The organism is Paenibacillus hunanensis, assembly GCF_014645615.1.
GTDB classification, from domain to species: domain Bacteria; phylum Bacillota; class Bacilli; order Paenibacillales; family Paenibacillaceae; genus Saccharibacillus; species Saccharibacillus hunanensis.
Genome location: NZ_BMMB01000007.1, coordinates 230,685 through 288,355, shown reverse-complemented (window position 1 = coordinate 288,355; position 57,671 = coordinate 230,685). Strand labels below are relative to the sequence as shown.

Genomic DNA, 57,671 nt, shown 5'->3' with positions numbered 1-57,671 from the left:
GCTTTGGAATAGGACCTTCGTTTACAAGCGTAAATTGCTTTCCGAGACAAGACAGCAGCCAGCCCACGGCTACCGTGGAACTGACTGCGTCTCCGTCCGGCTGAACATGCGAAACCACTAGAAAATTGTCATGCTCCTCTATAAATGCTTTCGCATCTAGAAGCGCCTGTTCATAGGTCTGCATTGCCGTCTCCTTTGAGGCTTACTCGTCTTTATCGGAATCTTCGCGATGAATCTGATTGATCAACTGATCGATCCGATTGCCGTAAGCAATCGACTCGTCAATCTTGAACAGCAGTTCAGGCGTATGACGCAACCGGATGCGCTTGCCGAGCTCGGAGCGCAGGAATCCAGATGCTTTTTCAATTCCTTTGAGTGAACCTGTTTTTTGTTCTTCGTCACCTAGCACGCTGAGGTAAACCTCAGCTTGTGACAGGTCGTTGGTTACATCCACGCCGGTAACTGTAACGAAACCGATGCGTGGATCTTTCAATTCGTTTTGGATGAGCAGGCTCAGTTCTTTTTTGATCTGTTCGCCTACACGTCCTGTTCTAATCTTAGCCATTGTTTTTCACCTCGTTATTTGCGCTCTACAGCTTCCATGATGAAGGCTTCGATTACATCGTTTTCCTTCATATCATTGTAGCCGTCCAGCGTGATACCGCACTCGTAGCCTTGTGCAACTTCTTTGGCATCATCTTTAAAGCGTTTGAGGGAGTCGATTTTACCTTCGAAAATAACGATACCGTCACGGATCAAGCGTGCTTCAGCAGAACGCGTGATCTTACCAGAAGTTACCATACAGCCTGCAATTGTACCTACGCGGCTGATTTTGAACGTATTGCGAACTTCCGCATGTCCAATAACAACTTCTTTGTATTCTGGGTCCAGCATCCCTTTCATCGCCTGCTCGATTTCCTCGATTGCGTTATAAATAACGCGGTGCAGACGAATATCCACTTGCTCTTGCTCAGCAGTTTGCTTCGCTTGAACGTCTGGACGAACGTTGAAACCAATAATGATCGCGTTGGATGCAGCTGCGAGGATAATATCCGATTCGTTGATCGCACCTACGCCGCGGTGGATGATTTTGACGCGTACGCCTTCCACCTCGATTTTTTCGAGCGAGCCTTTGAGAGCTTCGACCGAACCCTGTACATCGCCTTTGATGATGACGTTCAGGTCTTTAATTTCGCCGTCTTTAATGTGCTGGAACAGATCATCCAGCGTAACACGAGTGTTTGCACCCAGATCAGACTGACGCTGTGTGATCGCACGCTTGTCAGCGATCGAACGTGCTTTACGCTCGTCTTCGAATACCATAAACGGATCGCCTGCTTGTGGAACCTCAGTCAGACCTGTAATTTCAACAGGAGTGGAAGGGCCAGCTTCTTTGAGACGACGTCCTTTATCATTTACCATTGCACGGATACGTCCGAAACAGTTACCGGCAACAAATGCATCGCCGACTTTCAGTGTACCGTGTTGTACCAGAATACGAGCTACCGGACCACGACCTTTATCCAGCTCAGCCTCGATAACCGCACCACGAGCGCGCTTGTCAGGGTTAGCTTTGTAGTCGTTTACTTCCGCTACGAGCAGAATCATTTCGAGCAGATCTTCCAGACCGATCTGTTGTTTCGCAGATACGTTAACGAAGATCGTGTCGCCGCCCCACTCTTCCGGTACGAGTTCATACTCGGTCAGCTCTTGTTTTACTTTATCCGGATTCGCACCCGGCTTATCGATTTTGTTGACAGCAACGATAATTGGCAGACCTGCTGCTTTCGCATGGTTGATTGCCTCTACCGTTTGTGGCATAACGCCGTCATCTGCTGCAACTACGATAATCGTAATATCGGTTACCTGCGCACCACGAGCACGCATCGCTGTAAACGCTTCGTGACCCGGTGTATCCAGGAATGTGATTTTCTTTTTGTTGATCTCAACTTGATATGCACCGATGTGCTGCGTGATACCGCCGGCTTCGCCGCCAGTTACGTTAGCGGAACGAATCGCATCCAGCAATGTTGTTTTACCATGATCGACGTGACCCATGATCGTTACAACTGGTGGACGTGCTTTCAGATCTGCTTCATCATCGGTTTCTTCAACCGTTTCAAAACGATCGTCTTCAACCGGGATTTTGATTTCAACTTCAACGCCATAGTCATCAGCAATCAGTTGAATCGTTTCCAGATCAAGCTCCTGGTTGATTGTCGCCATTACACCACTGCTGATCAGCTTCTTGATAACTTCGGAAGCATCCTTATGCAGCAATTTGGCTGTTTCGCCAACCGTCATCTCACCGCGAACGATGATCTTTTTCGGTGTATTGTCGATTTTCTCACGTGGAGGCTGGTTGTTGTTGAAGTTTTTGCCGCCGCGACCTTTACCACGGTTGTTGCGATTACCGCCACCACCACGGTTATTGTCAAAGCGGTTACCACCGCCACCGCCACGATTGTTGCTATTGCCACGGTTGCCACCGCCGCCACTGTTACCACCACGACTGCTGTTACCGCCGCCGCGATTAGCACCGGAGGAATCTCCACCCTGGGATGTTCTTACAGAGCCGGATGGCTGACGGTTTTGGGACGAGCCTGTTTGTGGACGGGATGCAGCGCTTGGCTGACGGTTACCGCCCTGAGAGTTGTTGCTACGGTTACCCTGTGAAGTGGAGCCCTGTCCACTACGGTTACCATTTTGACTAGACGACGAGTTAGAGCGGTTGCTAGAACCGCTTTGGGATCTGTTATTCCCATTGTTTGAGTTGTTCTGAGTTTTTATATCCATACCTACCTGCTTTTCCTGTCTATTTTTTTCCTGCGTCGATTCCGCAGCTTTGACCGTGCCATCCTGCTTATCGGCAGCGCTCGATTTAATATTGTTGAAAAATTGTTCCACTTTTGCAACAGCGCCATCTTCCATGACGCTCATGTGATTGTTGACCGGCACATCCAGTTTTTTCAAGATCGTAATGATTTCCTTACTACTCATATTGAGAGATTTGGCATACTCGTAAACTCTCCGTTTATCCTTCTGCTCCTGTGTACTCAATATATTCCACCTCCGACGAATCCCCTATTCGTTTACGGAGAAGCCCTGCGAACCCTTGATCGGTCAGCGCAATAATCACGCGACCTTCTTTTCCTATGCTGGCACCCAGCTGATCACGGTCATAACCGATCAGCAGAGGAATTTGATAACTACTGCACTTATCGCGAAATTTTTTCTGCGTATTGGCGGAAGCATCACCAGCCAGAATGACGAGCGCAGCTTCACGGGAACGGATGGCCTTGAGCACCAACTCATCCCCGGACAATACTTTTCCGGCACGCATGGCAAGTCCGAGTAGGGATAGTTCGTTATTCATTAGCGTCTCTCTCCTGCACTGAACTTAATTGGTGTTCCACACTGCCCAATTCGCTGGCAAGGCGTTCGTAAATGTCCGCGCTTACCGACACTTTGAGCGCGCGATCAAACGCACGGCTTTTCTGTGCCAATTGGAAGCAAGACTGTGTTGCACATACATAAGCTCCCCGGCCCGACTTTTTACCGGTCAAATCAATCTCAACGTTCTCATCCGGCGTACGCACGATTCGAACCAGGCTTTTCTTCGGCATCATTTGCTGGCAAGCAACACACTTGCGCAGCGGTATCTTTTTTGTCTTCATTTGATAACCAACCCCTTTCATACATATGGACGTCCGGTACAGCTATTCATCCCATGCCACTCTACCCTGAATGAACAGGCAGAGCAGACGTTGGAAAAATAAACCGAAGCATCCAGTCAGGCAGAAAACGGGAAGGCTTAGTCGACCGATACGGAATCCTGATGCATTTCTTCGCCCGTTTCTCTCGGACGTCCAAATTCTTCCTCTGCCTGTGTCTCACTCTTAATATCGATTTTCCATCCAGTCAGCTTCGCTGCCAGACGGGCATTTTGACCTTTGATACCAATCGCAAGCGACAGCTGGTAATCTGGCACGATGACACGCGCCATTTTTTCCTCTTCAAACACTTGCACTTCCAGCACCTTGGATGGGCTGAGTGCATTCGCTACGTATTCCTCAACACTCTCAGAATAACGCACGATATCGATTTTCTCACCGCGCAGCTCGCCTACGATAGTCTGTACACGCAGACCGCGTGGACCTACGCAGGAGCCAACCGGATCGACTTCTGGATTGCGGGAGTAAACGGCAATTTTGGAACGGAAGCCCGCTTCACGTGCAACCGAACGAATCTCAACAACACCGTCAAAAATCTCTGGCACTTCTAGCTCAAACAGACGCTTGAGCAGACCTGGATGCGTGCGTGAAAGCACGATTTGTGGTCCTTTCGTTGTGTTTTCAACCTTTGTGATGTACGCCTTGATGCGCTCATTCATCGTGAATTTTTCGTTTGGCATCAGCTCAGTCAGCGGCAATACCGCTTCTACTTTACCCAGATCCACGAAAATATTACGTGTATCCTGGCGCTGTACAATACCAGTAACGATGTCTTCCTCTTTATCGATAAACGCGTTGTAGATCAGACCGCGCTCTGCTTCACGAATACGCTGTGTAACGACCTGCTTCGCTGTCTGTGCAGCGATACGACCGAAGTCGCGCGGTGTAACTTCAATCTCAGCCACATCTTCCAGCTGGAAATGCGGATTGATGTTATCACGTGCATCGGTAAGCGAAATTTCAGTACGCTCATCCAATACTTCCTCAACAATCATCTTGCGGGCAAATACTTTGATTGCACCGGTATTGCGGTTCATGTCTACACGTACATTTTGCGCCGTGTTGAAGTTACGCTTATAGCTGGAAATCAGGGCCGCTTCGATCGCCTCAAATAGCACGTCCTTGCTAATCCCCTTCTCACGTTCCAGCTCGTTCATTGCCTCGATAAAATCCATACTCATAGCTCTCAAGATCCCCCTTTCAAAAAACCACCGTTTAAAAAATGATTGCCAGTCTGGCGCTGGCCACTTTGTCATATGGAACCGCATAGCGTTTCTTACCCGCTTCAATCAACAGCTCACCTTCATCAAATGAGAGCAACCGTCCCTCAAATTCCTTTGTTCCATCTACAGGCTCGTAAGTCGTGACAAATACATCTTTGCCGACTGCCTTTTGTACATCAGCTTCTTTTTTAAGCGGACGCTCGGCTCCCGGAGAGGACACTTCCAAAAAATAAGGGTCCTTGATTGGATCGTGCTTATCCAGCTGTTCGCTCAGATATTCACTCACCCGGCCACAATCATCGATATCAATGCCGCCTTCTTTATCTACGAATACGCGGAGAAACCAGTTCTTGCCTTCTTTTACGTATTCCACATCGACCAGCTCAAATCCATGCTCCTCCACAAATGGCTGTACCATTTCCTCGACGGTCGCTTTAATCTTCGGTGTGCTCAAACAATCCAACCCTCCATCAACGTAGTATCCGTGTTGGCTGTAAGCCGCCTCGCCCATCATGATTATAATGCCCAGCTTAAAGAAAATCGAACCAGACTTAATGCGCTCGGTTCGATCTTGTGCAGTGCAATTCATGTGAATAGGCGGCTAGCAGCCTCATACCAAACAGTAAAGAGTGGGTTTCCCCACTCTTCACCGGATCGTTATTTCTTTTCTCACTCCTTGGAATTATACCATAATCCCTTAGTGGTGACAAGTAATTCGCCTTGACTACTTGCCCATAACGCCCGCCTTTAAAACAGTGACAACTGGTTACTTTCCGGCAGACCGCGGAAGCAGCCCATCTGCGTCATCAGCTCTACAATCGTCTTACTTGCTTTGGATTTCTGCTGGAAATCTTCAATCGATAGGAACTCGCCATGCTCACGAGAAGCAGCGATATTGCGAGCCGCATTATCACCAATCCCCTGTACGGCAGAGAACGGTGGAATAAGACTTTTGCCATCGACTGTAAAGGAGGTTGCATGCGAGCGATACAGATCGAGCGGCTTAAATGTGAAACCTCGTGCTGTCATTTCCAGTGCCATTTCGAGAATGGACAGCATTGCCTTTTCCTTCGGTGATGCCTGGAAGCCGAGCTGCTCGATCTCTTCGATTTTGCGATAGATCGCTTCATAGCCCTGACAGCATAGATCAATATCAAAGTCCTCTGCACGAACCGTAAAGTAGGTCGCATAATATTCAATCGGATGATACAGCTTAAAGTAAGCGGTACGCACAGCAGAGATAACGTAAGCCGATGCGTGCGCCTTCGGAAACATGTACTGGATTTTGAGACAGGAATCAATGTACCATTGCGGCACCTTGCAGCGCTTCATCTCATCGATCCATTCTGTTGTCAGACCTTTACCTTTACGCACACTCTCCGTAATTTTAAAAGCCAGACTTGCATCCATACCCGCTTTGTAGATCAGGAATAGCATAATATCGTCACGACAGCCGATAACTGTTTTGATCGAGCAGGTGCCGTTTTTGATCAATTCCTGTGCATTACCGAGCCATACGCCAGTACCATGGGATAGACCGGAGATTTGCAGCAAATCGGCAAAGCTTGTTGGTTGTGATTCCACCAGCATCTGACGTACGAACTTTGTCCCCATCTCCGGTACTCCGTATGTGGCAACTGGACTGCGCAGCTGATGCGGTGAAATGCCCAGCGCTTCAGTCGAGTTAAACATGCTCATAACTTTCGGATCGTTCATCGGAATCGTCGTTGGATCGACCCCAGTCAAATCCTGTAGCATCCGCATCATCGTCGGATCATCATGACCGAGGATATCGAGCTTGAGCAGATTCGCTTCAAAGGCATGATAGTCAAAATGTGTCGTTTTCCACTCAGCGCTTGTATCATCAGCCGGATATTGTACAGGTGTAACATCCTCTACATCAATATAGTCAGGCACAACGACGATACCGCCGGGATGCTGTCCAGTGCTACGCTTTACGCCAGTACAACCAGCAGCAAGGCGACTGAGCTCGGCACCGCGCCATTTTTTTTGATGTAGCTCTTCATATTTTTTGGCAAAGCCATAAGCGGTTTTCTCTGCAACCGTACCGATCGTACCTGCACGGAATACGTTTTTCTCACCAAATAGGATCTTCGTATAGTTATGGGCAATCGGCTGATAGTCACCGGAGAAGTTCAAGTCGATATCGGGAACCTTATCGCCCTTAAAGCCAAGGAACGTCTCAAACGGAATATCCTGTCCTTCTCCCTTGAGACGACCGCCACAGTTCGGACATTCCTTCTCTGGCAAGTCGAATCCACTCGGTACGCTACCATCCAGAAACCATTCGCTATGTCTGCATTCCGAATTCACGCAGATATAATGAGCAGGGAGCGGATTAACCTCGGAAATGCCGAGGAAGGTCGCAACGATCGATGAGCCGACCGAGCCCCGTGAACCGACCAGATAGCCGTCTTCATTGGACTTTTTAACGAGCTTCTCCGAAATGAGATAGTTGGCGGAGAAGCCGTATTTAATAATAGGCTCCAATTCCTTTTCCAGACGAGCGACTACAACCTCAGGCAATTCCTCACCGTAGATCGAGCGTGCTGTCGCATAGCAGGTGTTACGAATCTCTTCATCTGCACCTTCCAGATTCGGCGTGAACAGCTTATCCGGGAACAGTGGATATACCTCGAAGCGCTCTGCCAGTGCCTGCGTATTCGTCACCACGACCTCGTAAGCTTTTTCCTCACCAAGGAACTTGAATTCATCGAGCATTTCATTGGTCGTACGGAAATGGGCATCCGGCTTACGCTGATCTTTAAGCGGACTAAAGCCGGTAATCCCATTAATCGTAATATCACGGAAAATTTTCTCCCGTGGCTCCAGATAATGCACATTGCCCGTTGCTACTACAGGCTTATCCAGCTTCACACCCAGATCAACGATCTTTTGTACCGCAATCTCCAGTTCACGTGGTGTACCGACCAGCCCTTTATCGACCAGATGCATATACATCGTCAGTGGCTGAATTTCCAGTACATCGTAAAACTGTGCAACCTCTTCGGCTTCTTCCAGCGTCTTATTCAGTACCGTTTCAAAAAACTCGCCCTTCTCACAGCCCGACATCACGATCAAGCCTTCACGATACTGTGTCAGAACGGACTTCGGTATACGCGGTACACGCTTGAAATATTCAGTATGCGACAGCGATACAAGCTTGAACAGATTTTTCTTACCCTGCTCATTCATTGCATATACGGTGCAATGGAATGGACGCGCATTAGATAGATCCTGACCGACAAAATCATTCAGTCGATCCAAACGAGTCAAGCGTCGCTCCTGCTCTGCATCTTTGAGTAAGCCAAACAGAATACCACCCAGTGCAATCGTATCGTCAATCGCCCGGTGATGACTTTCCAGTGCCACTTTATACTTGGCAGCCAGTGTGTTCAGACGGTGATTTTTCAGCGTTGGATAGAGTAAACGAGCCAGCTCGAGCGTATCGAGAACCGGATTCGTCATCTCAGGCAGATCGTGATTTTTCAATGTCGCCTGGATAAAACCAATATCAAAACGCGCATTGTGCGCAACCAGTATATCGTCTCCAGCAAATTGTACAAATTCACGAATAACCTGATCAATCTCTGGTGCACCGCGTACCATTTCATCGGTAATATTGGTCAATTGCTGGATATTGTATGGAATGCGCTCATGGGGATCAACAAAGGTGGCATAGCGATCAATTTCCTTGCCATCCTGCATTTTCACCGCTGCAATCTCGATAATTTTATTTTGTGTAATCGACAAACCTGTCGTCTCAATATCGAATACGATGTAAGTCGCTGTTTTCAATTCTAGTGGTTGTGGATTCAGTACAATCTCGGTCGAGTCGTTCACGACGTTGGCTTCCAGACCGTAGATTAGCTTCACACCATGCTTTTTCGCTGCTTTAGCAGCCTCAGGGTAACATTGCACACCGCCATGGTCTGTCACTGCAATCGCAGGATGTCCCCAATCGGCAGCCGTTTTTACATATTTATCAATCGTCGTTACCGCATCCATCGTGCTCATAGTCGTATGCAGATGGAATTCGACACGCTTTTCAGCAGCATCGTCCTTGCGTCCTGGTGGAGCTTTGATTTCTGACAGATCGGACGGAATCATTGCCAGCTCTGGAATTTGCATAAAACGGTCATACTCGACACGTCCACGCGCTTTCACCCATTTGCCATTAGCAAGCAGGCTCATAATTTTCAAATCGTCCTTCGTCTTCGCAAACATCTTCATTTGCAACGAATCGGTAAAGTCTGTAATAAAGAACGTGAACAGGGTGCTACCATTACGTAGCTCCTTGCTATCCAGACCGAAGATCGTACCTTGAACGATAATCTTCTTCTCTTCATCCTGAAGTTCCTGCAATGGTACAGCAGGCTCCTTAATCTCATAACCGACCTGTAGACGAACTGGCTCGCCATCCTCGTCCACTTCTTCCTCCAGCTCAGATTCCATACTGGTCATGATCCGTTCAATCTCCTGCAATTCCTCCTGGCGCCGTTTTTCATGAAACGCCTGTACATCCTCGGAGGAGCTTTCGCCTACTTCGATTTTGATACGTAGTGCTATATTAAAATAATCGTCGTAAAACTTGACGATCGCTTGATCGATTTGCTTCTTTTTCGCCAGCTCCAGCGCCATATTATCACTCATCGTGAGTGTAAGCACATCGCCTGCCAGAGCAAACTTCGCCCGTGTCATCCAGCCATTGACCGATGGAATCTCGCGCTGTACCCACTCCAGAAACAGCGACCAGTATTCTTCAATAATCTGTACCGGATCAACTGACTCGCTATAGTGAAAACGAAACCGTATTTTCGCGATATGTGCCATCTTGTCCTGAATATGCCGACAAAAGGTCCGATAGGTTACCGAGGGTACCAGTGTCTCCTTGGCAATGATCAGTTTCCATTCCTTATTCGTGCGGCTGACCTCCACTTGCTCGATCGCTCCATCCGCAAAATAGGGCTCCATCAGACTGGCAGGCACTTCAGCCTGTTTCATCAGCAGCTCAAAACGTTGTCTTCTTTCTCCGCTTGCGCTCATGAGGTCCCCCTTCAAAAAAGCGGCAAGCCTCCTGACCATTCGGTGCCGGACATCACGTCCACTCCGTTTGACGGAAGCTTGCCTGCTTGAGTTCTGCTTGCTTGTATAGCCAGATTCAAATCGCTCAATCAGGCTTCAATCTTATTAATACGCTCGTGCAAATACAACCGTATGCTTCGCTGGCTGACCTGTTACGAGACATGTTTCTTTTTGCACATCGAGCTTGAATGGAATATTACGAATCGTTGCACCTGTTTCTTCTTTAACGAGACGCTCCGTTTCATCTGTACCATCCCAGCCTGCGATAAAGAAGCCACGCTTCTCTTCCATGATCGCTTTCATTTCATCCAGCGTATCGACAACATGCATGTTCTCCTCGCGGAACGATAGTGCACGGTTGTACATTTCCTGCTGTACTTGATCCAGCATCGTTTGAACTTCTTCTACGATGTTGTCCAGTGGTACCTGTTTCTTCTCACCTGTAATACGGGAAACGAGTACGCAAACGCCGTTTTCGATATCACGTGGTCCAACTTCCAGACGAACTGGAATCCCGCGCATTTCGTATTCGTTGAACTTCCAGCCTGGACGAACATCCGCGCGATCATCGATACCGACGCGAACGCCTGCTTTTTTCAGTTCAGCAAACAGCTCATCTGCACGTCCAACGACCATATCGCGTGTTTTTGGTGGGCCGATTGGAATAATCATGACTTGCTTTGGTGCTACCTTTGGTGGCAGTGCCAATCCGCGGTCATCACCGTGTACCATAATCAGTGAGCCGATCAGACGAGTGCTTACACCCCAGGATGTTGTATGTGCATATTCCTGTGTATTGTCGCGGCTCAGGAATTGAATTTCGAACGCCTCGGCAAAGTTAGTTCCCATATAGTGAGAAGTACCTGCTTGTACAGCGCGTCCATCCTTCATCATCGCCTCGATGGAATATGTAGCTTTTGCTCCAGCAAATTTCTCAGATGGGCTCTTTTGACCCTTAATTACTGGAATCGCCAGGAATTCCTCAACAAATTCAGTGTATACATCCAGCATACGCATCGTTTCTTCCATTGCGTCTTCCGCTGTTTCGTGTGCCGTATGACCTTCCTGCCACAGGAATTCACTTGTACGCAGGAATGGCAATGTACGCTTTTCCCAACGTACTACGTTTGCCCACTGGTTGATCAGGACTGGCAAATCACGGTAGGATTGAATCCATTTGGAATACATATGACCAAACATCGTTTCCGAGGTTGGACGGATCGCCAAACGCTCTTCCAGCGGATCGCCACCAGCTTCTGTTACCCACGGCAGCTCAGGATTGAAGCCTTCTACGTGCTCTTTTTCTTTTTCAAAGAAGCTTTCTGGAATAAAGAGTGGGAAATACGCATTGCGGTGACCGGTTTCTTTGAAACGACGATCCAGATCTCGCTGAATATGCTCCCAAATTTCATAGCCATCTGGACGGAATACGATACAGCCGCGTACCGGTGAATAGTCCATCAGATCCGCTTTTTTGATCACGTCAATGTACCAGCGCGAGAAGTCCTCGCTCTGTGGTGTAATTTCTGTTACAAATTGTTTGTCCTGCTTTTCGTTCGACATAAAAGTGGATATCCTCCCGTAAGTGACCCGTAATTAAAATGGGCGACCGCTATCATCGACACGGTGCCTCTATTGTTGCAGCTGATCAGGACATCTTGCCTTCGCATGTAGATATTCCTGTTTGTTCATCTATTGTAGCATGATTCATTATTTTTTTTGAAGATGTTCCGCAAAAGAACAATAGAAATACAGGCAAACAACAGCCAGGCACAACGCTCATGCTGCTGCACGTTGTGCCTGGCTGCCATGTTGATCTGTTCATTAGCCTTTAATCAAACGCAAAATATCGTTATACGTGACTGCAATCATCAGCAGGAACAGCATCGCAAAGCCAATAACATGCACGAGACCTTCCTTGCTCGGCTCGATTGGCTTACGGCGAATCCATTCAACGAAAATGAAGATCAATCGACTACCATCCAGGGCTGGAATCGGCAACAGATTGAAAATACCTAGGTTCGTACTAATCAATGCTGTCCATAAAATCATACTTGCCAGTCCTTGACGAGCGACCTGCGCGGTCATATCTACGGTGCCGACCGGTCCAGCCAGATCATTGATCTGGAACTGACCAAAGATCAGCTTTTTCAGTCCGCCCAGAATCGCTGTGCTCATATCGACAAACTGATGTCCTGCCTGAGTGAACGTTTCCGTAAAGCCAGCTGGACGTGTTTGCGGAGATACAGAGACACCCACCTTACCGACATTATTACTATTCGGATCAGCTTTTGGTGTGACATTGATCGTTTCCTGTTGACCGTTACGCTCAATCTTCCACTCCATCGCTTTGCCTGGAGATTGCTCGATCATACCGATCATTTTAGCCGAGTCGCCGCCGATGCGAACGCCGTTAATTTCTTCAACGATATCGCCCTTTTGCAAGCCAGCAACCTGTCCAGCAGACGCTTCAGTTACCTGTCCAAGCACAACGCCCTGTGGATTATCGACTGGAACACCTGTCATTCGTACGAAGATGATACACAGTACGAATGCGAGAATAAAGTTCATCGCAGGCCCAGCGAAAATCGATAACGCACGTTGTCCAACCGATGCACTGTTAAAATGACGGTTGCGCGGTGCGATCTGAATCTCCTGACCTTTGACGGTCATCATGGCCTGTGGATGTACAGCGAAGGTCTGCACCTCGCCATCTACATCCATTACGATGCGCAGATCATCCACCAGATCGATCGACTGCACTTCGCCGCGAATGACATTACGACGGTTATCGAGCTGATCCACAAAGATCGATTTGACCTGATCACCGGCTGTACGTACAGCGATGGTCTGACCCGGCTGAATATCTGCTAGCTCTGGGTCTTCGCCTGCCATACGCGCATAACCACCAAATGGCAGCAGCCGTAATGTGAATACCGTCTCATCCTTTTTATATGAAAACAGCTTGGGTCCAAACCCGATTGCGAATTCGCGTACAAGTACCCCGGCACGTTTGGCAAAGAAATAATGTCCCCATTCATGCACCGTGACAATGACGAAAAACATGAGTACCGTCATGATTATTACTTGAATTGTCTCCAAATTGCCAAATCCTCCTTCATATGCTTGCGACCGAAGTCTGTAAGACCGGATAGTCTGTACGTTCTTAGATTATCACTTTTGTAAGTCCGGTTACAAGCAGCGGCAGTACAGTAGAATGAAATTTTTTCCATATCTCATTCTAGCACTCCTTCTGCCGCTTGGAAGACCGTGTGGAATTAGGCAAAAGCCTTCGCTGCACGCGCTCTGGTCAAACGATCCACCTCATGAATCGTCTCTAGATCGGGTGCTGCAATCGTCTCGTGCTGCTCCAATGCATCCGCAATAATATCCTCAATCGTTAGAAATGAAATCTCACCCTTTAAGAAACGAGCAACAGCGATTTCATTCGCTGCATTGAATACCGTTGGCGCGGTTCCGCCAAGACGTCCGCTCTCAAAAGCCATTCGCAGACATGGGAAGCGTTGCTCGTCCATTTCGCGAAAGGTCAGCTGTCCAATTTTCGCCAGCGACAAGCGCGTAGAAGGAGAAGGCTGACGATCTGGATACGTGAGTGCATATTGAATCGGCACTCGCATATCTGGATTGCCCAGCTGAGCGATAATACTCGTATCCACGAATTCTACATAGGAATGAATAATACTTTCCGGGTGCAATACAACTGAAATACGCTCATACGGCATATCAAACAGCCAGTGTGCCTCAATCACTTCAAGCCCTTTATTCGCCATCGTGGCCGAATCAATCGTGATTTTGGCACCCATTGACCAGTTGGGATGCTTGAGTGCATCCGCTACAGTAACGTCGCGTAGCTGCTCGCGTGTACGATCACGGAACGAGCCGCCAGAAGCCGTTAAGGTTAACTCAGCAATACGCTCACGTGGCTCACCATTCAGCGATTGAAAGATTGCAGAGTGCTCGCTATCAATCGGTAGCAAGGCAACGCCCTTCTGACGCGCACGCTCCGTCACAATATGACCTGCGGTTACCAGTGTTTCTTTGTTCGCAAGACCGATCGTTTTGCCAGCATCAATCGCTGCCAGTGTCGAAGGCAACCCCATACTGCCCATTACTGCGGTAACGACCGTATCGGCATCCGTACCCGCAGCTACTTCGATCAGCCCCTCATCTCCGTAATGAACGGCGATCTCCTGTGGCAATCGGGAGCGAAGCTGCTCAGCCAGCTCGCGATTTGCAACCGATACAAGACGTGGACGAAATTCCAGCGCTTGCTCGGTGACCAGATCAATATTGCTACCTGCTGCAATACCCTCTACAGCAAATTGCTCGGGATGCGCACGTACGACATCCAGTGTTTGTGTACCAATCGAGCCAGTCGAACCCAGAATTGCAATCTTTTTCATGATGGCCTCCATCGTCGATTCCAGTATTGTACCTGTTCTATTTATTGAAATGGCATCAGCATCAGGATGTGCACAAATGGGAATACCATCAGCCAGCTATCACAGCGATCCAATATCCCGCCATGCCCTGGCAATAGCTTGCCCGAATCCTTGATGTTATAGATGCGCTTATATGCAGATTGAATTAGATCTCCCATCTGTCCGACTACAGCTGCTGCCAGACCGATAAGAAGAGCATTCCAGAGTGGAAGAAGCGTTGGCGACACAAGCGAGAACACAACCGCTGCCACCATTGCAAAAAAAATTCCACCGATCGCTCCTTCTATCGTCTTATTTGGACTGATCGAAGGCCAGAGCTTGTTTCTGCCAAGCGTTTTCCCTGTAAAATACGCTCCAATATCACTCGCCCAGATCGAGCATAATAGCATAAATGTCCAGAACAAGCCGTGTCCGTCCGGTGCCTGCCTCGTATCCGCGATGTAGGTAAAGCCCATCCCCACATAAAACGCCCCGATGAACAGCATAGCCATCAGCTTAATATCCAGGCGATTTTTGGAGATGACGGTTATGGATAGCAGAAGCAGCATAACGACCCATATCATATGGTCAACGGACAATGGCGGTGTCAGATCCATTAGTGTCCAGGGAAAAAGCATATATGCGACACTAATGTAACCGATCACCGCCGGTGCTCCGAATGGAGCCGCCTTTGTCATCGTTACAAACTCATAATATCCGACCAGTGCCATCGCCAGGAGAAAGGCTTGATACGCATACCCTCCAGCCAGACAAAATCCCAGATATAAGATTGCGGCTAAAAGCCCCGTGATTATCCGCTCTTTCACAATTTATCCTCCATCCGAAACAACATGGGCGGCCCGCTCACCGGGATTACGGCTTATAAGCCGCCATATCTGCGTATTCTGCGCTGATACTCCGCTACTGCTTCAATCATATGCTCCTTGCTAAATTCCGGCCAATAGATGGGTGTAAACCAGAGCTCACTATATGCTAGCTGCCATAGCATAAAATTACTCAGTCTAAGCTCTCCACTTGTGCGGATCAATAGATCGGGATCAGGCAAACCGGATGATTGCAGCACCTCGCCAAATGTATCTGGCGTGATCTCATCTACGGATATCGAACCTTCCTGTACAGCCTGCACCATTTTCTTCACACCTTCGGTAATTTCAATCCGACTACCATAGTTTAGCGCAAAGGTGAGCACCAGTCCGGTGTTGTGTTTCGTATCGCGGATAGCTTTTTCAAGCGGCTCCAGCGTATAAGCAGGCAGTATACTTTTATCACCCATCAGGCGAACCTGTACATTTCGCTCTACCAGTTCATCCAGCTCGGTTGCCACAAATTCAGCAGGCAGCTTCATCAAAAACTCCACCTCATCCTTTGGGCGCTTCCAGTTTTCAGTGGAGAAAGCATACATCGTCAAATACTTGACCCCAAGCTCATCAGCTGCAATCGTTGCACGCTTGACTGCTTTCATCCCGTTTTGATGCCCGATCACACGTGGCATGCCGAAGTTTTTTGCCCAGCGTCCATTTCCGTCCATAATAACGGCAATATGCTGTGGAATATTATCCGGCGACAGCTCGCTGGATTGACCCTGTTCATCTTTATCCAACCACGAGCGAACAACACGCTTGAACATTGCTTTTCCTCCATACGGTGTGAAAAGAGACAAACCCCACCAGGTTGGAGGGGTCGCCAGTCTCTTACACTTCCATGATCTCTTTTTCTTTCGCAGCAAGTACATTGTCGACTTCCTTGATGAATCGGTCCGTCAGCTTCTGTACATCCTCCTGATGACCATGTGACTCATCTTCAGAGATATCTGTTTTTTCAAGCTTTTTAATATCATCATTCGCATCACGGCGAATGTTACGAATCGCTACTTTTGATTCTTCACCGAATTTCTTCGTCAGCTTCACCAGCTCTGTACGACGCTCTTCAGTCAGTGCCGGAATTGACAGGCGGATAATGTTACCATCATTCGCAGGTGTCAAGCCGAGATCCGACTTCATGATCGCACGCTCGATATCGCTCAGTGACGTTTTGTCCCACGGCTGAATGAGCAGTGTGCGTGGGTCTGGTGTGCTAATGTTAGCCAGCTGGTTTACCGGTGTCATCGCACCGTAGTATTCCACCTGTACACGATCCAGAATGGATGGAGTTGCACGGCCTGCACGCAATGTTGCAAGGTCACGGCCCAGCGCCTGGATTGCTTTCTCCATGCGTTCTTCTGCGCTTTTCTTGATCCCTTGTGGCATTAATCTACACTCCCTTTAACGATAGTTCCGATTTTTTCACCCAGTACAACGCGTTTGATATTGCCTTGCTCTGTAATAGCGAAGACAATCAAAGGAATATTGTTATCCATACACAGTGAGGAAGCTGTCGAATCCATAACGCCCAGATTCTGATTCAGCACCTCCATGTAGGTGAGTTGCTCGAATTTTTGTGCAGTCGGGTCCTTGAACGGATCTGCCGAGTACACACCATCAACTTTGTTTTTCGCCATCAAAATAACTTCTGCTTCGATCTCAGCTGCACGCAGTGCTGCTGTTGTATCTGTGGAGAAGAATGGATTACCCGTACCTGCCGCGAAAATGACAACACGTCCCTTTTCCAGGTGACGAATCGCTCTACGACGAATGTAAGGCTCGGCAATCTGCTGCATTGCGATGGAAGTCTGTACACGCGTAGGAACTTCGATCTGCTCCAGCGCATCCTGTAGTGCCAGTGAGTTCATCACTGTAGCCAGCATGCCCATATAGTCAGCCGTTGCACGGTCGATCCCGTTCTGGCTGCCTGCAATCCCGCGCCAGATATTCCCGCCGCCACATACGACTGCAACTTCTACACCCAGCTCGACAACTTCCTTGATTTGCTCGGCGATCGACGAGATCATATCAGATTCGATACCATATCCCGTTGTTCCCGATAACGACTCACCACTGACCTTCAGGACCACTCTTTTAAATACAGGCTTATTCAAAATGCATACCCTCCACTTTGTGAATTTAGTTATGTTAGCCGGAGCGACTTTTCTATAGGATTTTACAAAAGAAGGAACACAGTCTGTGTCCCCTCCCTTGTTTGTATTCCCGAATTGTGATCCGGTATGGTTATCTTCAATGATTGAAGATTAGCGTTTAACCTGTGCCATAACTTCTTCAACAAAGTTATCTTCTTTTTTCTCCAGACCTTCGCCCAGCTCGAAACGAGCGAAACGACGGATCGAGATGTTTTCACCGATTGTGCTGATTTTTTCGTTCAGCAGTTGGCTGATTGTTTTGTCTGGATCTTTAACGAAAGATTGCTCCAGCAGGCAGTACTCTTCGTAGTACTTGTTGATGCGACCTTCAACCATTTTCTCAACGATTTTCTCAGGCTTGCCTTCGTTCAGCGCTTGAGCTTTCAGGATTTCTTTTTCTTTCTCGATTGCTTCAGCTGGAACTTCTTCACGACGAACGTAAAGTGGGCTAGCTGCTGCGATTTGCATAGCGATATCGCGTGCGAAGTCTTTGAACTGATCTGTTTTACCAACGAAGTCAGTTTCACAGTTGATTTCTACCAGTACGCCGATACGACCACCAGCGTGGATGTAGGATTCAACTGTACCTTCAGTTGCTGCGCGGCCAGCTTTGTTTGCTGCTGCGGACAGACCTTTTTCACGAAGAACGTCAATCGCTTTTGCGATGTCGCCGTTTGTTTCTTCCAGCGCTTTTTTGCAATCCAGCATACCTGCGCCTGTTTTTTCACGAAGCTCTTTTACTGCGCTTGCGTTAACTGCCATTAGTGTAACCTCCATATAGTTGAGAATAGAATATAAGTACCTTGCGTACTAAATCGGTTCAAGCAATGCCAGCCAACCGTTCTGCAAGTATTGTAGCTTCTTCCTAAGGATGCACATCCAGTAGAAGCTTACCATATTTCATCAGGAAATAAAATTCCCGACACCTTAAAAAAAGGGCAGTGAAAGGTTTTACACCTGCCAGCCACCCTTTTATTTTGCATAACGTGAATTTCTTATCGATACGTGATTAGCAATTAGGCAGTTGTTTGCTCGCCTTGGTTAGCTTCGATCACTGCATCAGCCATTTTACCAGTCAACAGTTTAACAGCGCGGATCGCGTCGTCGTTACCTGGAATAACGTAGTCGATTTCGTCTGGATCGCAGTTTGTATCAACGATACCTACGATTGGGATACCCAGTTTGCGAGCTTCTGCAACAGCGATACGCTCTTTACGAGGGTCGATGATGAACAGGGCGCTAGGCAAACCTTTCATGTTTTTGATACCGCCGAGGAATTTTTCCAGACGATCTTTCTCTTTGCGGAGCAGGATAACTTCTTTTTTAGGCAGTACTTCGAAAGTACCGTCTTCTTCCCATTTTTCCAGCTCTTTCAGACGATTGATACGTTTTTGGATAGTTTCGAAGTTAGTCAGTGTACCACCCAACCAACGTTGGTTGATGTAGAATTGACCAGCGCGCTCAGCTTCTTCCTTAACGGAATCTTGAGCTTGCTTTTTAGTACCAACGAACAGTACAGTACCGCCGTCTGCTGCTACGGATTTTACAAAGTTGTAAGCTTCGTCAACTTTTTTAACCGTTTTTTGCAGGTCGATGATGTAGATACCGTTTCTTTCAGTAAAGATGTAACGATCCATTTTCGGGTTCCAACGACGAGTCTGGTGACCGAAATGTACGCCAGCTTCGAGAAGCTGTTTCATGGAAATAACTGCCATGTGTGTGTTCCTCCTAGATTTGGTTTTTTGTGTGCCTCCGCAAACGTCAACTTTCGGCAAAACTTCTCATACGAAAAGCACCTCTGCCTGAAATCAGAATGCGTGTGTTTTAACACCAGTTAATAATATAGCATAGGCGCATATCTGTTCGCAACTATTTTATTTGCAAAAAAACAGCCATCTCCGGCTGCCGCATGTGCACGACCTATTAAGGAGATGACTGTCCTGATAATGTACGCAAAATATCATCGTAGCTCTGACCGGAGCTAATCTGATAGCTGCCTACCTGTAGCTTTTTGTTCACATTTAGCTGGGATGCTCGATTGATAAAGTCACCCTGACTTTTAATCAATCCCTGCTTTTTCAGGTTAAAGGCAATATCATTGAGCATCTGACCACTGCTCACAGTAAACCAGTTGCCTGATGTGTTAGTCGATGCCGTATTCGAAGCAGATGCCGTATTTTTCGTAGTTGTCGGCGTCGTTGGCTGAGACGGCGTATTGACTGTACCCGAAGCGGAGCCAGACTGTGTGCCATTTGCTGAAGACTGAGTCGAGGAGCTTGTTGAGCTTTTCGTATCTGAGGTGCTTGGCTGCTCTGGACTTTCCGGAGAAGTTGGCTGTTTGGTCTCCTCTGGTTCTTTGGTGGTGCTTTGCTGTCCCGATTGCTGAGACTGCTTCTTCTTCTCTTCCTCCTGCTTCACTAGCTCCTGCCACTGCTCCTTGGTGTATACCTTTTGATCTGCGGTATATACCTGCATATTTTGCGCCTGAGCGGCCTGCTGAATCTGCTCGGGGGTGAGCTGCGCACCGCTTAGCATCGTTTGCCCCTTACCGATATTCACAAGCTGTAGCAATACAGCACCAAGGATGATGCCGATTCCGATTCCGATCATTAATGAGCGATTTTTGATCACGATTGTTCCTCCTGTTTGGCCAGCTGCAAAATCAATAAAACTTCCCCTCGCTGGAGGCCAACGGTACGGGCAATAGTGTCGACAGACTTTCCACTTTCATGCAACTGGAACAGCTCTGGATAACGATCCTGAATGCGTTCCTTGGCAGCGTTCTGCTGCTCTTGCTGTGCAGCCTCTAATTCCTCCTGCTCCCGCTGCATACGTGCTGCGGATTCGCGTAGCGCCTCACCTTGACGTCCAAGCATCGCAGGGTCTAAAGGTGGAACAACAGGAGACTCCATCGCTACAGGCTCCTCAGATACCGATGATGATGCTTGTGGTGCAGGTACAGCACGCTGCTCCAGCTCCATTAGACGCTGACGCATTTCACTCACCTGCTCCTGCAAGGCAATTTGCTTGGCTGAGGATTCCTGCTTGATTTTGGAAACGAGATCGATAATCTCTTCGTTTTCCTTTTCGATTTCGGTCATATAATGCTCTAGCGTATCTTCTACCTTTTCTACGGTAGAGGATAATGCAGCTTCTGGCTGCTGCTTAGCCTCTCGTTTTTTCGGAAGCAGCATACCGTAAACAACGGCAACTGCTCCCAGCAAAACGATATATACCCATGAAGGGAAATCACCCATTGTATACTCACCTGCGTTAATTTATCGTCAAAATGTAGTGATCGTGTTCGATTGCAAACAAAACCTGCCTTTTAAAAGGACAGGTCGATATGTTTGCCTTTGTATGGATGCTCGGCGGGCGCTACATGCTGTTCTTCTACTGGCTGCTCTGCGTGATGCTGACGAGGAGCATGCTGCTCACCCGGATGACCATCATGAATCATGCCAGAAGCGGATTCCTTGACACTATCACTGCGTGTCCGCATTCGTTCCGTCTCTTCACTCGTGCGATCCGCTAATATTGACTGTTCAATGGAAGGGCGAAGCAGATTTTCCTGTTGAATTTTACTTGCTTCCGTTGTACGCGGTACAGCAATTTGCAATTCTACAGCTCTCAAACCCATAGTGAACACCCACCTTATACTGGATTAATATTAATGATTAGGCACCATCGTGATATCTCCATCTGTGAAGACGAAGCTTACGCGCTGGGCTGTATCTTTAATATACTTGGTATAACGACCGATGACCAGCTTGGAACCGCCATAAATCGTATGCATCACTTCAATTTTTGCTTTGCCTGACTCTTCCAGCCTTTTTTCGATCTCCAGGGCGCTATCACGAATCTCATCGCGCTCACGAAGCTGGCTCTTTTTCGTGGCAGAAAGCTTGATACGAAGTGCCATTTTATCTGGACCGAGCTGTCCTACGGCTGCTAATTGATCAAGCAGCACAAGTGCCTTTTCGGTTTTATCCAGATTTTCGTTATGTGTTTTAAGCTCTTTCCGTAGCACAACCAGTTGATTACGCAGCTCCGGTAGCACGCCTACCTCGATTTCGGTAACGGTGAATGCCGTATTGCCGATCGTTCGTCCGACTACCATCTCGCCTGCCTGTAAATGTCCACCAACGATCAGACCCTTCGGACCATCGCAGCGAATGCTAATACCTGCCTGTACGTGCGAGTGCATAATACTTTGCGATACATGCACTGTTTCGCCTGCCTGTACGTTAGCATCCTGAATAAATCCTGTTTTGACATCGACAGCGGCTTTGACCAGCCCTTTATGATATCCGATAATACCACCGGTAACTTCAATGGAGCCGCCTGCTTCAATCTCTGCGCCCTCCACGCCACCGACCACTCGAATATCGCCAGAAGCGCTCACTCGAAAACCGGATAATACATTTCCACGAATGACAACCGTTCCAACAAAATCGATATTACCGGTATGATAGTCGACGTCGCCGTTTACTTCATATACAGGAAATACGTTGATCTTCTCGTTGTCGGTAAATGAGATCATCCCATCAATCGCTGCGTAAATTGCGGTTTGCTCCGGATTAAGTACGATATTTTTGCCGATTTTGAAACGCACATCCTTGCCTGGTTTGTAGGGAATAGGCTCTCCTTTTACATCTATACCCGCTTCACCAGGCAATGGATCAACTTTTTCAGCAATCAGCTGACCCTTGAGCGTATTATTTAATCGTATAATTTCCTTGTAATCCACTCTGCCATTTTCAGCTTCGCGTGGACCACGATCTTGGTCATCTAACCTCACTGCATATTGGATATAACCATCAATTCCAGGCACTTGTGGTGTACCGCAGGCTACCGCTACCAGTTCGGAACGGTATGCCTCGGGACGCTCAGCCAGTTTTTTGAGTTCATCCATCTGTATGCCGTGGGTGATTCCCTGTGTACGCAAAAATCCCTCCAATTGTTCTACAGTCCATTCAAATTCATCATCAAACTCAAGATTGGCAATTTCCATATAAGCAACCGATTTGTCGTTGGAAAAACTAATTTTGACATATTGATCAATCGTCAATTGAGATGTCACGCCTTATTTCCCCTTTCACAAACGGCGTTACATATCCTGCATTAACAGACCTCTTTGCTTATCCAGCGCTCCTCGTAAACGAAGGATTGCTTTTGAGTGCAGTTGTGAGATGCGTGACGGGGATAACGACATCACTTCCGCAATTTCACTGAGTGAAAGGTCTTCATAATAAAGGAGCGACACAACCGTTCTTTCTTTTTCAGTAAGCTTCTCGATCCCCTTCATTAACAATTCCTTCAACACAAAATCATTGACTGAACGATCGGGATTTTTCGCTTTTTCATCCACGATCAAGGACATGCGTGTTTCGGATTCTTCTTCACGAATAGGATCCTCAAGTGATGTAATCGTCATAACAGCTACATCCTGAAGCATCGTTTGGAATTCACGCTCGCTCACATCCAAATATTCACTAATCTCTGCATCGGATACGGAGCGCAAATATTTTTGTTCCAGCTGCTGATAGGCATCCTCAATTTTCCGTGCTTTTTCTCTCACCGAACGAGGTACCCAGTCCCCTTGTCTTAATCCATCCAGGATGGCTCCGCGTACACGCCATGAAGCATACGTTTCAAATTGCAGTCCGCGTTTGTAGTCGAATTTCTCGATTGCGTCGATTAGACCCATAACACCATTGCTCATCAGATCATCCTTCGATACATTTTTCGGAAGACCAATAGCAAGTCGGCTGGACACATATTCAACCGTTCCTAGATAATTTTCGATCAGCTTTTTTTTCGCTTCTACATTGCCATGTTCCTTCCACTGTACCCACAGCTCAATGTGGTTTAAATGGCTTCCCTTTTGCTCGCTCACTTGCTTTCACCCTCCTTACTTTTGTGTCAGGTGGCGTAAGGCCTTCGCCAGTTCCTCTGGATCCTGTTCCTTGGTTGAAACGAGCTTGGGTGGATTCAGAGGTGCGAAGCCGTTATCACCGTCAGAATGGGATGGCTTCGGTGTCAGCAAATCGTTTAGTTCATTGTCTTGATCCGGTGTGGTGATATCAAGCAGATTGCCTCGTCCCGGTTCATCGTTCAAAGGCTGCCCTTCGTCTTCCTGTATGCCCTGCACCGCACCACTTGCAGGCGGTTTTCCTGCATTGTTACCCGGCGTTGCAAGCACGCCCAGTATAAACCGTAGCAGAAAGGCGAGCGCAAACCAGAGGATAAAGCCTAAACAGCCTCTTACGAGGCTGGTGGTCCACAAATTATTTCCTAAAGAGAACAGAAAGGTGATGAGAAACCCCAGCACCCCAGACCATACATTGATCTTAATATTCCCTATCATACCTCATATTTCCTTCTTACCCATTTGTACGCTTCGAATCGACAACATTCCTGTTGTACAATCCATTTCAATCGTGCGTCCATAATTGGCACCGGTATCCTCCGCGATTAAAGGAATTTTGTACTCTTGTAGAAATAATTTGCAGGCTTCCACATTGCGGGGACCAATCCGCATATTGTCACCACCACTGGAAAAGGAGAACATCTGTGCACCGCCAGCCATTTTAGCGACTAATCTAGAGCGAATTGCACCAAGATCTGCCATTCGTTTGAGCAATTCCGGTAACGCAGTATCTGCGTATTTCGCAATGTTCAACTGCCCTTCACGAGCAATATCCGATGATGGCAGCATGACGTGCGCCATGCCGACCAGGTGAATATTTTTGTCGTAGAGAGTAAGACCCACACATGAACCCAATCCCGTCGTCCGGATGATTCCTGATTCCTTTACGACGTTCAAATCGGCCATACCCACCTTAACGACGGCTTGTTCTTCAATCATCTTGCAATGGAACTCCTAGCGCGATGAAGATCTTTTCAAATGATTCGGGATCGGGAATCAGGAAAAATTGTCCTTCAACTTCATTTTTACCTTCAAGGAAAGTCGTATCAATCAGAAGTGCATCGTCACCCATTTCACCGAACTGGATGAGTCCATAATTGAGGATCGCGCCTGCCATATCGTACGCAAGACCTGGTACGGTCGGAGTCATGGAAAGACCCGTAAAGTCAGCAAGCGAGGACAGATACGAGCCTGCCAGAATGTTACCGATCTCGGATAATGCGGATTGCTCCATTTCACTAAACTGCTCCTCATCGACCACTACAAGTCCTGCCAGTCGATGAAGCAGACCTTTGCCTGCTTCTGGAGTCAGAATAAAGAATAGATTCCCTGGAGCATCTCCCTCTACGCGGAAAAAGACCGCAAGTACAATCTGTTCCTGTCCGCCAACCTTTTCGGCAATTTGATCAAATGGTAAAATCTGAACCTTTGGCACTGCCATATCGATGGGCTTGTCCAGAAGCTGGGAAAGGGCAGTGGCTGCATTGCCTGCCCCGATATTCCCAACCTCCTTCAGCACATCCATTTTGAAGCCTTCGAGTTTCTCAAAGAAACCCATGATTAATCCTCGATACCTTCGAGTTGCACAACCTCGGTTTTATCAAGCACTTCCGCGAGGTTAAGCATGATCAGCAGCCGTTCTTCGTCAAGCTTTGCTACACCATCAAGGTATCTTGCTTTTACGCCACCTACAACCTCAGGCGGTTTTTCGATGCTGCTGCGTTTGATATCGACGACATCATTTGCGGAGTCTACGATGAAACCTACTTGCATTTTGTCCACTTCCACGATGATGATACGGGTTTGATCGTTGTATTCTGTCTGCGCCAGATTGAAGCGACCGCGCAGATCGATAACCGGAATGACGACACCGCGCAGATTAATAACGCCTTTTACAAAATCAAGCGTTTTAGGAACGCGGGTTATAGGCATCATACGCTCGATTGTTTGTACTTTATCGACCTCGATGCCATACTCCTCGGTTGCCAGTTTAAATACGATAACTTTCAATTCATCCATGGGTAAATCCTCCTCAATAAATGGACTGCATTATTTAATGAATGCATTCGGATCAATAATCAAAGCAACCTGACCGTCGCCGAGAATCGTCGCGCCAGAAATGCCCATTGTCTCAGGCAGATAGCTACCCAGACTTTTCAGGACGATCTCATTTTGCCCGATAAAGTTTTCAACGGCAATCGCTGCCAGCTTGTCACCTTTGCGAATGACAACGATCTCTGTTTCTTCCTCTTCGCGCTCGTCGAAGTCTGGAACCTCGAACACACGGCTGAGGGAGAGCAGTGGAATATGCGTATCGCGGTAAGGAATCAACTGACTGCCATGCAAGTCGCGAACCTGTTTCGCTTTGATGATGCCCGTTTCCACAATTGAAGTGAGCGGGATCGCATATTTTTCAGAGCCGACACGGATCAGCATCGCAGAGATGATGGACAGCGTCAGTGGCAACTGTACAGAGAATTTGGTGCCTTTGCCAAGCTCTGAGGATACAGTAACATGACCACCGAGCGAAGTGATTTTGGATTTAACTACATCCAGACCTACACCGCGACCGGAAATGTCGGAAATAACTTCTGCTGTACTGAAGCCTGGAGCAAACAGCAGCTGGTACACTTCTTCATCTTTCATTGTGTTAGCGACTTCCTGGCTAACGACGCCGTTTTTGAGCGCTTTTTTGAGGATGATTTCACGGTCAATCCCGTTACCATCATCTTCGATCTCGATGAACACATGGTTACCGCTGTGGAATGCACTCAACTTCACGGTACCCGTCTCGTTTTTACCTGCTGCTACACGCTTAGCTACGGATTCAATACCGTGGTCAACCGAGTTACGCAATAAGTGAACGAGCGGATCGCCGATCTCATCAATAACGGTACGATCCAGTTCTGTTTCCGCACCCGTAATAATTAGATCGAGCTTTTTATCAAGCGATTTAGCAAGATCTCGTACCATACGTGGGAAACGGTTGAAAACCGTATCCACCGGTACCATCCGAAGCTTGAGAACGATGTTTTGCAGATCGCTACTTACACGACCCATATGCTCAACCGTATCAGTCAGCGCAGGAACCTTTACTTCGCTAGCGAGCTGCTCCAGACGAACACGGTCGATCAGCAATTCGCTGAACAGGTTCATCAGTACATCCAGACGATCGATATCTACGCGAATCGTACGTGAAGGTGCTGGTGCAGGAGCTTTCGTTGCCGCTGCTTTGGCAGCAGGGGCTGGTGCAGCCGTTTCTGCTTTCACTGCTGTTGCGGTTGTAGCAGCTGGCGCAGCTTCTATAACAGGTGCAGCGATAGATTGTGGCTCCTTAGAGCTAACCATTTCTTTCAGAGAGCTTGCATCCAGCATCGTTACTTTTACGCTCTCAATTTCGGAAATGCTTGTTACCATCGGCTCGAGTTCAGCAGCATCCTTTTGTGTAACATAGTACAGGGAGAAGCTACGTTCGAACTTATCCTGCTCGATGTCCTGTGTGGAAGGCTCGGATTTGATTACGTCGCCATAGCGTTCCAGCAGATCGAATACCATGTAGGCACGAACCGCTTTGAGCTGACAATCCTCACGAATTGATACTTCCATGTACAGTGCCTGATGACCGGCAGACAGTGACTGCTCAATTACAGATTGCTGGAATTCATCCAGCTCAACTGCTTTTGAGCTTACAGCGCTTGCTGCTGAAGGTGCTACCACGGCACTGGCTGTAGCTGCTGGTGTGCTGGAAGGAATCTCTCCACGCACGATCGCTTGCAACGCTTCAACAATCGCTGTCACGTCTGCTTTACCTTCGCCGCCTTGAGTAATATCTTGAACCATAGATTCAAGCGCGTCCAGACCTTTGAACAGCGTATCGAAAATAAATTCCTGCATTGCCAGCTTCTCATTACGCACCAGGTCAAGTACGTTTTCCATCTGGTGCGTCAGCGCCGCCAGATCCTCGAAGCCCATTGTTGCTGCCATACCTTTGAGTGTATGCGCTGAACGGAAAATAACTTGCACAATTCCGAGATCGGTTGGATTGCTTTCCAGTTCCAGCATTTTTTCATTTAAAGACTGCAGATGATCGTTCGACTCATCAATAAACATGGCCAAGTATTGATTCATGTCCATCGTGAGACACCTCCTCCATAAAATAACATAGTCCTTGTTATAAGCTATCTAACGATTTGTACAAGTTTTGGCGCAATTTCAGGTAATGGCAGGAGGTGATTGACACATCCAAGCTCTACAGCCGAGCGCGGCATCCCGTAAACTACACATGTATCTTCGCTTTCGGCGAAGGTAGGGATTACACCGCTGTCGTATAAATTTTTCATTTCCCGTGCGCCATCACTTCCCATACCAGTCATGATCACCGCATAGCGTTGTAGATCATTAAACGGGCGGATTGAGGCAAAAAGCGTATCCACTGAAGGACGATGTCCGTTACGTGGAGGTTCCTGCGTCAGTTGCAGGCGGTAACCGCCCTGGCTTTTGGCGACAGTCATGTGGTAGCCACCTGGTGCGATATAGGCTGTACCGGGTTGCAGTGGCATACCATGCTCGCCTTCCACCACATTGATCTGACTCAAGCTATTCAAGCGCTGTGCCAGTGACCTGGTGAAGTTGGGCGGCATATGCTGCACGATGACGATGGGTGCCGGAAAATTAGCCGGGATTTGTTCTAAAAAGCTTTTCAGTGCTCTTGGACCACCTGTAGAGCATCCAACAGCAACCAGCTTACTAATTGCAGTAGCCGGACGATCCGAGTGTACCGTGTTTGCAACCGGTGGTGCAGGTGTAGACGGTACAACTGGCTCAGGGCGTGCTACGGAAGCGGCTGGCGGCTTCACTGGTGGTGCTTTAGGCTGCTTCTTTGGTTCTGTCGGAGCTACAGGACGAACCGGAGTTCGCTCTGTGCTGCTGGCAGACGCTGGGCTTGTTGACCCTGCTGGCTTGTCCAGCTTTGCCTTTTTGATATCCTCGTTCTTGACCGGACGACTTACACGTCCGCTGAGTGAGGAAGGCGGTGCGGCTGGCTTCGTAGCTGGTCGACTAACCGATGGCGAAGTAGCTGGCTTTACAGGTGGTGCAGGTTTCGCCTGAGGCGTCTGTGACGTCGGCTGCTGCTGTGCTGGAGTATCCGGCTGAGCAGACAGAGTCTGTGGCTGCTCGGTAGTAGCGGGCCGTTGTTCACTACTGCGCTTACGACGGCGTTCCACCACCTGCATCGCTGTATGAAGCTGTCTGAGCAACTGTTGTCCCACTTCGTCAATATCCTGGGAGTTGCTCACGGAAGGCTTACGGATAAAGTCAAACGCTCCACTTTCAAGCGCCATGATCGTTTCACGCATGCCTTGTTCATTGATGCCAGACAGCATAATGACTGGGAGTGGGCGTTGAGACATGATGATCTTTAGTGCCTCAAGCCCATTCATTTCTGGCATTTCGACATCCATCGTAACTGCATCGGGCTTTAGCTCTACCACTTTGCGGGTAGCTTCCAATCCGTTGCTTGCTGTATCGATGACCTGAAATGCCGGATCTGCCTCGATCAGGTCCGAGACAATTTTTCTCATGAATGGGGAGTCGTCTACAACTAGCACTTTATAAGTTGCCATAACAATAGCACCTCTGTTCCTTACAGAATCATTTAGTACGCCGCATCCATTTTTGTATAAATCCCTTGATTCCTGATAAGGTACCCTCCTGGCGCACATCTGGCGAAGCCACATATTGCATAGCCAGGTTTTGGATATCTCTAGCAGCATGACATCCAGGAGCATTGATTGAAAAAGGAACTTGCTTTTTGACGGACTGGCTTACATGCGCATCGTCGCTCACAAAACCAAGCATCGGAATGTCCAGATCGAGAAACCGACTCGTAACGAGTCTGATTTTATCGGCAGTCTGCACTGCCTCTCGCTGGCTTTCCGCACGATTCACTACCAGTTTGAAGGCCGTTGTATCCTCCAGTCCGTGCACAACCTTGATCAGTGCGTATGCATCAGTAATCGCTGTAGGCTCTGGTGTAGTGACAACGATGCATTCGTCTGATGACATGATAAATTGCAATGTTTCTTTTGACAGTCCTGCTCCCGTATCAAACAGGATATAATCCATATCGGCAGCAATTTTCTGAATTTGAGTAGTAAAGTAAACTAAATCCTCTTCAGACAGTGAAAATAGTGAGCTGAGGCCCGATCCTCCGGCAATATAAGGCAGGGAACCGGCTCCTTTTTCAATGATCTCACCAATCTCTTTTTCACCACTGAGCAGGTGGGAAAGATTGTACTGGGAACGAACGCCCATCAGCACATCGATATTGGCCATCCCTATATCCGCATCAAATACGAGTACACGTCGTCCCAGACGTTGCAGAGCCAGCGCAAAATTCAATGTGAAATTGGATTTGCCGACTCCACCCTTGCCACTTGTCACTGCAATGAACTTGGCGCCTCCATGCTCGCCGTCTTGCGGACGGGCTTCCAGCGCTCTGGCTTTGGCAGACATCAAATTGCGTAACGATTGGGCCTGATCCATCATGGCAATATCTCTCCAAGCAGTACATTTGCTAGAAAGTCCGGACTCGGCATAAGCAGATCATCCGGTACATTCTGGCCATTGGTCATATAAGAAAGACGCAACGGATGCTCCTGTAGCAGATTGAACATCGCCCCATAGCTTCCGGTTTCGTCGGCTTTTGTAAAGATTACCTTATCCAGTGGGTACTTGCTGAAATGGTTGGTAATGATACGCATATCCTCCGTCTTGGATGTTAGGGCAAGCACAAGATAGGTTTCGCTTTGCTCCATCGGAGCGAGCAGACTTTGCAGCTCGGATACGAGCAGCTCATTGCGATAGTTACGTCCTGCTGTATCCATCAAAATGAGATCGCAATCCGACAAGCGTTGTAGGGATCGCTGCAAATCACCAGGCGATTGTACAACCTCAAGCGGCACTCCTAAAATGGAGGCATACGTACGAAGCTGCTCCACCGCAGAAATCCGATACGTATCTGAGGTGATAAAGCCCACCTTGCGTTTGTACTTAAATAATTGCTCTGCTGCCAGCTTCGCGATCGTTGTCGTTTTGCCTACTCCGGTTGGACCGGCAATATACACGATCTTGGTCGACGGATCGATGCCTCCACCGATTCGTTCCTCGGTAAAATGCTCAATCTGTGCCTTCATTGCTCTTCTGGCTTCCTGTGAGGTCATTTCAGCGGCTCCAGTAGCGTCCTGCATAATCTGTCCTGTCCAGGTCTCGATGAGGCTCTGATCGACGCCTTGAGCCTTTAAATGAGCTTGCAACTGCTGTAATGTATCTGGCAAATCTGCAAGCTGCTTTTCACGGGTCAATTCCGCCATCATTTGCTTCATTTGACGAAGCTCTTCAAACAGCTTCGCTTCACTCATTTGCTCCTCATCGCGAGGCTCGGCAAATTGTGCAGCGAGCTGCTGTACCGTCATGGGCTCGGTTGTGGCACGCTGCTGCACAGGTGCAGACATTGGAGCAACCGGATCAGAATGACGAACCGCAGCTGGTGGAGATACAGGCTCATTTGCTTCATCATCATTCAGCGCCTGACGCATCGACTCGGCAAATGCCTGACTCGATTTGCGGTAAGCGTCTGGTACAACACGCTTTGGAACAGGCGCACTTGGTGCGCTTTGTACAGCCTGTGGTTCAGTGCGTGCAGATGCAGCAGGGGCTGGCGCCTCTGCTGTCTGTTCTTTTTCCACAGCTGCAATGACTTCGATTTTCTTTTTCTGGAACATGCCCAGGAACCCGCCGGTCTTCAGCTCTTTGGTGCTCAAAATGACAGCATCACTTCCAAGATCGGTGCGAATTTTGAGCATGGCGTCAGGCATTGTGTCTACAATATAGCGTTTGACTCTCATAAGTTCACCACTCCGACACTCTGAATTTCAACGTTAGGCTCCAGCTCGCTATACGATAGCACCGGAATATCCTGCATGGTACGCTCGATAAGCTGACGCAGATACATGCGGATCGCTGGTGACGTAAGCACGATTGGCTGTTGTCCCATCTGCAGGAGACGATTCACCTGCTCGTTGATTTTCTGATACATCGATTGCGTGGAAACCGGGTCCAGTGCAAGGTAGGTGCCTTGCTCTGATTGCTGAATGCTCTCGGCAATTTTCTTTTCCAGATTAGGTCCGACTGTAATAACACGTAAGGTTTCTCCCTGGCTCGTAAATTGCTGTGTAATCTGACGCGATAGTGCCTGACGAACGTATTCGGTCAGCACATCCGGATCTTTGGTATAAGTTCCATAGTCAGCGAGAGTTTCAAAAATGGTTACCATGTCGCGAATCGAAATCTTTTCTTTCAGAAGTTTGACGAGCACCTTCTGGATATCACCGATCGATAACACAGAAGGAATAAGCTCATCAACCAGTACAGGGTAGTTCTCACGCAGATTGTCGATAAGAGAACGTGTCTCCTGACGACCAAGCAGCTCGTGAGAGTGCTTTTTGATCAGCTCTGTCAGATGGGTCGCTACAACGGATGGCGGATCTACCACCGTATAACCAGACAGCTCTGCACGTTCCTTCGTGATTTCGTCAATCCATAGGGCTGGAAGACCAAAAGCTGGTTCTAAAGTCTCTATACCCGTAATCGAGTCATCTTCAAACCCAGGACTCATGGCCAGGTAGTGATTTAGTAATAATTCACCACCGCCAACGATATTTCCTTTAATTTTGATCACATATTCATTTGGTTTTAACTGGATATTATCGCGAATACGAATGACCGGTACGACAAGTCCTAGTTCAAGTGCGCATTGTCTGCGAATCATAATGATTCGATCCAGCAAATCGCCGCCCTGCTGAGTATCTGCCAGCGGAATCAAGCCATAACCAAATTCGAATTCGATCGGATCGATTTGAAGAAGATTGATTACACTTTCTGGGCTGCGAACTTCTTCGATCTGCTGCTCTTCAACCTGCTGCTCTGCATCCACAGCCTTCTGTTTCAAATTCGCCTGCATCTTACGTGCGGCGAAGACGAGCAGCACAGCAAGTGGGAACGTTGTAATAAAGTGAATTGGTGTGAACAGACCGAGCAGTGTAATAACACCTGCAACGATGTAGAGCAGTGTTGGATACGAAAAGAGCTGGCTCGTAATATCATCAGCCAGATTACCTTCGGACGAAGCACGCGTTACGATCAGACCTGCTGCTGTCGAAATGAGCAGTGCTGGAATCTGACTGACCAGACCATCACCAATCGTCAGCACCGAATACGTAGAGAGTGCATCAGTGAATGCCATTCCATGAATCGCTATCCCGATAATGAATCCACCAATGAGATTGATCAGGAGGATAATAATGCCTGCAATAGCATCCCCTTTTACGAACTTACTCGCACCATCCATCGCTCCGTAAAAGTCGGCTTCGCGCTCGATTTTACTACGACGCTCACGAGCCTGCTGCTCGTTAATCATACCGGCGTTCAAATCGGCATCGATACTCATCTGTTTACCAGGCATCGCATCGAGTGTAAAACGAGCTCCAACCTCAGCCACCCGCTCCGAACCTTTTGTAATAACGATAAACTGGACAACGACGAGAATCAGGAAGACGATAAAGCCGACCGCAATCTGACCTCCGGCAATCCAGCTACCGAAGGTGGATACAACTGAACCTGCATCCGCCTGTCCTAAAATTAATTTGGTTGTAGAAATATTAAGCGCTAGACGGAACAAGGTTGTAATGAGCAACATTGCCGGGAAGATGGAAAATTCCAGCGCTTCTTTTGTATTCATCGCGATCAGCAAAATAATCATTGCTAACGAGATATTAATAATAAGCAAAATATCAAGCAGCCATGTTGGGATCGGAAGAATCATCATCATAATAATTCCAATGACGCCTACAAGGACAACCAAATCTTTTTTCTTCAATGTTATTCAGCCCTCCGATCCCTTACTTCGTTTTACCTTTGACTTTGTATACATAAGCCAGCACCTCGGCTACCGCCTGAAACAGATCGGTCGGAATCGAATCTCCAATCTCTGTTCTGGCAAACAAAGCCCGGGCCAGCGGCTTGTTTTCCATGATGACGACCCGGTTCTGCTTAGCAATCTCTCTAATGCGAAGTGCAGTATAGTCTTGCCCTTTGGCGACAACCTGCGGGGCAGCCATTTCACTGTTATCATACTTGAGTGCTACCGCAAAGTGCGTCGGGTTCGTGATAATGACATCCGCCTTTGGTACCTCTTGCATCATCCGTTGCATCGCCATACGACGTTGCCGTTCACGGATTTTACCTTTGATGAGCGGGTCACCTTCCATGTTTTTATACTCGTCCTTAATGTCCTGCTTGGACATTCTTAAGCTTTTATTATGCTCATAGCGCTGATACATATAATCCAGCACAGCCAGGATGAACATTGCCACCCCGACCTTGAGTCCAAGACTAACAGTTAGTCCGCCTGCATAATGCAAGATTGACTCCGCTGACATATACGCCATCTTCGAAATCTCATGACTGGCACCTTGCAGGGTTGTATAAACCAAATAACCAATAACTGACATTTTTAAAATCGATTTTAACAGTTCTACGATTGAACGCATCGATAAAATATTTTTAGCACCCTTGATCGGATCGAGCTTGCTGAGTTTTGGCATAAGTGGCTTACCTGTGAGCAAGAAACCGATTTGCATATAGTTCGTAATAATTCCGAGCAGCACGATCGTCACAAAAATGGGAGCTATAATGATTAAGATTTGCATCGCGTACTGTCCAAGCATTTGCATGACGTTGGCTACCGTTACATCGGTAGACATTCTGTGCAGAAAAGTATCCGTGAATAGCCAGCTAATACGCTTCATAAAAAAATCATTAAAGATCATCAGGCATCCAATGCTACCCAGCAAAATGGCTGCGCCTGGTATATCCATACTTTTGGCGACCTGACCTTCTTTGCGAGAATCATTTCGCTTCTTGGGTGTCGCTTCTTCAGTTTTCTCGCCTGCGAACAACTGAAGATTTAGTTTTAAACGAAATGCCACTGTTCACGGACTCCTTTCCACCAGAATCGGTTATCATGATGCCGGGCGTTTACCCAGCACCTGAAGTAGCCCTTGCATTGCTTGAAACATTTGCTCAAACAAATGTTCAAAAATAAAGGCAAAGCTTGGTGTTAATAACATCAGTACGAACAGCCCTACAATAATCTTCACCGGCACACCGATAACGAAAATATTGAACTGTGGTGCACTACGTGCCAGAAAACCTAGCCCTACATCTGTCAGAAAGGTTGCTACTACGATTGGAGCAGACATCTGAAAAGCGATCAGGAAGGAATTTGTAAAGGTTCGGATCAAAAATTCACTGAGCGACCCATTCAACATCTGGGACACGATATCGCTATTCATGGGCACCCAGTCATAGCTATACAGCACAGACTGTAACAGATAGTGGTGACCATTCATGCTAAGAAAGATCAGCATCGCGAACATGTATTTAAAGTTACCAATGACCGGAGCAGAAGCGCCTGTCATCGGATCAAACACAGACGCGATCCCCAGACCAATCTGAATATCAATAAATGAGCCTGCAATCTGGATTACCATAAACATGAGGTATGCGATATATCCAAGAAGCAGGCCTATCAATATTTCTCTAAATACCATAAGGACATAAATGTCTGTACCGTCTGGAATTTTGATTGTCGTTCCTTTAATCAGATAAATAAGCAGGGAAATAAACGCTGCAATCCCAACCTTAAACTGACTCGGTACTCCTCGAGATGAGAAAATCGGTGAAACTACAAAAAAAGCGGTCATTCGACAAAAAATTAACAAAAAAACAGGAAAGCTTTGTAGTAATGTCTCCATAAGCCATCAGCCTAACCGATGTATTTGTACAGATTGCCAAGAATATCAGCCGTGTAGTCGACCATGACGGTTAATATCCACGGACCGAACAGCAGCAGCGCAAGCATGACAGCTACGATTTTTGGCACAAAGGCAAGAGTTTGCTCCTGAATCTGAGTAGTCGCCTGGAAAATACTGACCAGCAAGCCGACTACAAGTCCAAGAATCAGCATCGGTGCGCTCACTTTTAAGACGGTATACACCGCTTGTCCTGCCATACCGATGATAAACTCCGAACTCATAATTAACCTCCCTTTTTACGGGTAAATTGTGAAGGCGCAGATTCACAGGTGAAGAGCTGCGCTAATTAAAGCTGACTAGCAATGACTTGACAATCAAATACCACCCATCCACCAAAACGAATAACAATATTTTGAATGGAAGTGAAATCATGACAGGCGGTAGCATCATCATCCCCATTGCCATCAATACACTGGCAACGACGATATCAATGACTAGAAAAGGTATAAAAATCATAAAGCCCATCTGGAATGCTGTTTTTAGCTCACTGATCGCATAAGAAGGAACCATAACGGTAAGTGGAATATCGTCTACGTTAGAAGGCTTAGGTGTACCGGTATATTCCAAAAAGAGCAATAGATCCTTTTCGCGGGTATGCTTGAACATAAATTCCTTGATCGGCTTCTCCGCAGCCTGCAATGCTTGCATTTGCGTCAGATTTCCTTGCAGATAAGGCTGAAGGGCAACCTGATTCATTTGTGACAACGTAGGCGACATGATGAATAAGGTTAAAAATAAAGCCAGCCCTACCAGTACCTGATTGGGAGGCATCTGGTTAGTCCCAAGTGAAGTCCGGACAAAGCTGAGCACAATCACAATACGTGTAAAACTGGTCATAAGAACCATAAAGGCTGGAGCTATACTAATAATGGTAATAAGCAGCAAAATCGATAGTGAGCTTGTTGCTGCACCACCGGATGAGCCATTATCATTACCGATCTGAATATCAATATTTGGTATCGGATCGGCGGTTGCTGCAAATACCGGATGCACCGACAGCACACTGACAGCAAAAAGCAGCATAAGAGATAAAATCAGTTTTATTTTCATGAATCCCTCGACCGATCTGTAGAATCTTCCTCCTTCAACAGCTGCTCCATCTTATCCCGTCGATTCGGAATTTCTCGAAGCTTGCTCTCAAACACTTCCTGAAAAGCATCTGTATCGCGTAGCTCCTCTTCTTCGATTTTGGATTTGGGACGTAGCTTACTGCTGAGTTTGGAGATCAGCGGAGTGAAAAAGTTTTCCTGCTCCGCCGACTCGGATTGAAAAGACTGAATAACCAGCATCGCCTCATCAGGATCGGAAATTTTATCAACCAGCGTAATATCCTCTCCGACACCGATCAAATATAACGTGTTGCCAATCTCAATCACTTGTAACGACTTATTCGGGCCTAGCGCCATGCCACCTATTGTACGAATGGCACGCCTGGATAACCAGGATTGATTTTTGCGACCAAGGAACCGAAGCAACAAAATAATAAGGGCTATTATTACAGCCAAGACGATTATAACCCAAACAAGGTTTAGGATATAACCGCCTGTTCCTCCCATTGTGGCTGTTTCACCTGACATGGGAATATTCTCCTATACGCCCAGCGTTTTGCTGATCGCTTCGATAACACGATCTGCTTGGAAAGGTTTTACGATGAAATCTTTGGCACCTGCCTGAATGGCATCAATTACCATCGCCTGCTGGCCCATTGCGGAACACATAATGACTTTCGCTCCGCCATCGAGCTTTTTGATTTCTTTCAGAGCGGCGATACCGTCCATTTCTGGCATCGTGATATCCATTGTGATCAAATCGGGACGAAGCTCTTTGAATTTTTCTACTGCTTGTGCTCCATCTTGAGCTTCTCCTACTACTTCATATCCATTCTTTGTCAGAATATCCCGGATCATCATTCTCATAAAAGCTGCATCATCCACGATAAGAATACGGTTTGCCATTGATTTAAAATCCTCCCTAAGTGATCTTTATTGTATTTTTTGAATTCGGTCCCACTGGCTGACGATATCCGTTACGCGAACACCAAAGTTTTCATCGATAACAACTACTTCACCTTTGGCAATCAGTTTGTTGTTGACCAGGATGTCGACCGGTTCGCCCGCCAATTTGTCCAGTTCAATAATTGCGCCCTGGGACAATTCGAGGATATCCTTGATTTGCTTTTGGGTCCTTCCTAATTCTACGGTGACTTTAAGTGGTATGTCCATCAATAAGTTCAAATTATTTTCATCCAGGTTCGGCGCAGCACCTGCACCAAAGTTGGCGAATTGAACTGGTTGGACATTCACCTCGCGTCCTACAGGAGCACCGTAATGCTGTGGTGGCTGCGGAGGCATGTTGTAACCATAGCCTGGTGGAGGATATGGATACTGTTGCTGGTAAGGCGGATAAGGCTGCTCAGGAGCGCCGTACGGCGGTTGTTGACCGTAGGGTGGCATCCCTTGAGGCGGCATCATCGGTGGCACTCCAGGCTGCTCAGGAGCCTGCTGAGCCGGTGGTTGTTGCGCTGCTGGTGGTGCAGCTGCTGCCGGAGGTGTAGCCGCCGGTGCACTTGCTGCTGGTGCTTCAGGAGCACTCTCTTCTGCACCATTGATCAGAATATCGACCATATACTTCGCAAACTCAACTGTTAAGAGCTGCATGATCGTCGAATCGATCAGATCACCGATCAGGAGACGGAACGAAATTTTGATCAGCGTCTCTTCTGGAGGCAACATACTCACACCCTGATCATTACTCACATCGAGAATATCGATGCCAGGAGGTGAGATGTTAACGAAGCGGTTGAAGATGGTCGACATCGATGTTGCCGAGGAGCCCATCATCTGATTCATCGCTTCCTGAACAGCACTGATATGAATTTCGTTCAATTCCTCATCTTTGGGATCACCATTCCCACCGAGCATCAGATCCGCGATGATTTGAGCATCACGTGTCTGAATAACGAGCGAGTTGATACCCTGAAAGCCATCCACATATTCGACGTGTACAGCGACATGAGGCTTGGGAAACTCATTTTCAAACTCGGAGCGCGTTACGATACCCACACGCGGAGTCGTAATATCTACCTTTTGACCCAGCAGCGTAGACAACGCGGTTGCTGCACTACCGAAGGTGATATTACCGATTTCGCCAAGCGCATCCTGCTCCAGCGGTGTCAGAAAATCGTCAACCGTCTGGCCTGCGGAGGTGGCGGAACCACTATCCTCACCTGACGACTGTTTAAGTAGCGCATCGATTTCTTCTTGTGACAAATAATCTTTACTCGTCAAGTCCTTCCACTCCTTCACTGACGATTTCGTTAATCTGAATGGCTACCCGATCCTTTACAGTACCAGGACTACCATAGAACTTGAGCTGATTGCCTATTTTGATCGAGAGATCCTGTTGAATCGGCTTATTGAGTGAAATAACATCTCCCACCGATAAGCTGAGAAACTCCTGAATCGAAAGTCTGGATTCGCCCAACTCAGCAATGACAGGAAGCTGAGCGCGATGCACTCGCTGCTTCAGCGACTCCACTTCTTCCAATGCCGGCTCTTTTTTCTGCGAGAAAAAGAGATGGTTCGCAGACAGCTTACTCATGATCGGCTCGATGACGACATGCGGGATACAAAGATTGATCATACCTGTGGTATCACCGATCTTTGTACTGAGCGAGATCAGGGCGATGGTTTCGTTTGGAGATACAAGCGACATAAATTGTGGGTTCGTCTCCAGCGCTTCCATACGCGGCGAAAGGTCAATGACCGTTTTCCAGGCTTCCTGCAAACTTTCAAAAGTTCGGCTGAATACACGTTCAATGATCGTCGTTTCAATCTCTGTCAGCGCGTTGATTTTGGTTGGTGCTATTCCTGTTCCTCCCAGCATGCGATCCAGCATAGCGAAGGCGATGTTGGGATGAACCTCCAGCACCATTCTCCCTTCAAGCGGCTCTGCCTCAAAAATGTTCAAGATCGTCATTTTCGGAATGGAGCGGATAAACTCATCATAAGGCAATTGCTCAACCTGTACGACACTAATCTGTACAAACGTACGTAGCTGAGCCGAGAAATAGGTGGTCAGGTAACGGGCAAAGTTTTCATGAATCCGCGTCAAGCTTCGGATATGATCTTTAGAAAAGCGAACTGCCCGTTTAAAGTCATAGACTCTGACCTTTTTCTCGCTCTCCTCTTTTTTGAGCTCCTCTGCATCCATTTCGCCGGAGGATAATGCTGCTAAAAGGGCATCAATCTCTCCCTGGGATAATACATCTACCATAATCTCACCCCCTTGCGATATAAAAGGATTAGGTTTCTGCTTGATTAGCTTTGGATTAGAGAGGGCTCACAATCTTGTTCGATACTTGAACATCAACTACTTTACCACTTTCTTCTGGCAATGAGCTGTTGATCAGCTTCATGAGCTTCGCATCCAGCTGCTCGATACCTTCTGCACTTTGAATGTCTTCAGGCTTAGTATCCGCAAGTGTTCGAATAATGATCGGCGTCACTTTCAAATCCTTGATCAGATCAAAGTTTGCTTTTGCATCCTTGTCTGCCAGTTGGAAGGAAAAGCTCATTTTGACGACATAGGACGGATCAGCCATATTCGTTGTAAGGTCTGTGATGTCAGATGATACTGCCGCAATTTCAGAAGCACTCATTTGTGCAATCTTTTCTTTTTCGGCCGCCGCGGCTTGGGCTGCTGTCATCGGTTGTTTGTTCCCGAGCAAATTTCCAAAAATCAGAAAATAGGCAACAACGCCGATGAGTCCCACTGCGAGCACCCCGCTGATAATCCAGGGCAATAACTTTTTCATTCCAATTCCTCCATATGTTGCACCTTAATCGTTCCAGTAAGAGTGCCTATGCTTTTATTATACTCACGAATCAGGTTGGTCACTTGCTCGGCTTTTTCAAGCACAATCAAGCGTTTGCCTGTCGTTAGGGTAATATACGTATCTGGCGTTTCTTCCACCATTTCTATCAGCAGGGCGTTAAGCCACATGGGAGAACCATTTAGCCGCGTGACCGGGATCATCAATACCCCTCCTTGAATATCTGTCTATACCTTTTATAATATGTGCATTTTGTGTAGAGATAGCACATAGTGAACAAAAAACGATAGCATGACTGCCAAACAGAGGGAGTAGGAATAACTCTCCCTCTATGGCCTCGTTCATCTTAACGTTTCAGGTTGATCAATTCTTGCAGGATATCATCCGAAGTTGTGATGATACGGGAGTTCGCCTGGAAGCCACGCTGAGCAACGATCATTTCAGTAAACTCGTCAGTGAGGTCGACGTTCGACATTTCCAGCTGTCCAGCAACGATAGAGCCTGTTCCAGCTGTTGCATCACCAGCTGCTACCAGATCACCGAGATCGCCATCTGTTACAGCATTCGGTGTTACACGGTATAAGCTACCACCGATTTTTTCCAAACCTTCAGGGTTAACAACCTTGGCAATACCGAGCTGAGCACCATTTTCAGTTGTTCCATCAGCGTTAGTCAGCAAAATTGTACCATTGGCCTGGATACTAAATGAAACCGCAGTATCCGGAATCGTAATTGGTGTACCACCTGTATCTACTACAAGACCGCCATCCGAAGTTACGAGCTGACGTGCGGAGTCGACGTGGAAGTCACCTGCACGAGTCAGATAAGGAACCTGCTGGTCAGCAGACAGCTTTACTGCGAAGAATCCATCACCATCGATACGAAGGTCAGTCGGATTGTTCGTCGTTTGCGCGCTACCTGCCAGATGCAGTGTATCAATAGAAGAAACACGGCTACCCAGACCTACCTGCTGTGCGTTCACACCCCCGCTTGTATCTGCTACTGGAGCTGTAACCCCTTTAGTGGTCTGGCTCAAAATATCCTGGAACATAACGCGAGATTTCTTAAAACCTACTGTATTAACGTTCGCAATGTTGTTACCGATAACGTCCAACTTGGTTTGAAAGCCTTTCATACCCGCAACACCGGAATACATGGATCTCAACATGAATAATTTCCTCCTAATGGATGCATAATTATAGATTGAACTGCTTCAGTCGGTCGGCAGTTCGCTGGCTTCCCGTTTCAGGTCCGGCCAGTAATCAAAGAATGACGGCACTGTCTATTTGCGTAAATACATTGTCCTTCATCGAGTTGCCATCCATGGCGGTCACGACGGTCCTGTTGGGTACGTTAACGATCAAAGCGACATTGTTTTGCATCAGGATCAATGAATCTTTAGAACCTTTGGCGGCTGCCTTATCAATCGCTTGATTCAGACTAGTCATTTGCTCGGTACTAAATTGGATTCCTCTTTGCTCCAGACGCTTGGAAGCATGATTGCTAAACTTCAGTAAATTTTGATCAAGAATGGCTTTAAATTCATTGCCCTGTCCGGCTGTAGCCTGGTTATTAGGCCGTCCGAGCAAGCTTGAATTCAGCTTGGAAGGATAAAGCTGGCCTACTTGAATCGGGCCATTCATGATGCATTCTCCCCGGCAGCCGAAGCTGTACTGGAATCATTTGTAGCTGTGGAGCTGTCTGAGCTGGTGTTCGTTTCAGCTGGTGTTTTGCTGCCTGTAGCTGTTGCAGCAGGAGCGGCTGTACTTGAGCTTGCTGCATCATTGGATGTGCTTGCTTCTGTTGTTGGTGTAGCTGTAGCATCTGAAGCCTTTGTTTCGGTAGCCGCTGGTGTTGTAGTACTGCCTGTCGTTGGTGTTGCTGTTGATTCAGCCGGTGTAGTCGTTGTACTTGTTGTCGGCGTTGTTGTAGCTGGAGTTGTACTTGTGGCCGATGTTTCACTGGTAGATGTAGCTGCGGCACTTGCTGTAGCTGGTTCTACCTTCGTCACTAGAGAAAGTGGGATTGCATCCTCGCCGACTTGCGCGTACAGCACTTTATCTTTCAAAATGATCGATTCAGCTGTACCGGATTCATACGTTGATGTAGTAGCTCCCGTTTTTGCATCGGTCTTTTCGTTCAGCCATGTGATTTTCTTGCCGATCAATTCAGATGCACCACCGAGCGATGTGTCCATCGAGCCCTGCATTTTATCCATTTTTTCGTTAATACTAATCAACTGCTCTACCGAGGAGAACTGAGCCATCTGAGCTACGAACTGTGCATTATCCATCGGAGACGTAGGGTCCTGATTTTTCAGCTGTGCGACGAGGATCGACAGGAACTGGTCTTTACCAAGATCCTTTTTCTTTGTAGCCGCTGCAGCCTGCACATTACTTGTAGAATAGTTGGGCCACGTATTAGATGTTGAAATTAAGTCTGGCAATTGATTTCACCTCCATCCGAATTAAGCCTTAGCTACATACGTACTACCATAATTCAGCATATTTGCGGCGCCTGTAACTCCTGTTGTACGCTGCTCATCACGCCATTCCTTCAGTTCCCCACCAATCTCAGCCGTTAACATTGCATCATCGGATTGCTCATCCTTTGATTTGGAACGACGACCCGATTGCTGTTGTCCTGCATTGGATTCAAACCCTTGCCCACCGTGATACATATCGGAGAATGCGCCAGAGCTTTGAGCGACCTCAAGCTTATCGACTTGAAGACCTTGAGCCTGTAGTGCGGTACGAAGCTGAGCCATTTGCTGCTCCAGTGCATCTTTCGCACCGTGCTTTTCTGTAATAAATTGTGCCAGAAGCTGTCCATCCTGAATGGAGATTTTTACATCAACCTGACCCAGGTGTTCTGGATTCAGAATGATTCGTGCTTCGGACAAGCCGCCCAGCTGGTGGATATCGAATTTGCTAACGATGAACTTACTCATCTCGCCTGAGAAGTTTTGCATCGGAATTGTTGCGACTGGAGCTTGCGGTTGCGCTGGTGTTAATGAAGTAGCCTGCGCTCGCATTGCCAGCTGTCCAGCTGTAACTACGCCGGTTGGCGGCTGATTATCTGCTGTACTCACTGACGCTTCCTGTGTAGCAGTAGCAGGAGTTGCTGCGGCCTCTGCTGACTTCGCATCACTCTGTACAATGATCTGTGCAGGACTATTGCCTTGCTGATTACCTTGATCATTACCAGAGGAGGTCGATGCCCCTTCTCCACCTGCTTTTTGTAAAATGTTTTGCAGATTGTTCATTAGCTGTTCTAGCTTAGGATCAGGCTGCCCATTCCCTGTCTGGATCGCTTGTAGCTTCTCTACAACCTGTGATACTGCATCTGCGACAGCAAAACGAAGGGTGTCTGCATGCTGTGCCAGTGCAGGTAAGGATGCGGTTAAAGCCGGCTGAGAACCATCTGTGGAGCGTCCCTGCGTATCCGTAGGATTATGACTACCACCTAGCACTTGCTGTACTTGAACGAGCCAGGATTGCAATGCTTGTACGAGTGTTGGATCATTCATAATGGAAGCATCCATGTCCTGTAGCTTTTTCAGCAGATCATCGAGTAGCTTGTCCACTTTTTGAACTTTCTCATCACGCTGGCTTTCGCCACTAACCTCCTTGTCACCCGACATTAATGCTTGCAGCATTTCCAGTAAGGATGCGGCACTACCCATAAGTCCTGCCATTGCTTGTCCTTCTGTTCCAGCTGCACCTGCTGAAGCGCCTGTACCATTCATTGCATACGTTAGCGTCTGCGTAAAACCTGTGCCTGTGCTTCCGGTACTTGCGGTACCCGTCCCACCCATCAATTTTGCCACTGGAGTCGAGCTCGAATTAGTTTGAAGTATCATACTCATTTATTATCACCTCCTTGAAGCAAAAATTGTATGAGAAGGAGTTCCTGAGTATTGCGATTCTGGTAAGAGTAGGAAATAATTCCGATCACCCCATTGAATTAATTGCCCATTAAACGAGTCACAATCTGGGCTGTTGCTGCGGGATCCTGTGTAGACATTGCTGACAGAATGCCTGCTCTAGTTGAATCATCGAGGTTATTCAATATTTGAAGCGCTTTGGTCTGGCTTGTTTTAGATGTTTGAAGTAAAAGGCTTGCTGCACTAGACGCTGGCATCGTGGTAAAGGTTTGTGCCATCGCTTGCGAATCCAGCTTGGTGCTCGTTGTAGGTGCTGTATTTTGAGCGCCTGCTGTTTTCGTCTGTAATGCTGCAAGGCTTGCTGCGGTAGCATTTTTAAGCGCTAATGAAGTTTCGGCAGCTACCTTCGGGTCCATTTTCTGCAAAATGCCTGCTTGACTTTCAGCATTCATTTTACTGAATATGAGCACCTGTTCATCTGTTGTCATGTTTTGCATGATCGATGCTGCTTTCGAGGAGCTCATGTCTGAGTATACATTCGCCAACAATTTCAGTTGTTTGTCCTGTTCCGTCTGAACTGTAGGGGTACCTGTTGTACTCGTTCCGCTGGTTGTTCCAGTTGTTCCACTTCCTGTTGTACCAGCGCCACTTGCCGTTGTACCCGTTGTGTTACTTCCTGTTGTGCTAGTACCGTTTGTACCACTGGCACCGGATTGTGTATTCAGTTGATCCTGCAATGTTTTGATCTGCGTAGCTTGATCTGAATTTTTCTGTTGTGCATCGCTCAATTGCTGCTTGAGCTGGTCAACGGTAGCGGCTGTACTTTGCGCTTGATTCGTTGCTGGATTCGAACTACTACTATTATCGGCAGATGGTACGAAATTTTTCACTACAGGAATTTTATCAAGTGTACTGAACATCGTATTACGCAAATTAACATTAAATAGCATGATAATCGCACCGACCAATACTAATGTGAAAAGAATGGGAGTGGCAATCACGAGAAATCTTCCAAGACCTCCGCCTTCCTTTTCCACTTCCAACTCCATGGTTTTCTTCGCCACGGTGAACCTCCTTGAGCCCGCATGCTTGACTGTGATCGTTCCTAATCAGGAAATACTTCCTACTGTATAATTAGGCACTCCATCACAGTCCGGGAATTTATCTCGACTGCATCGCAAATCGAACGGTTGCCATCTCATCCAGCGCGTTTTGCTCGCGAAGCATGTACTCATGCATGAATTTGGCTTTTGCTTTATCCTTCGCTTGAAGCCATACCTTTTCATCGACCATTTTCTCAGTTAAATGAAGCTTTTTATGATCTACATTTAATTGAGCTTTACGTACATCAGCGATCTTTCTAGCAATTGCTTGATCCAGATAAACAACGTAACGCTGAAGATTTTGCAATTCCATAGCAGGTGCAGATTGTTCGGTAGCCTGATTGATCGCTTCCAGCGTTCGGTTCTGATCTTCCAGTAACTGATCGAGGGATTGTTCTTCAGCTTGCAGCTCACCCAGTGCGGAGGACAGCAGCCACTCTGCCTGGTTTTTTGCGCTTGATTTAATATCGACAACTTTTTGGAAGTTATACTGGAAATTCATTATTCATCAGCTCCTCGCAAATTCGAAAATCATCTGCTCTTGCGCATCATGTAGCGTTGTCTTTTCATCTACTTTCTGTCTTGTAAAGTTCCACACATCTCTGATTCGCGAGATGGCTTCGTCAATGTCTGGGCTTGACCCTTGCTGGTAAGCACCGATATTAATCAAATCCTCTGACTCCTTGTACACGGACATCAGACGCTTCATATTGTTGGCTGCATCGTTCTGGTCTTCTGTGACAATGTCCTTCATCACCCGGCTAATGCTTGCCAGTACATCGATGGCTGGAAATTGTCCTTTGTTTGCAATGGAACGATTGAGTACGATGTGACCGTCTAATATCCCCCGTACCGCATCCGCAATCGGTTCATTCATATCATCACCGTCAACGAGTACGGTATAAAAAGCTGTAATTGATCCTGCTGGTCCAGTACCTGCCCGTTCAAGCAGCTTAGGTAATCCAGCAAATACGGAAGGTGTATACCCTCTCATCGCTGGCGGCTCGCCAATCGCAAGTCCGACCTCACGCTGTGCCATCGCATAGCGGGTAACCGAGTCCATCATGAACATCACATTCATGCCACGATCGCGAAAATATTCAGCAATCGTCGTTGCAATCAATGCTCCCTTGATGCGAATCAAGGCGGGTTGATCAGATGTAGCTACGATAACGACGGAACGCTGTAATCCTTCAGGACCGAGATCACGTTCGATAAAGTCCCGTACTTCGCGTCCCCGTTCCCCAATCAGGGCGATCACGTTGACATCGGCTTCGGTGTTACGGGCAATCATGCCCATCAACGTACTTTTACCAACACCGGAACCGGCGAAAATACCGACACGTTGCCCTTTACCAATCGTTAGCAATCCATCGATAGCTCGTACACCCACACTCATTGGATCCTGCACACGCGGTCTGGTCATTGGATTTGGTGGTGAGTTAAAGGTGGAATAATGCGTCATCCGCGCAGGTAGCAAGGAGCCATCCAGCGGCTGTCCTAAACCATCCAGTACCTTTCCAAGCAATTCCGACCCTACCTGTACGGTGAGTGGTTTACCTGTTCCAACAACATCACAGCCAGGTCCAATCGATTGCAGCTCACCGAGCGGCATCAGCAGTACTTTATTATCACGGAAGCCAACAACCTCAGCTCGTAGTGGATCGAATCCTTTGGTCGGATAAATGTAGCAAACGTCTCCGATACTCGCATCCGGTCCTTCGGACTCCACCATCAAGCCGATAACCTGTGTAACTTTACCGTTGATTCGTACCGGGTCCAGCTGCTTCAGATAATCCAGATAACGGCCTGCATTAAGCTCCTGCATTGCCATTCCCCCGCTCTTCATCGTGAAGTGCTACACGTAGCAGCTCTTTTTTCAATTCAGCCAGTTGTGTATCGACTCGTGCATCCACACTACCAAAGGCAGAGCGGATTACGCAGCCGCGATCGCGTACAGTAGCGTCAGGCAAAATTTGCAACTCTGCCTGCGAGTCAATCGACAGTACCAGCTCTTCACGCGCTGCATGTACAAAATCGAATTGTGAAGGGCTAACACATAGTGTGATCACGCCTTGCTCACGTTTACGCAGAAGCGTTTTCTTGATCAGTGTCATTACTAGCTCTGGCTGCTCACCAAGCTCCTTATCAATGACCTTTTCAGCGATTCCACAGCTTAAATCTACCAAAAACGGCTCTGCCTCCTGTATAATCTGCTCCTTCGCTTCATATGCCTGTGTCAGAACCGTTTGTGCTTCTTCCATCATTTCCTGAATACGCTCTTGCATCTCTTGCTCAGCACGCATTCTTCCTTCTTCAAAGCCTTCTTGAAACGCTTCTGCCTTAACGGCTTCCACCAGATGCTCGTCCTGCTCACGGCGTTCCTGCCACCAGGTGCTGATCATTTCCTGCGCATTTTGCAGAATCCGTTCAGCCTCCTCGGCTGCCTCGCGTACTTGTCGCTCAGCGAAATCCTTCGCATCAGCAAGCATCTGTTCCTTCAATAAAACCGTTTGCTCATCAACTCTTGGTTGATCATATACGATATGCGGGATGTGCTCGGACGTTGCTCCCAGATCGGTCGCTTTGAAATATTCCTTGCCAAGATCCAGCTTTTTTAAAATTTCGACCGGAATGTACTGGGATGATTTTATCAAATTAGACAATGATATCATCTCCTCCGCCACGTGCTATGATGATCTCTCCGGATTCTTCGAGTCTGCGGATGATGCCTACGATACGGCTTTGAGCCTCTTCGACATCTTTAAGCCGTACAGGTCCCATAAATTCCATTTCTTCTTTGAATGTATCCGCCATACGCTTGGACATATTCGTAAATACAGCTTCGCGTACGTCTTCGCTTGCCACTTTGAGTGCAAGCTGCAAATCGGCGTTTTCCACATCGCGGATAATACGCTGAATCGAACGATTGTCGATATTGACGATATCCTCGAATACGAACATCCGCTTTTTGATTTCCTCTGCCAGCTCCGGATCCTGAATTTCCAGGGAATCCAGAATTGTACGCTCGGTTCCGCGATCGACACCGTTCAAAATTTGAACGATCGATTCGATACCGCCAGCATTTGTGTAATCCTGCGTTACGGTTGAAGAAAGCTTCTGTTCCAGTACACGCTCTACCTGAGCAATAATCTCTGGTGAGGTGCTATCCATTACAGCAACTCGACGTGCTACCTCTGCCTGCTTTTCCTGTGGCAGAGAGGATAGAATGACCGCTGCCTGTTCAAACTGTAAGTAAGACAGAACAAGCGCGATTGTTTGCGGGTTTTCATTTTGGATAAAGTTTAAAATTTGACTTGGATCAGCCTTGCGTGCGAAGTCAAATGGTCTAACCTGCAATGTTGCTGTCAGACGATTAATCACTTCCATTGCTTTCGATTCGCCCAGCGCCTTTTCCAAAATTTCTTTAGCGTAGTTAATACCGCCTTGCGAAATATATTCCTGCGCCAGACAAATCTGATGAAACTCGGAAACGACGGAGTCTTTCTCAGAGCTATCTACCTTACGCACGTTGGCGATTTCCAAAGTAAGCTGCTCGATTTCTTCATCGCGCAAATGCTTGAAAATCTGTGCAGATACTTCAGGGCCGAGTGAGATTAACAGGATGGCCGCTTTTTGACGTCCGTTCAGTACAGCTCCCTTTGCCAAACGTATTCACCTCTTATTCATCAGCAAGCCATGTACGCAGCAGATTGACGAATTCGTCTGGTTTCTTTTTCGCCAGCGATTCAAGCTGTTTACGTACCTGACTGTCATTGGTCAAGTTTTCCAAACTAATTGAAGGCAATTCTGTAACTGGCGGAAGCATAATATCTTCTTCCATTTCTTCGGCTTGTTGCTTGCGACGACGGTACATAACAAGTGCAATGATACCGATAACGAGTGCAGCGGCTACGCCAGCAATCCACTGCCAGTTAGAAGCAAGGAAGCCAGTGTTGCTACCATCGTCGGTTACAAATGGCTGGGATACAACGGAAACTTTATTTTGCAGTGCATTTGCAGCCGTATAATCAATACCATTTTCTGCAAGAGATGTTCTAACAAGGTTTTGAAGCATCGTTTGAATCTGATTATTCAGTGTCGTTTGCTGTGCAGTAGACAGAGCTGGATTCGGATCGATCAATACGTTAATGCTCAAATCCTGTACATGATAAGGACTGGCTGCGATCTCATTATGAATCCGATTAACTTCATAGTTGATTGTGCTCTGTGATTTCTCAGATGATGTATTGCCACTGGAGGAGCCTCCAGGATAAGTCGGTGTGTCAGTAGAACCTGTTCCTGCTGTACCACTATCAGGACTTGATGTACCTGTGTACGATTCTTGAATTTTCTGGGCACTGATAGCAATGCCTTGCATGTTCTCTGTATCAACCGGTTCAACGCGATCTTCCTTCGTTGTACGTTGATCAAAATTCAATGTAGAGGTTACAAGCACATTAACTTTATCAGGACCTAGCAAGCGAGACAGAAATTGTCTTACATTGTTTTCAACATCGGATTCGTACTTTTTCTGTAATGCCATATTGTCTTGCACGGCGCCGATCAGATTACCTGAACCGCCGCCTTTCACTGTAGCCACTAGCTCGCTTCCATCTGTTCCGTCCGTAATCGTGATGTTATCAATAGGAAGACGAGGCACCGCGGTATGAATAAGATTGAAGTATCCATCAATCGCTTCCTGTGAAGCACGGAAGCCTGGTTTAAACTGGATTACGACAGAAGCGCTTGCTGTATCTTGATTCTCATCTGTTGCAAACAGGCTTTCCTGTGGCAGGTTAATGAGTACCTTTGCGTTTTGCACGCCATTCATATTACGAAGCAGCTGCGAAACTTCACCGTTCAATGCATTTCTGTACTTCACATTGAATTCATTATCTGTCATCCCGATTGCAGATGAACTGGTATTGAATTCGCTGAAACCAATTGATCCATTTTGGATCAGCCCCTGAGAGCCTACAGCAACTTTTGCTTTTGCTGCACTTTCAGTTGGAACAGAGATCGTTGTTCCATCCTGGCTTAACTGGTAAGTGATACCTTGTCCATCCAAGTATTGCATGACCGCCGCAGAATCAGTCGCATCCAGGTTTTGGAATGCAACCTCATATTCAGTCTTGGTAAACTGAATGGTCAACACTACGATTGCAAGAATAATAAACGCTAGTGTTGAAAATAGTAGAATTTTTTGATTCCTGTTAAAGTTTTTCCAGTATTGCACGAGTTTATCTCTGTACTGGAGGATTCTTTCATTCACAATGCCACCCCACTCGAAACTTTGCTATGAAACATCATCTCAGTCCACTTACATTTGTGTTCTCATAATTTCCTGATAAGCTTCAATTGCTTTATTTCGAATTTGGGCAGTCAATTGCAGACTCAGCATCGATTTTTCGCCTGCGACCATAACCTGGTCTACATCTGCTTTCCCGATCAGGAATTGGTCATTTAGCTTGTGTACGCTCTGTTCCTGCGAATTAACCTGCTCCAAGGCGTCTGCCAAGTAAGAACCGAATTGATCCATTGCTTCTCCGGGAGTCGCCTTACTTGGAGACATTGCAGTATTCATTTGAAACGGCGAAGATACAGCGTTGTTAAACATTGTATTTTCAATCATTAATTACCCCTCCTACCAATTATTTATTCATTATTTACCAATCTGCATTGCTTTCATTAGCATTGCTTTTGTGGCATTCAGTGCAGTTACGTTAGCTTCATATGAACGCGAAGCTGATATCATGTCCACCATTTCTTTTAGAGTATCGACGTTTGGCATTTTTACATAGCCGTTTTTGTCTGCATCTGGATGAGTTGGATTGTATACCATTTTGAATGGCTCCTGATCTTCCTGGATGCCGACAGCCTTGACGCCGTTCAGGCCTGAATTGTTAGATCCATTCATTGCATTGTCGAGTGAGTCTGCAAATGAAGGCTTGTTAGTAGAAAGAATAACCTCTTTACGACGATATGGAACAGCCTCACCATTTTGAACGCTCGCTCTTGTCGTTTCCGCATTAGCGATGTTGGAGGAAACAACGTCCATACGCAGACGTTGTGCAGTCAGGGCAGAAGAACTGATATCAAAGCTATTACTGATTCTCATGGATTAAGCTCCTCCTCCTTGAATCGCGGTACGCATCATTTTGATCTGATGATTAATCTGCTCGACATAAGCATTGTAGCGCAGCTGGTTCTCAGCCAGATCGGACATTTCTACATCGATGTCGACGTTGTTGAGGTTGTTGTTCATTACTGTTCCTGTATCCTGGGTGACTGTTGGCTGTGGCACGCTACCAGGTGCATTGCCAATTTGGAAATGGCGCGGGTTCGTAGTAATTCCATGGAATGAGCTGCTGCTATCATCCATTTGAGATTGAAGCACGTTTTCGAATGAGACCTGAGAACGTTTGAAGTAGGGGGTGTCTGCATTGGCGATATTGTTTGTAATGACCTGTTGTCTCAGATTGGCTGCGCTCATCGCGCCTTCCAATCGGCGAAAACTCGCATCATTAAGCAAATTCACTTACGCCACTCCTTTCAAATTCATATATTAAAACATGGAATGTAACTTCCACTTTTTTCATTTCATTCGATCATTCGACAAACATTGCGGAAATATGTTGTTTTAGCTCGCCATGCGTCGTTTTTCCTAAAAAAGTGATACCATAAGTTTCCTAGAGAATTGGTCGTAAGACAATGAGAATAAAGGACTATCTTTTGACAAAAAAAATCATTTTTTGTCTTCTTTCATATAAAATTTTCCAATTATAATAAATAATATGACATTAAAAGCAAATATTGTTATCAATTAATTAGGTAAAATGCTTTTATTTTACAGTTATGAGTATTTTGGAGGATGGAAAAAATGGAAATAAGTAAGCAGTTTAAGTAGTCGTTTTGATGCAGATTATTGTAAAACCGTATTTTTTTTAATGTAAACATATTGTTTTACGTCCAAAAACCTAGTTCGGATTACTTACTATCTATTAAGTTGAAATAAATTTGTCACAAAATTTACTAATTTATTCCAAATTATCGACTTTTTCAAACAGGATGAAGATGGAGATGTGTGTTACGGATTGACTTGCGCATTTACGCAAACGACATTATCATAACCTAACTTTATTAAAAAATCTATATCAATTTATGTTATTCCGAAAAGAGCAGATTCAAATTTATATCGGATTCCTGTATCTCTTATTATAGATCAATTTCTTATATTTATAATACATTTTTCACACTTGCGAAAATATAGGAAAAAGGCGGGGAACTGACGAATCAGGCACCCCACCTTTTTCCTAAAATCATACCTACTATTTTTAAATGTATTCCTACTCTTCCACAAACAAGGAATTGTCGCCTTTTACAAAATATACTGACTAAGATCGCGATCCTGGGCAATATCCTTCAGCTTCTCCTGAACATACTGAGGCGTGATCACAAATGTATCCAGTGTCAACTCAGGCGCTTCAAAGGAGATATCCTCCAGCAGCTTCTCCATGATCGTATGCAGACGGCGTGCGCCGATATTCTCTGTATTCTGATTCACGGTCGCCGCAATGCTAGCAATCTCTCGGATCGCCTCATCCGAGAACTCCAGCTCAATATCCTCTGCACGCAGTAAATACGCATATTGATGTGTCAGGGCATTTTGTGGCTCTTTCAGAATGCTAATAAAGTCCTCCATCGTCAAGCTTTCCAGCTCTACCCGAATAGGGAAACGACCCTGTAGCTCGGGAATCAGATCAGATGGCTTAGCCGTATGGAATGCACCCGCAGCAATAAACAAAATATAATCCGTTTTTACCGGGCCATACTTGGTCATCACGGTAGAGCCTTCAACGATTGGTAAAATATCACGCTGTACACCCTCGCGTGACACATCTGGACCCGAAGTGTTGCGACCAGAGCCTGCCACCTTATCGATCTCATCAATAAAGATAATTCCGCTCTGCTCGGCACGACGCAGCGATTCCTGATTCACATCATCCATATCAAGCATTTTGTTCGCTTCCTGCTGTGTCAGCACTTTACGTGCCTCCTTAATCGGAAGCTTACGCTTTTTCATTCGCTTCGGTAGGAAGTTGCCCAGCATCTCCTGCATATTCATACCCATCTGGTCGTTCCCCTGTCCCATGAACATATCCATCATGTTAGGGGTTGTGTCCTCAACCTCAACCTCGATAATCTCTTCCTCAAGTTTACCAGACAGAAGCTCAAATCGAACCTGTCTACGCTTCTCATGAATCGATTGCTCCTCATGATGCTCGGAAGCAGGCTCTTCATTGGAAGAATTGTTATTACTCGCGCCACCAAATAGCATTTCGAATGGATTGCGCTGATTTTTCGACTTGAAGCCAGAAGGAACGAGAATTTTTACAATCTGCTCATTGGCTGCTTCTTCCGCTTTATCCTTCACCTGTTCGGTACGTTCTGCTTTGACGACACGAATCGCCGTCTCGACCAGATCGCGTACCATGGATTCTACATCACGACCAACATAGCCGACTTCGGTAAACTTGGTTGCCTCTACTTTTACAAAGGGAGCATGAACCAGCTTAGCCAGACGACGAGCAATCTCGGTTTTACCGACGCCGGTAGGCCCGATCATCAAAATATTTTTAGGGATGATCTCGTCCTGAATATCCTCTTGAAGCAGACTTCGACGGTAACGATTACGAAGTGCCACGGCTACTGATTTTTTAGCTTGCTTTTGACCAACAATATATTTGTCCAATTCTGCTACAATCTGTCTTGGTGTTAATGCGTGGGCATCTTTATTCATCTTCTGTCCCTCCATCCTAAATTCAGAAACAAAAACCGGTGTGATCCCCCCCCTGCAAGTGGAGTACGGACCGCACCGGCCAGGCTCACAATTCTTCTACGATAATGTTATCGTTTGTATACACACAAATCTCTGCGGCAATCTGTAGGGAGGACTGCACGATATCACGTGCCTCCAAATCCTTACCGTGACGCTTGAGCGCACGCGCAGCAGATAGAGCAAAATTACCACCGGAGCCGATCGCGATCACATCGTCATCAGGCTCAATAATCTCGCCGCCACCGGAGATGAGCAGCATGCCGGTTTTATCCATAACAATCAGCAAGGCTTCAAGCTTACGCAGGATACGATCAGAACGCCATTCCTTGGCAAGCTCGACAGCAGCACGCTGCAAATTGCCATGATGCTCTTCCAGCTTCGCTTCAAATTTCTCGAACAGCGTAATCGCATCAGCTACCGAGCCGGCAAATCCAGCCAGTACCTGACCGCGATACAGACGACGGATTTTTTTGGCGTGTTGCTTCATGATGACATTTTGCCCGAACGTTACCTGACCGTCACCAGCAATTGCTGCTTTGCCATTATGGCGTACGGCACAGATTGTTGTTGCATGAAATGAAAGCTCCATCTAAATTCCCTCCTGTTCGTCGTCTCTGAGCATTACGGATGACAGGGCAATTGGTTCCATTATTAAATCCGTGTAAACGAATCACATGATCCAACAAGGTGTTAATACCCGGTTAAGCAAAGGTTAAGCTTTATTTTTATTCAGCAGATGGAGCCGAAGCTACTGGTTCTGCTGCTGGAAGGTCAAAAAAGGCACGAATGCTATCCAGCGCCTGCTGTGCCAGCATCTCATTCTTTTCCTTTTTATTACGAATTTTCTTCTCTGGCTTTGGCAACAGACCAAAGTTCGCATTCATCGGCTGGAAGTGCTCTGGATCAGCCTGTGTAATGTAATGCGCCATACTGCCCAGCGTACTTGCCTGTGGCAGCACGAGCAATTCTTCACCTTTAGCAAGACGTGCTGCATTCAAGCCTGCAATCAAGCCGGAAGCTGCGGATTCTACATAACCCTCAACGCCTGTCATTTGACCTGCGAAAAATACATTCGGGTTGGTCTTCAACTGATACGTAGGCTCCAGCAATCGTGGTGAATTAATAAATGTATTGCGGTGCATGACACCAAAGCGTACAAACTCGGCATTTTCCAGACCTGGAATCATCGAGAAGACACGACGCTGTTCGCCCCATTTTAGGTGCGTCTGGAAGCCAACCATATTGTACAATGTGCCTGCTGCATTATCCTGACGCAGCTGCACAACCGCAAATGGTAGCTCTCCTGTATGTGGATTCACCAGACCAACTGGCTTCATTGGACCAAACAAAGCTGTCTGCTTACCGCGCTTCATCATAATCTCGATCGGCATACAGCCCTCGAAATAGATTTCCTTTTCAAATTCCTTCAATTGAGCCGTCTCTGCACCAACCAGTGCATCATAAAAGGCATTGAACTCTTCTTCGTTCATTGGGCAATTCAGATAAGCTGCTTCGCCTTTATCATAACGGGAAGCGAGATATACCTTGCTCATATCGATTGAATCTTTTTCGATGATCGGTGCTGCGGCATCGTAGAAATAGAAATACTCTTCACCGAGCAGCTCTTGAATTTGCTTGGAGAGTGCTGGAGAGGTTAGTGGCCCTGTAGCAATAACTACGATACCGTCCTTTGGCAGCTCCTGTACTTCTTCATTTAATACGGTAACGAGCGGATGGTTATGCAATGTCGATGTGATCTCACCAGAGAAGCCATCACGGTCAACGGCAAGTGCGCCACCTGCGGGTACTGCGTGATGATCGGCTGCACCTAGAACGAGTGAGTTCAGCATCCGCATTTCTTCCTTCATAACGCCTACGGCATTAGCGAGTGTGTTGGAACGCAGTGAATTACTGCATACCAGCTCGGCAAATTGGTTCGTATGGTGTGCCGGTGTTTTGACGACCGGACGCATTTCATATAGCTGTACAGGTACTCCCTGACTGGCAATCTGCCATGCGGCTTCGCTGCCTGCAAGGCCTGCTCCAATAACGGTTACCTTTTGAATCTCTGACACGATGAAAAACCCCCTGAATATCTTACCCTTAATAATGAGTGAAAAACAGCACGACTTGTATCCAGATAAAGCTCTGAATACAAGTCAGTCGTTGTGCTGCATTTGTCGTATTTATATTATACGTGAAATGATATGGAAATTCTAATGAGCTATTACGAATAGTGTTGAACGATGATCCGCTCAGTTGGAAGGCAATGGAATCAGCTTACTCGCTTAATCGAGCTCTACCGCTTCTTCATTTTCATTTTCCTCAACCATTTCGGTATGATCACAGCTTGTACACTGCAATTTAACGCCCTGTTTATTTCGTTTCTCGACCATCATCGAGCTACATACCGGACATGGCTTCGGCGATGGGCGATCCCACGATACAAAGTCGCATTCTGGATAACGATTGCAGCCGTAGAAGACACGACCCTTTTTACTGCGACGCTCCACCACATCACCTTCATGACAGGTCGGGCATTTTACACCGATATCCTTAATGATTGGCTTCGTGTTGCGGCAATCCGGGAAACCGGAGCATGCGAGGAACTTACCGAAGCGTCCCAGCTTGTACACCATATGGCGTCCGCATTTATCACAGATCTCATCCGAGACTTCGTCTTCGATCTCAATTTCCTTCATTTCTTCTTCGGCTACTTCAAGGCGCTTCTCAAACGATTCATAAAAATCATTTAGCACCTGTACCCAATCTTCCTGACCTTCTCCTACATGGTCAAGATCCTGCTCCATATTGGCAGTGAACTCTACATTCAGAATTTCAGGGAAAAACTCTTCCATTTGCTGAATAACGAGCTCGCCCAGCTCAGTAGGCATAAACTTCTTCTCTTCGATCGCTACATAGCCACGCTTTTGGATCGTTTCCAATGTTGGCGCATACGTACTTGGACGACCAATACCTAGCTCCTCCAGCGTTTTAACAAGACGTGCCTCGGTATAACGTGGCGGCGGCTGTGTAAAATGCTGCTTGGGCTCGATATGCTCAGGTGTTGGTTTGTCACCCTTCGCCATTGGCGGCAGAAACTTCTCGCCTTCTTCCTTACCATCGTCATTACCTTCTACATACACCTTCATAAAGCCCTGGAAACGAACTTTGGAACCAACTGCACGGAACGTGGTTGGCCCAGCACCGATATCGACAGACATCGTGTCCAGTACAGCCGAAGCCATTTGACTTGCTGCAAAACGTTCCCATACTAGCTTGTACAGACGGAACTGGTCACGGCTCATATATTCCTTCACCGATTCTGGATCACGACTAGCAGAGGTAGGACGAATCGCTTCGTGCGCATCCTGTGCGTTCGCGTTCTTTTTCGTATATTGACGGGGCTCTTCCGGAATAAACTCGTTACCGTATTTGCCTGTAATATACTCACGAATCTCCTCCTGTGCAGAAGCTGCGATTCGAGTGGAGTCAGTACGCATATAGGTGATCAGACCGACTGTTCCTTCTTTGCCGAGATCAATACCTTCATATAATTGCTGTGCGACCGACATCGTTTTGGCTGCACGGAAGTTCAG

At 47.1% G+C, this 57,671-nt stretch carries 58 protein-coding genes (2 of these 58 cut by a window edge); all 58 read right to left on the bottom strand.

Features of this window, described 5'->3' with window-relative positions; genetic code table 11:
- Window positions 1-184: the beginning of a DHH family phosphoesterase gene (locus IEX62_RS16830; RefSeq protein WP_188776699.1), read on the bottom strand. Its footprint begins 794 nt before the window's first position; only the first 184 of its 978 coding nucleotides appear in the window; it begins with the start codon at window positions 182-184; the stop codon falls past the left edge of the window.
- An 18-nt stretch (window positions 185-202) separates the two neighbouring features.
- Window positions 203-565 (bottom strand): 30S ribosome-binding factor RbfA, encoded by a 363-nt coding sequence (gene rbfA / locus IEX62_RS16825; protein WP_188776698.1) that lies wholly within the window; start codon window positions 563-565, stop codon window positions 203-205.
- Between the two features lie 14 nt (window positions 566-579).
- Window positions 580-3,060: a translation initiation factor IF-2 gene (gene infB / locus IEX62_RS16820; protein WP_188776697.1), complete on the bottom strand. Its 2,481-nt coding sequence runs from the start codon at window positions 3,058-3,060 to the stop codon at window positions 580-582.
- The gene (locus IEX62_RS16815; RefSeq protein WP_188776696.1) at window positions 3,035-3,376 is read right to left on the bottom strand and encodes a YlxQ family RNA-binding protein; all 342 of its coding nucleotides are present in this window, start codon (window positions 3,374-3,376) and stop codon (window positions 3,035-3,037) included. The genes infB and IEX62_RS16815 overlap by 26 nt, the downstream gene beginning before the upstream one ends.
- A complete protein-coding gene (gene rnpM, locus IEX62_RS16810) occupies window positions 3,369-3,677 on the bottom strand; it encodes an RNase P modulator RnpM (protein WP_188776695.1) in 309 nt (102 codons plus the stop codon). The genes IEX62_RS16815 and rnpM overlap by 8 nt, the downstream gene beginning before the upstream one ends.
- 137 nt (window positions 3,678-3,814) lie before the next feature.
- Window positions 3,815-4,915: a transcription termination factor NusA gene (gene nusA, locus IEX62_RS16805; protein ID WP_188776694.1), complete on the bottom strand. Its 1,101-nt coding sequence runs from the start codon at window positions 4,913-4,915 to the stop codon at window positions 3,815-3,817.
- Window positions 4,916-4,949: 34 nt separating this feature from the next.
- A complete protein-coding gene (gene rimP, locus IEX62_RS16800; RefSeq protein ID WP_188776693.1) occupies window positions 4,950-5,411 on the bottom strand; it encodes a ribosome maturation factor RimP in 462 nt (153 codons plus the stop codon).
- 293 nt (window positions 5,412-5,704) lie between these two features.
- Window positions 5,705-10,024, bottom strand: a complete 4,320-nt coding sequence (locus IEX62_RS16795) for a PolC-type DNA polymerase III (RefSeq protein ID WP_188776692.1) — start codon at window positions 10,022-10,024, stop codon at window positions 5,705-5,707.
- A gap of 144 nt (window positions 10,025-10,168) precedes the next feature.
- Entirely contained in the window at window positions 10,169-11,626 is a 1,458-nt protein-coding gene (gene proS, locus IEX62_RS16790; RefSeq protein ID WP_188776691.1) for a proline--tRNA ligase, read from the bottom strand.
- 261 nt (window positions 11,627-11,887) lie between these two features.
- Window positions 11,888-13,165, bottom strand: a complete 1,278-nt coding sequence (gene rseP / locus IEX62_RS16785; protein ID WP_188776690.1) for an RIP metalloprotease RseP — start codon at window positions 13,163-13,165, stop codon at window positions 11,888-11,890.
- Between the two features lie 176 nt (window positions 13,166-13,341).
- Window positions 13,342-14,487 (bottom strand): 1-deoxy-D-xylulose-5-phosphate reductoisomerase, encoded by a 1,146-nt coding sequence (locus IEX62_RS16780; protein WP_188776689.1) that lies wholly within the window; start codon window positions 14,485-14,487, stop codon window positions 13,342-13,344.
- A 41-nt stretch (window positions 14,488-14,528) separates the two neighbouring features.
- Window positions 14,529-15,332, bottom strand: a complete 804-nt coding sequence (locus IEX62_RS16775) for a phosphatidate cytidylyltransferase (RefSeq protein ID WP_188776688.1) — start codon at window positions 15,330-15,332, stop codon at window positions 14,529-14,531.
- 53 nt (window positions 15,333-15,385) lie between these two features.
- Complete coding sequence (uppS, locus tag IEX62_RS16770) at window positions 15,386-16,153, bottom strand: undecaprenyl pyrophosphate synthase (protein WP_188776687.1); 768 nt, start codon at window positions 16,151-16,153, stop codon at window positions 15,386-15,388.
- Between the two features lie 64 nt (window positions 16,154-16,217).
- Window positions 16,218-16,772: a ribosome recycling factor gene (gene frr, locus IEX62_RS16765; protein WP_188776686.1), complete on the bottom strand. Its 555-nt coding sequence runs from the start codon at window positions 16,770-16,772 to the stop codon at window positions 16,218-16,220.
- Complete coding sequence (gene pyrH / locus IEX62_RS16760; protein WP_188776685.1) at window positions 16,772-17,500, bottom strand: UMP kinase; 729 nt, start codon at window positions 17,498-17,500, stop codon at window positions 16,772-16,774. Before pyrH ends, frr begins: the two co-directional genes overlap by 1 nt.
- Before the next feature lie 150 nt (window positions 17,501-17,650).
- Window positions 17,651-18,301: a translation elongation factor Ts gene (gene tsf / locus IEX62_RS16755; protein ID WP_188776684.1), complete on the bottom strand. Its 651-nt coding sequence runs from the start codon at window positions 18,299-18,301 to the stop codon at window positions 17,651-17,653.
- Window positions 18,302-18,555: 254 nt separating this feature from the next.
- Window positions 18,556-19,254, bottom strand: a complete 699-nt coding sequence (gene rpsB / locus IEX62_RS16750) for a 30S ribosomal protein S2 (protein ID WP_188776683.1) — start codon at window positions 19,252-19,254, stop codon at window positions 18,556-18,558.
- Between the two features lie 208 nt (window positions 19,255-19,462).
- A complete protein-coding gene (locus tag IEX62_RS16745) occupies window positions 19,463-20,170 on the bottom strand; it encodes an endolytic transglycosylase MltG (RefSeq protein WP_188776682.1) in 708 nt (235 codons plus the stop codon).
- Entirely contained in the window at window positions 20,167-20,796 is a 630-nt protein-coding gene (locus tag IEX62_RS16740) for a DUF6115 domain-containing protein (protein WP_188776681.1), read from the bottom strand. Before IEX62_RS16740 ends, IEX62_RS16745 begins: the two co-directional genes overlap by 4 nt.
- A 71-nt stretch (window positions 20,797-20,867) precedes the next feature.
- Window positions 20,868-21,179 carry a hypothetical protein gene (locus IEX62_RS16735; RefSeq protein WP_188776680.1) on the bottom strand — a complete coding sequence of 104 codons (312 nt, stop codon included), beginning with the start codon at window positions 21,177-21,179 and terminating at the stop codon, window positions 20,868-20,870.
- Window positions 21,180-21,209: 30 nt separating this feature from the next.
- Window positions 21,210-22,622, bottom strand: a complete 1,413-nt coding sequence (locus IEX62_RS16730) for a flagellar assembly protein A (protein WP_188776679.1) — start codon at window positions 22,620-22,622, stop codon at window positions 21,210-21,212.
- Window positions 22,623-22,649: 27 nt separating this feature from the next.
- Window positions 22,650-23,438: a FliA/WhiG family RNA polymerase sigma factor gene (locus IEX62_RS16725; protein WP_188776678.1), complete on the bottom strand. Its 789-nt coding sequence runs from the start codon at window positions 23,436-23,438 to the stop codon at window positions 22,650-22,652.
- Between the two features lie 15 nt (window positions 23,439-23,453).
- Window positions 23,454-23,909 (bottom strand): hypothetical protein, encoded by a 456-nt coding sequence (locus IEX62_RS16720; RefSeq protein WP_188776677.1) that lies wholly within the window; start codon window positions 23,907-23,909, stop codon window positions 23,454-23,456.
- 3 nt (window positions 23,910-23,912) lie between these two features.
- Window positions 23,913-24,410 carry a chemotaxis protein CheD gene (locus IEX62_RS16715; protein WP_188776676.1) on the bottom strand — a complete coding sequence of 166 codons (498 nt, stop codon included), beginning with the start codon at window positions 24,408-24,410 and terminating at the stop codon, window positions 23,913-23,915.
- Entirely contained in the window at window positions 24,403-25,029 is a 627-nt protein-coding gene (locus tag IEX62_RS16710; protein WP_188776675.1) for a chemotaxis protein CheC, read from the bottom strand. Before IEX62_RS16710 ends, IEX62_RS16715 begins: the two co-directional genes overlap by 8 nt.
- Before the next feature lie 2 nt (window positions 25,030-25,031).
- Complete coding sequence (locus IEX62_RS16705; protein WP_188776674.1) at window positions 25,032-25,490, bottom strand: chemotaxis protein CheW; 459 nt, start codon at window positions 25,488-25,490, stop codon at window positions 25,032-25,034.
- A gap of 30 nt (window positions 25,491-25,520) precedes the next feature.
- The gene (locus IEX62_RS16700; protein WP_188776673.1) at window positions 25,521-27,605 is read right to left on the bottom strand and encodes a chemotaxis protein CheA; all 2,085 of its coding nucleotides are present in this window, start codon (window positions 27,603-27,605) and stop codon (window positions 25,521-25,523) included.
- Window positions 27,606-27,649: 44 nt separating this feature from the next.
- Window positions 27,650-29,095 (bottom strand): protein-glutamate methylesterase/protein-glutamine glutaminase, encoded by a 1,446-nt coding sequence (locus IEX62_RS16695; RefSeq protein WP_188776672.1) that lies wholly within the window; start codon window positions 29,093-29,095, stop codon window positions 27,650-27,652.
- Window positions 29,096-29,123: 28 nt separating this feature from the next.
- Entirely contained in the window at window positions 29,124-30,020 is an 897-nt protein-coding gene (locus tag IEX62_RS16690; RefSeq protein ID WP_188776671.1) for a MinD/ParA family protein, read from the bottom strand.
- Window positions 30,017-31,378, bottom strand: coding sequence for a flagellar biosynthesis GTPase FlhF (flhF, locus tag IEX62_RS16685; RefSeq protein ID WP_188776670.1), 1,362 nt, complete (start codon window positions 31,376-31,378; stop codon window positions 30,017-30,019). Before flhF ends, IEX62_RS16690 begins: the two co-directional genes overlap by 4 nt.
- On the bottom strand, window positions 31,375-33,408 hold the full coding sequence (gene flhA, locus IEX62_RS16680; RefSeq protein WP_188776669.1) for a flagellar biosynthesis protein FlhA: 2,034 nt from the start codon (window positions 33,406-33,408) through the stop codon (window positions 31,375-31,377). Before flhA ends, flhF begins: the two co-directional genes overlap by 4 nt.
- Window positions 33,409-33,430: 22 nt before the next feature.
- On the bottom strand, window positions 33,431-34,519 hold the full coding sequence (gene flhB / locus IEX62_RS16675; RefSeq protein ID WP_188776668.1) for a flagellar biosynthesis protein FlhB: 1,089 nt from the start codon (window positions 34,517-34,519) through the stop codon (window positions 33,431-33,433).
- A gap of 33 nt (window positions 34,520-34,552) precedes the next feature.
- The gene (gene fliR / locus IEX62_RS16670; protein WP_188776667.1) at window positions 34,553-35,347 is read right to left on the bottom strand and encodes a flagellar biosynthetic protein FliR; all 795 of its coding nucleotides are present in this window, start codon (window positions 35,345-35,347) and stop codon (window positions 34,553-34,555) included.
- 11 nt (window positions 35,348-35,358) lie between these two features.
- Window positions 35,359-35,628, bottom strand: a complete 270-nt coding sequence (gene fliQ, locus IEX62_RS16665; protein WP_188776666.1) for a flagellar biosynthesis protein FliQ — start codon at window positions 35,626-35,628, stop codon at window positions 35,359-35,361.
- Between the two features lie 61 nt (window positions 35,629-35,689).
- A complete protein-coding gene (fliP, locus tag IEX62_RS16660; protein ID WP_188776665.1) occupies window positions 35,690-36,457 on the bottom strand; it encodes a flagellar type III secretion system pore protein FliP in 768 nt (255 codons plus the stop codon).
- Window positions 36,454-36,912 carry a flagellar biosynthetic protein FliO gene (locus tag IEX62_RS16655; RefSeq protein ID WP_373289150.1) on the bottom strand — a complete coding sequence of 153 codons (459 nt, stop codon included), beginning with the start codon at window positions 36,910-36,912 and terminating at the stop codon, window positions 36,454-36,456. Before IEX62_RS16655 ends, fliP begins: the two co-directional genes overlap by 4 nt.
- Before the next feature lie 84 nt (window positions 36,913-36,996).
- On the bottom strand, window positions 36,997-37,362 hold the full coding sequence (locus IEX62_RS16650) for a response regulator (protein WP_188776663.1): 366 nt from the start codon (window positions 37,360-37,362) through the stop codon (window positions 36,997-36,999).
- Window positions 37,363-37,389: 27 nt separating this feature from the next.
- Window positions 37,390-38,694: a flagellar motor switch phosphatase FliY gene (gene fliY / locus IEX62_RS16645; RefSeq protein WP_188776662.1), complete on the bottom strand. Its 1,305-nt coding sequence runs from the start codon at window positions 38,692-38,694 to the stop codon at window positions 37,390-37,392.
- On the bottom strand, window positions 38,684-39,682 hold the full coding sequence (gene fliM / locus IEX62_RS16640; RefSeq protein ID WP_188776661.1) for a flagellar motor switch protein FliM: 999 nt from the start codon (window positions 39,680-39,682) through the stop codon (window positions 38,684-38,686). The genes fliY and fliM overlap by 11 nt, the downstream gene beginning before the upstream one ends.
- A gap of 55 nt (window positions 39,683-39,737) precedes the next feature.
- Window positions 39,738-40,223, bottom strand: coding sequence for a flagellar basal body-associated FliL family protein (locus IEX62_RS16635; RefSeq protein ID WP_188776660.1), 486 nt, complete (start codon window positions 40,221-40,223; stop codon window positions 39,738-39,740).
- Window positions 40,220-40,444, bottom strand: coding sequence for a flagellar FlbD family protein (locus tag IEX62_RS16630; protein ID WP_188776659.1), 225 nt, complete (start codon window positions 40,442-40,444; stop codon window positions 40,220-40,222). The genes IEX62_RS16635 and IEX62_RS16630 overlap by 4 nt, the downstream gene beginning before the upstream one ends.
- 143 nt (window positions 40,445-40,587) lie before the next feature.
- Window positions 40,588-41,409 carry a flagellar basal body rod protein FlgG gene (gene flgG, locus IEX62_RS16625; RefSeq protein ID WP_188776658.1) on the bottom strand — a complete coding sequence of 274 codons (822 nt, stop codon included), beginning with the start codon at window positions 41,407-41,409 and terminating at the stop codon, window positions 40,588-40,590.
- Window positions 41,410-41,503: 94 nt separating this feature from the next.
- The gene (locus tag IEX62_RS16620; RefSeq protein ID WP_188776657.1) at window positions 41,504-41,884 is read right to left on the bottom strand and encodes a TIGR02530 family flagellar biosynthesis protein; all 381 of its coding nucleotides are present in this window, start codon (window positions 41,882-41,884) and stop codon (window positions 41,504-41,506) included.
- Window positions 41,881-42,687, bottom strand: coding sequence for a flagellar hook assembly protein FlgD (locus IEX62_RS16615; RefSeq protein ID WP_188776656.1), 807 nt, complete (start codon window positions 42,685-42,687; stop codon window positions 41,881-41,883). The genes IEX62_RS16620 and IEX62_RS16615 overlap by 4 nt, the downstream gene beginning before the upstream one ends.
- 21 nt (window positions 42,688-42,708) lie before the next feature.
- Complete coding sequence (locus IEX62_RS16610; RefSeq protein ID WP_188776655.1) at window positions 42,709-44,109, bottom strand: flagellar hook-length control protein FliK; 1,401 nt, start codon at window positions 44,107-44,109, stop codon at window positions 42,709-42,711.
- A gap of 98 nt (window positions 44,110-44,207) precedes the next feature.
- Window positions 44,208-45,191: a MotE family protein gene (locus tag IEX62_RS16605; RefSeq protein ID WP_188776654.1), complete on the bottom strand. Its 984-nt coding sequence runs from the start codon at window positions 45,189-45,191 to the stop codon at window positions 44,208-44,210.
- A 97-nt stretch (window positions 45,192-45,288) separates the two neighbouring features.
- Window positions 45,289-45,732, bottom strand: a complete 444-nt coding sequence (gene fliJ / locus IEX62_RS16600) for a flagellar export protein FliJ (protein WP_188776653.1) — start codon at window positions 45,730-45,732, stop codon at window positions 45,289-45,291.
- Window positions 45,733-45,738: 6 nt separating this feature from the next.
- On the bottom strand, window positions 45,739-47,058 hold the full coding sequence (fliI, locus tag IEX62_RS16595) for a flagellar protein export ATPase FliI (RefSeq protein WP_188776652.1): 1,320 nt from the start codon (window positions 47,056-47,058) through the stop codon (window positions 45,739-45,741).
- Window positions 47,045-47,896: a FliH/SctL family protein gene (locus tag IEX62_RS16590; RefSeq protein ID WP_188776651.1), complete on the bottom strand. Its 852-nt coding sequence runs from the start codon at window positions 47,894-47,896 to the stop codon at window positions 47,045-47,047. The genes fliI and IEX62_RS16590 overlap by 14 nt, the downstream gene beginning before the upstream one ends.
- A complete protein-coding gene (gene fliG / locus IEX62_RS16585) occupies window positions 47,889-48,899 on the bottom strand; it encodes a flagellar motor switch protein FliG (RefSeq protein WP_188776650.1) in 1,011 nt (336 codons plus the stop codon). The genes IEX62_RS16590 and fliG overlap by 8 nt, the downstream gene beginning before the upstream one ends.
- Before the next feature lie 13 nt (window positions 48,900-48,912).
- Window positions 48,913-50,505 (bottom strand): flagellar basal-body MS-ring/collar protein FliF, encoded by a 1,593-nt coding sequence (fliF, locus tag IEX62_RS16580; RefSeq protein WP_188776649.1) that lies wholly within the window; start codon window positions 50,503-50,505, stop codon window positions 48,913-48,915.
- Between the two features lie 48 nt (window positions 50,506-50,553).
- On the bottom strand, window positions 50,554-50,865 hold the full coding sequence (gene fliE, locus IEX62_RS16575; protein ID WP_188776648.1) for a flagellar hook-basal body complex protein FliE: 312 nt from the start codon (window positions 50,863-50,865) through the stop codon (window positions 50,554-50,556).
- 30 nt (window positions 50,866-50,895) lie between these two features.
- Window positions 50,896-51,351, bottom strand: coding sequence for a flagellar basal body rod protein FlgC (gene flgC, locus IEX62_RS16570; protein WP_188776647.1), 456 nt, complete (start codon window positions 51,349-51,351; stop codon window positions 50,896-50,898).
- A gap of 3 nt (window positions 51,352-51,354) precedes the next feature.
- Window positions 51,355-51,771 carry a flagellar basal body rod protein FlgB gene (gene flgB / locus IEX62_RS16565; protein ID WP_188776646.1) on the bottom strand — a complete coding sequence of 139 codons (417 nt, stop codon included), beginning with the start codon at window positions 51,769-51,771 and terminating at the stop codon, window positions 51,355-51,357.
- 840 nt (window positions 51,772-52,611) lie between these two features.
- Window positions 52,612-54,033, bottom strand: a complete 1,422-nt coding sequence (hslU, locus tag IEX62_RS16560; protein WP_188776645.1) for an ATP-dependent protease ATPase subunit HslU — start codon at window positions 54,031-54,033, stop codon at window positions 52,612-52,614.
- 85 nt (window positions 54,034-54,118) lie between these two features.
- Window positions 54,119-54,661, bottom strand: a complete 543-nt coding sequence (hslV, locus tag IEX62_RS16555) for an ATP-dependent protease subunit HslV (RefSeq protein WP_188776644.1) — start codon at window positions 54,659-54,661, stop codon at window positions 54,119-54,121.
- Between the two features lie 136 nt (window positions 54,662-54,797).
- On the bottom strand, window positions 54,798-56,147 hold the full coding sequence (gene trmFO / locus IEX62_RS16550) for an FADH(2)-oxidizing methylenetetrahydrofolate--tRNA-(uracil(54)-C(5))-methyltransferase TrmFO (protein ID WP_188776643.1): 1,350 nt from the start codon (window positions 56,145-56,147) through the stop codon (window positions 54,798-54,800).
- Window positions 56,148-56,360: 213 nt separating this feature from the next.
- A protein-coding gene (gene topA, locus IEX62_RS16545; protein WP_188776642.1) for a type I DNA topoisomerase crosses the window boundary here: on the bottom strand, window positions 56,361-57,671 show its 3' portion. Its footprint extends 798 nt past the window's final position; only the last 1,311 of its 2,109 coding nucleotides appear in the window; its start codon lies off the right edge, out of view; its stop codon occupies window positions 56,361-56,363.

Coding starts and splice junctions, on each gene's coding strand:
- hslV (WP_188776644.1), bottom strand. CDS start 54,661: ATGGAGCTTTCATTTCATGCAACAACAATCTGTGCCGTACGCCATAAT.
- IEX62_RS16795 (WP_188776692.1), bottom strand. CDS start 10,024: ATGAGCGCAAGCGGAGAAAGAAGACAACGTTTTGAGCTGCTGATGAAA.
- rnpM (WP_188776695.1), bottom strand. CDS start 3,677: ATGAAGACAAAAAAGATACCGCTGCGCAAGTGTGTTGCTTGCCAGCAA.
- rpsB (WP_188776683.1), bottom strand. CDS start 19,254: ATGGCAGTTATTTCCATGAAACAGCTTCTCGAAGCTGGCGTACATTTC.
- IEX62_RS16635 (WP_188776660.1), bottom strand. CDS start 40,223: ATGAAAAAGTTATTGCCCTGGATTATCAGCGGGGTGCTCGCAGTGGGA.
- IEX62_RS16735 (WP_188776680.1), bottom strand. CDS start 21,179: ATGGGTTTGAGAGCTGTAGAATTGCAAATTGCTGTACCGCGTACAACG.
- IEX62_RS16610 (WP_188776655.1), bottom strand. CDS start 44,109: ATGAGTATGATACTTCAAACTAATTCGAGCTCGACTCCAGTGGCAAAA.
- IEX62_RS16715 (WP_188776676.1), bottom strand. CDS start 24,410: ATGATTGAAGAACAAGCCGTCGTTAAGGTGGGTATGGCCGATTTGAAC.
- tsf (WP_188776684.1), bottom strand. CDS start 18,301: ATGGCAGTTAACGCAAGCGCAGTAAAAGAGCTTCGTGAAAAAACAGGC.
- uppS (WP_188776687.1), bottom strand. CDS start 16,153: ATGTTCAAGCGTGTTGTTCGCTCGTGGTTGGATAAAGATGAACAGGGT.
- fliQ (WP_188776666.1), bottom strand. CDS start 35,628: ATGAGTTCGGAGTTTATCATCGGTATGGCAGGACAAGCGGTGTATACC.
- IEX62_RS16720 (WP_188776677.1), bottom strand. CDS start 23,909: ATGATAGGGAATATTAAGATCAATGTATGGTCTGGGGTGCTGGGGTTT.
- rbfA (WP_188776698.1), bottom strand. CDS start 565: ATGGCTAAGATTAGAACAGGACGTGTAGGCGAACAGATCAAAAAAGAA.
- proS (WP_188776691.1), bottom strand. CDS start 11,626: ATGTCGAACGAAAAGCAGGACAAACAATTTGTAACAGAAATTACACCA.
- hslU (WP_188776645.1), bottom strand. CDS start 54,033: ATGAATAAAGATGCCCACGCATTAACACCAAGACAGATTGTAGCAGAA.
- fliM (WP_188776661.1), bottom strand. CDS start 39,682: ATGGTAGATGTATTATCCCAGGGAGAGATTGATGCCCTTTTAGCAGCA.
- flhF (WP_188776670.1), bottom strand. CDS start 31,378: ATGAGAGTCAAACGCTATATTGTAGACACAATGCCTGACGCCATGCTC.
- IEX62_RS16780 (WP_188776689.1), bottom strand. CDS start 14,487: ATGAAAAAGATTGCAATTCTGGGTTCGACTGGCTCGATTGGTACACAA.
- IEX62_RS16690 (WP_188776671.1), bottom strand. CDS start 30,020: ATGATGGATCAGGCCCAATCGTTACGCAATTTGATGTCTGCCAAAGCC.
- IEX62_RS16740 (WP_188776681.1), bottom strand. CDS start 20,796: ATGGGTGATTTCCCTTCATGGGTATATATCGTTTTGCTGGGAGCAGTT.
- fliP (WP_188776665.1), bottom strand. CDS start 36,457: ATGAAAATAAAACTGATTTTATCTCTTATGCTGCTTTTTGCTGTCAGT.
- IEX62_RS16705 (WP_188776674.1), bottom strand. CDS start 25,490: ATGGATGAATTGAAAGTTATCGTATTTAAACTGGCAACCGAGGAGTAT.
- flgC (WP_188776647.1), bottom strand. CDS start 51,351: ATGAGAATCAGTAATAGCTTTGATATCAGTTCTTCTGCCCTGACTGCA.
- IEX62_RS16710 (WP_188776675.1), bottom strand. CDS start 25,029: ATGGGTTTCTTTGAGAAACTCGAAGGCTTCAAAATGGATGTGCTGAAG.
- flgG (WP_188776658.1), bottom strand. CDS start 41,409: ATGTTGAGATCCATGTATTCCGGTGTTGCGGGTATGAAAGGCTTTCAA.
- nusA (WP_188776694.1), bottom strand. CDS start 4,915: ATGAGTATGGATTTTATCGAGGCAATGAACGAGCTGGAACGTGAGAAG.
- IEX62_RS16695 (WP_188776672.1), bottom strand. CDS start 29,095: ATGGCAACTTATAAAGTGCTAGTTGTAGACGACTCCCCATTCATGAGA.
- fliE (WP_188776648.1), bottom strand. CDS start 50,865: ATGATTGAAAATACAATGTTTAACAACGCTGTATCTTCGCCGTTTCAA.
- frr (WP_188776686.1), bottom strand. CDS start 16,772: ATGCCACAAGGGATCAAGAAAAGCGCAGAAGAACGCATGGAGAAAGCA.
- fliR (WP_188776667.1), bottom strand. CDS start 35,347: ATGGAGACATTACTACAAAGCTTTCCTGTTTTTTTGTTAATTTTTTGT.
- IEX62_RS16700 (WP_188776673.1), bottom strand. CDS start 27,605: ATGGACATGAATCAATACTTGGCCATGTTTATTGATGAGTCGAACGAT.
- IEX62_RS16630 (WP_188776659.1), bottom strand. CDS start 40,444: ATGATCCCGGTCACGCGGCTAAATGGTTCTCCCATGTGGCTTAACGCC.
- IEX62_RS16620 (WP_188776657.1), bottom strand. CDS start 41,884: ATGAATGGCCCGATTCAAGTAGGCCAGCTTTATCCTTCCAAGCTGAAT.
- IEX62_RS16650 (WP_188776663.1), bottom strand. CDS start 37,362: ATGGCAAACCGTATTCTTATCGTGGATGATGCAGCTTTTATGAGAATG.
- fliI (WP_188776652.1), bottom strand. CDS start 47,058: ATGCAGGAGCTTAATGCAGGCCGTTATCTGGATTATCTGAAGCAGCTG.
- fliJ (WP_188776653.1), bottom strand. CDS start 45,732: ATGAATTTCCAGTATAACTTCCAAAAAGTTGTCGATATTAAATCAAGC.
- IEX62_RS16815 (WP_188776696.1), bottom strand. CDS start 3,376: ATGAATAACGAACTATCCCTACTCGGACTTGCCATGCGTGCCGGAAAA.